The organism is Galbibacter marinus, from assembly GCF_000300875.1.
Lineage (GTDB): Bacteria > Bacteroidota > Bacteroidia > Flavobacteriales > Flavobacteriaceae > Galbibacter > Galbibacter marinus.
Window position 1 is genome coordinate 57,672 of sequence record NZ_AMSG01000004.1, and the last position, 57,671, is coordinate 115,342.

Annotated in this window: 51 protein-coding genes (2 of these 51 cut by a window edge); 21 read left to right on the forward strand and 30 right to left on the reverse strand. The window is 37.2% G+C overall.

Translation table 11 applies throughout. The features are described from left to right. The 7 genes from topA to I215_RS04945 all read left to right on the forward strand — a co-directional run. Positions 1-2,325, forward strand: partial view of a type I DNA topoisomerase gene (gene topA, locus I215_RS04915; RefSeq protein WP_008990855.1) — the 3' portion only. The gene continues 204 nt to the left of window position 1, outside the view; only the last 2,325 of its 2,529 coding nucleotides appear in the window; its start codon lies beyond the left edge, outside the window; the stop codon is at positions 2,323-2,325. A 10-nt stretch (positions 2,326-2,335) separates the two neighbouring features. Next, positions 2,336-3,493, forward strand: a complete 1,158-nt coding sequence (locus I215_RS04920) for a formimidoylglutamase (protein WP_008990856.1) — start codon at positions 2,336-2,338, stop codon at positions 3,491-3,493. A 147-nt stretch (positions 3,494-3,640) separates the two neighbouring features. After that, entirely contained in the window at positions 3,641-4,996 is a 1,356-nt protein-coding gene (gene porK, locus I215_RS04925; protein WP_008990857.1) for a T9SS ring complex lipoprotein PorK/GldK, read from the forward strand. A gap of 53 nt (positions 4,997-5,049) precedes the next feature. After that, positions 5,050-5,712, forward strand: coding sequence for a type IX secretion system motor protein PorL/GldL (gene porL, locus I215_RS04930; protein WP_008990858.1), 663 nt, complete (start codon positions 5,050-5,052; stop codon positions 5,710-5,712). A gap of 53 nt (positions 5,713-5,765) precedes the next feature. Continuing rightward, positions 5,766-7,367, forward strand: a complete 1,602-nt coding sequence (porM, locus tag I215_RS04935; protein WP_008990859.1) for a type IX secretion system motor protein PorM/GldM — start codon at positions 5,766-5,768, stop codon at positions 7,365-7,367. A 15-nt stretch (positions 7,368-7,382) separates the two neighbouring features. Beyond that, on the forward strand, positions 7,383-8,276 hold the full coding sequence (gene porN / locus I215_RS04940; RefSeq protein ID WP_008990860.1) for a type IX secretion system ring subunit PorN/GldN: 894 nt from the start codon (positions 7,383-7,385) through the stop codon (positions 8,274-8,276). A gap of 96 nt (positions 8,277-8,372) precedes the next feature. Continuing rightward, positions 8,373-9,434, forward strand: a complete 1,062-nt coding sequence (locus I215_RS04945; RefSeq protein ID WP_008990861.1) for an NAD(P)/FAD-dependent oxidoreductase — start codon at positions 8,373-8,375, stop codon at positions 9,432-9,434. Here the strand turns inward: I215_RS04945 and I215_RS04950 are convergent. After that, positions 9,415-9,807 (reverse strand): DUF983 domain-containing protein, encoded by a 393-nt coding sequence (locus tag I215_RS04950; RefSeq protein WP_008990862.1) that lies wholly within the window; start codon positions 9,805-9,807, stop codon positions 9,415-9,417. The two genes, I215_RS04945 and I215_RS04950, sit on opposite strands and share 20 nt — an antisense overlap. Positions 9,808-9,871: 64 nt before the next feature. Here I215_RS04950 and I215_RS04955 point away from each other — a divergent pair, with 64 nt between their 5' ends. Further along, positions 9,872-11,794: an ABC-F family ATP-binding cassette domain-containing protein gene (locus I215_RS04955; RefSeq protein ID WP_008990863.1), complete on the forward strand. Its 1,923-nt coding sequence runs from the start codon at positions 9,872-9,874 to the stop codon at positions 11,792-11,794. A gap of 251 nt (positions 11,795-12,045) precedes the next feature. On the opposite strand, the gene I215_RS04960 is transcribed toward I215_RS04955, so the two are convergent. Continuing rightward, on the reverse strand, positions 12,046-12,810 hold the full coding sequence (locus tag I215_RS04960; RefSeq protein WP_008990864.1) for an XRE family transcriptional regulator: 765 nt from the start codon (positions 12,808-12,810) through the stop codon (positions 12,046-12,048). Between the two features lie 217 nt (positions 12,811-13,027). Here I215_RS04960 and I215_RS15665 point away from each other — a divergent pair, with 217 nt between their 5' ends. Beyond that, on the forward strand, positions 13,028-13,723 hold the full coding sequence (locus tag I215_RS15665) for a TIGR03915 family putative DNA repair protein (protein ID WP_162131555.1): 696 nt from the start codon (positions 13,028-13,030) through the stop codon (positions 13,721-13,723). A 94-nt stretch (positions 13,724-13,817) separates the two neighbouring features. Here I215_RS15665 and I215_RS04970 read toward each other — a convergent pair whose 3' ends face one another. Further along, positions 13,818-14,597: a zinc ribbon domain-containing protein gene (locus I215_RS04970; RefSeq protein ID WP_008990866.1), complete on the reverse strand. Its 780-nt coding sequence runs from the start codon at positions 14,595-14,597 to the stop codon at positions 13,818-13,820. A gap of 5 nt (positions 14,598-14,602) precedes the next feature. Then, a complete protein-coding gene (locus tag I215_RS04975) occupies positions 14,603-15,697 on the reverse strand; it encodes a Nif3-like dinuclear metal center hexameric protein (RefSeq protein WP_008990867.1) in 1,095 nt (364 codons plus the stop codon). 45 nt (positions 15,698-15,742) lie between these two features. On the opposite strand from I215_RS04975, the gene lpxK reads away from it, so the two are divergent. Next, positions 15,743-16,741: a tetraacyldisaccharide 4'-kinase gene (gene lpxK, locus I215_RS04980; protein ID WP_008990868.1), complete on the forward strand. Its 999-nt coding sequence runs from the start codon at positions 15,743-15,745 to the stop codon at positions 16,739-16,741. Positions 16,742-16,760: 19 nt separating this feature from the next. Here the strand turns inward: lpxK and I215_RS04985 are convergent, their stop codons facing one another. Genes I215_RS04985 through lipA form a run of 3 tightly spaced genes read right to left on the reverse strand, consistent with a single transcriptional unit; the run spans position 16,761 to position 20,902 of the window. Further along, positions 16,761-18,959 carry a tetratricopeptide repeat-containing hybrid sensor histidine kinase/response regulator gene (locus I215_RS04985; RefSeq protein ID WP_008990869.1) on the reverse strand — a complete coding sequence of 733 codons (2,199 nt, stop codon included), beginning with the start codon at positions 18,957-18,959 and terminating at the stop codon, positions 16,761-16,763. A gap of 28 nt (positions 18,960-18,987) precedes the next feature. After that, on the reverse strand, positions 18,988-19,989 hold the full coding sequence (gap, locus tag I215_RS04990; RefSeq protein ID WP_008990870.1) for a type I glyceraldehyde-3-phosphate dehydrogenase: 1,002 nt from the start codon (positions 19,987-19,989) through the stop codon (positions 18,988-18,990). Positions 19,990-20,023: 34 nt separating this feature from the next. Continuing rightward, entirely contained in the window at positions 20,024-20,902 is an 879-nt protein-coding gene (lipA, locus tag I215_RS04995) for a lipoyl synthase (protein ID WP_040459869.1), read from the reverse strand. 267 nt (positions 20,903-21,169) lie between these two features. Here lipA and I215_RS16110 point away from each other — a divergent pair, with 267 nt between their 5' ends. Beyond that, complete coding sequence (locus tag I215_RS16110; RefSeq protein ID WP_156800200.1) at positions 21,170-21,337, forward strand: hypothetical protein; 168 nt, start codon at positions 21,170-21,172, stop codon at positions 21,335-21,337. 135 nt (positions 21,338-21,472) lie between these two features. On the opposite strand, the gene I215_RS05005 is transcribed toward I215_RS16110, so the two are convergent. Beyond that, a complete protein-coding gene (locus I215_RS05005; protein WP_008990873.1) occupies positions 21,473-22,438 on the reverse strand; it encodes an IS4 family transposase in 966 nt (321 codons plus the stop codon). A gap of 3 nt (positions 22,439-22,441) precedes the next feature. Next, the gene (locus I215_RS05010) at positions 22,442-22,822 is read right to left on the reverse strand and encodes a hypothetical protein (protein ID WP_008990874.1); all 381 of its coding nucleotides are present in this window, start codon (positions 22,820-22,822) and stop codon (positions 22,442-22,444) included. A gap of 205 nt (positions 22,823-23,027) precedes the next feature. Here I215_RS05010 and I215_RS05015 point away from each other — a divergent pair, with 205 nt between their 5' ends. Then, positions 23,028-23,273, forward strand: coding sequence for a CBU_0592 family membrane protein (locus tag I215_RS05015; RefSeq protein ID WP_008990875.1), 246 nt, complete (start codon positions 23,028-23,030; stop codon positions 23,271-23,273). A 29-nt stretch (positions 23,274-23,302) separates the two neighbouring features. Here I215_RS05015 and I215_RS05020 read toward each other — a convergent pair whose 3' ends face one another. Next, the gene (locus tag I215_RS05020; protein ID WP_008990876.1) at positions 23,303-23,899 is read right to left on the reverse strand and encodes a TetR family transcriptional regulator; all 597 of its coding nucleotides are present in this window, start codon (positions 23,897-23,899) and stop codon (positions 23,303-23,305) included. A gap of 170 nt (positions 23,900-24,069) precedes the next feature. Between I215_RS05020 and I215_RS05025 the strand changes: the two genes are divergently transcribed. From I215_RS05025 to I215_RS05035, 3 genes are all read left to right on the forward strand, one after another. Next, positions 24,070-25,329 (forward strand): alkaline phosphatase family protein, encoded by a 1,260-nt coding sequence (locus I215_RS05025; protein ID WP_156800201.1) that lies wholly within the window; start codon positions 24,070-24,072, stop codon positions 25,327-25,329. 83 nt (positions 25,330-25,412) lie between these two features. Next, the gene (locus tag I215_RS05030; RefSeq protein ID WP_008990878.1) at positions 25,413-28,511 is read left to right on the forward strand and encodes a SusC/RagA family TonB-linked outer membrane protein; all 3,099 of its coding nucleotides are present in this window, start codon (positions 25,413-25,415) and stop codon (positions 28,509-28,511) included. Positions 28,512-28,522: 11 nt separating this feature from the next. Continuing rightward, positions 28,523-29,974 carry a SusD/RagB family nutrient-binding outer membrane lipoprotein gene (locus I215_RS05035; RefSeq protein WP_008990879.1) on the forward strand — a complete coding sequence of 484 codons (1,452 nt, stop codon included), beginning with the start codon at positions 28,523-28,525 and terminating at the stop codon, positions 29,972-29,974. 135 nt (positions 29,975-30,109) lie between these two features. Here the strand turns inward: I215_RS05035 and I215_RS05040 are convergent, their stop codons facing one another. The 7 genes from I215_RS05040 to I215_RS05070 form a co-directional block, all read right to left on the reverse strand. Continuing rightward, on the reverse strand, positions 30,110-30,850 hold the full coding sequence (locus I215_RS05040) for an Nramp family divalent metal transporter (RefSeq protein ID WP_008990880.1): 741 nt from the start codon (positions 30,848-30,850) through the stop codon (positions 30,110-30,112). A gap of 36 nt (positions 30,851-30,886) precedes the next feature. Beyond that, positions 30,887-31,465, reverse strand: a complete 579-nt coding sequence (locus I215_RS05045) for an RNA polymerase sigma factor (RefSeq protein ID WP_008990881.1) — start codon at positions 31,463-31,465, stop codon at positions 30,887-30,889. A 108-nt stretch (positions 31,466-31,573) separates the two neighbouring features. Then, positions 31,574-31,780: a hypothetical protein gene (locus I215_RS05050; protein WP_008990882.1), complete on the reverse strand. Its 207-nt coding sequence runs from the start codon at positions 31,778-31,780 to the stop codon at positions 31,574-31,576. A gap of 164 nt (positions 31,781-31,944) precedes the next feature. Continuing rightward, entirely contained in the window at positions 31,945-32,733 is a 789-nt protein-coding gene (locus I215_RS05055; protein ID WP_008990883.1) for an anti-sigma factor domain-containing protein, read from the reverse strand. Positions 32,734-32,741: 8 nt separating this feature from the next. Beyond that, positions 32,742-33,311: an RNA polymerase sigma factor gene (locus I215_RS05060; protein WP_008990884.1), complete on the reverse strand. Its 570-nt coding sequence runs from the start codon at positions 33,309-33,311 to the stop codon at positions 32,742-32,744. Between the two features lie 104 nt (positions 33,312-33,415). Next, positions 33,416-34,438 (reverse strand): UDP-N-acetylmuramate dehydrogenase, encoded by a 1,023-nt coding sequence (gene murB / locus I215_RS05065; protein ID WP_008990885.1) that lies wholly within the window; start codon positions 34,436-34,438, stop codon positions 33,416-33,418. Next, entirely contained in the window at positions 34,431-35,621 is a 1,191-nt protein-coding gene (locus I215_RS05070; protein WP_008990886.1) for a pyridoxal phosphate-dependent aminotransferase, read from the reverse strand. The genes murB and I215_RS05070 overlap by 8 nt, the downstream gene beginning before the upstream one ends. A 155-nt stretch (positions 35,622-35,776) precedes the next feature. On the opposite strand from I215_RS05070, the gene I215_RS05075 reads away from it, so the two are divergent. Further along, the gene (locus I215_RS05075) at positions 35,777-37,108 is read left to right on the forward strand and encodes a PDZ domain-containing protein (protein WP_008990887.1); all 1,332 of its coding nucleotides are present in this window, start codon (positions 35,777-35,779) and stop codon (positions 37,106-37,108) included. A 74-nt stretch (positions 37,109-37,182) separates the two neighbouring features. On the opposite strand, the gene I215_RS05080 is transcribed toward I215_RS05075, so the two are convergent. Then, positions 37,183-37,569, reverse strand: coding sequence for a DUF1573 domain-containing protein (locus I215_RS05080; RefSeq protein WP_008990888.1), 387 nt, complete (start codon positions 37,567-37,569; stop codon positions 37,183-37,185). Positions 37,570-37,699: 130 nt separating this feature from the next. Between I215_RS05080 and I215_RS05085 the strand changes: the two genes are divergently transcribed. Next, positions 37,700-40,333 (forward strand): valine--tRNA ligase, encoded by a 2,634-nt coding sequence (locus I215_RS05085; protein WP_008990889.1) that lies wholly within the window; start codon positions 37,700-37,702, stop codon positions 40,331-40,333. A 204-nt stretch (positions 40,334-40,537) separates the two neighbouring features. On the opposite strand, the gene I215_RS05090 is transcribed toward I215_RS05085, so the two are convergent. From I215_RS05090 to rsfS, 6 genes are all read right to left on the reverse strand, one after another. Beyond that, entirely contained in the window at positions 40,538-40,804 is a 267-nt protein-coding gene (locus tag I215_RS05090) for an acyl-CoA-binding protein (RefSeq protein WP_008990890.1), read from the reverse strand. A 1-nt stretch (position 40,805) separates the two neighbouring features. Continuing rightward, positions 40,806-41,453: a phosphatidylserine decarboxylase family protein gene (locus tag I215_RS05095; protein WP_008990891.1), complete on the reverse strand. Its 648-nt coding sequence runs from the start codon at positions 41,451-41,453 to the stop codon at positions 40,806-40,808. Then, entirely contained in the window at positions 41,443-42,255 is an 813-nt protein-coding gene (locus I215_RS05100) for a phosphatidate cytidylyltransferase (protein WP_008990892.1), read from the reverse strand. Before I215_RS05100 ends, I215_RS05095 begins: the two co-directional genes overlap by 11 nt. A 48-nt stretch (positions 42,256-42,303) precedes the next feature. Then, positions 42,304-42,912 carry an LUD domain-containing protein gene (locus I215_RS05105; RefSeq protein WP_008990893.1) on the reverse strand — a complete coding sequence of 203 codons (609 nt, stop codon included), beginning with the start codon at positions 42,910-42,912 and terminating at the stop codon, positions 42,304-42,306. Between the two features lie 121 nt (positions 42,913-43,033). Then, entirely contained in the window at positions 43,034-45,034 is a 2,001-nt protein-coding gene (gene ftsH / locus I215_RS05110) for an ATP-dependent zinc metalloprotease FtsH (protein ID WP_008990894.1), read from the reverse strand. A gap of 94 nt (positions 45,035-45,128) precedes the next feature. Then, a complete protein-coding gene (gene rsfS / locus I215_RS05115) occupies positions 45,129-45,497 on the reverse strand; it encodes a ribosome silencing factor (protein ID WP_008990895.1) in 369 nt (122 codons plus the stop codon). A 94-nt stretch (positions 45,498-45,591) separates the two neighbouring features. On the opposite strand from rsfS, the gene I215_RS05120 reads away from it, so the two are divergent. After that, positions 45,592-46,323 carry a biotin--[acetyl-CoA-carboxylase] ligase gene (locus tag I215_RS05120; RefSeq protein ID WP_008990896.1) on the forward strand — a complete coding sequence of 244 codons (732 nt, stop codon included), beginning with the start codon at positions 45,592-45,594 and terminating at the stop codon, positions 46,321-46,323. Positions 46,324-46,331: 8 nt separating this feature from the next. On the opposite strand, the gene lipB is transcribed toward I215_RS05120, so the two are convergent. The 4 genes from lipB to I215_RS05135 all read right to left on the reverse strand — a co-directional run bounded on the left by lipB (position 46,332) and on the right by I215_RS05135 (position 49,521). Continuing rightward, positions 46,332-47,057 carry a lipoyl(octanoyl) transferase LipB gene (lipB, locus tag I215_RS05125; protein WP_008990897.1) on the reverse strand — a complete coding sequence of 242 codons (726 nt, stop codon included), beginning with the start codon at positions 47,055-47,057 and terminating at the stop codon, positions 46,332-46,334. Between the two features lie 70 nt (positions 47,058-47,127). Then, a complete protein-coding gene (locus tag I215_RS15845; protein ID WP_008990898.1) occupies positions 47,128-47,286 on the reverse strand; it encodes a YqaE/Pmp3 family membrane protein in 159 nt (52 codons plus the stop codon). 135 nt (positions 47,287-47,421) lie between these two features. Further along, positions 47,422-48,723, reverse strand: a complete 1,302-nt coding sequence (locus I215_RS05130; protein ID WP_008990899.1) for a TlpA family protein disulfide reductase — start codon at positions 48,721-48,723, stop codon at positions 47,422-47,424. 213 nt (positions 48,724-48,936) lie between these two features. After that, positions 48,937-49,521, reverse strand: coding sequence for a DUF4377 domain-containing protein (locus tag I215_RS05135; protein WP_008990900.1), 585 nt, complete (start codon positions 49,519-49,521; stop codon positions 48,937-48,939). Positions 49,522-49,704: 183 nt separating this feature from the next. Here I215_RS05135 and lysS point away from each other — a divergent pair, with 183 nt between their 5' ends. Next, positions 49,705-51,396 carry a lysine--tRNA ligase gene (gene lysS, locus I215_RS05140; RefSeq protein WP_008990901.1) on the forward strand — a complete coding sequence of 564 codons (1,692 nt, stop codon included), beginning with the start codon at positions 49,705-49,707 and terminating at the stop codon, positions 51,394-51,396. A 193-nt stretch (positions 51,397-51,589) separates the two neighbouring features. Here the strand turns inward: lysS and I215_RS05145 are convergent, their stop codons facing one another. Further along, complete coding sequence (locus I215_RS05145) at positions 51,590-54,034, reverse strand: hypothetical protein (RefSeq protein ID WP_008990902.1); 2,445 nt, start codon at positions 54,032-54,034, stop codon at positions 51,590-51,592. Between the two features lie 266 nt (positions 54,035-54,300). After that, positions 54,301-54,900 (reverse strand): ribonuclease HII, encoded by a 600-nt coding sequence (locus I215_RS05150; RefSeq protein ID WP_008990903.1) that lies wholly within the window; start codon positions 54,898-54,900, stop codon positions 54,301-54,303. A 154-nt stretch (positions 54,901-55,054) separates the two neighbouring features. Between I215_RS05150 and I215_RS05155 the strand changes: the two genes are divergently transcribed. After that, on the forward strand, positions 55,055-57,031 hold the full coding sequence (locus tag I215_RS05155; RefSeq protein WP_008990904.1) for a putative porin: 1,977 nt from the start codon (positions 55,055-55,057) through the stop codon (positions 57,029-57,031). A 27-nt stretch (positions 57,032-57,058) separates the two neighbouring features. Next, a protein-coding gene (locus tag I215_RS05160) for an aminotransferase class V-fold PLP-dependent enzyme (protein WP_008990905.1) crosses the window boundary here: on the forward strand, positions 57,059-57,671 show its 5' portion. The gene runs 482 nt beyond the window's last position; the window shows 613 of its 1,095 coding nt (coding positions 1-613); it begins with the start codon at positions 57,059-57,061; its stop codon lies off the right edge, out of view.

Genomic DNA, 57,671 nt, shown 5'->3' on the forward strand with positions numbered 1-57,671 from the left:
GAACTTGTTAAAAATGCAGAAACCGTCTGGCTAGCAAGTGATGAGGACCGAGAAGGGGAGGCCATTGCTTGGCACCTAGCAGAGACACTTAAATTAGACCAAGCAAATACCAAACGAATTGTATTTAACTCCATTACTAAAAATGCCATTCAAAAGGCAATTGAAAATCCTAGAAGTATAGATTACAACCTAGTGAACGCGCAACAAGCGCGTAGGGTTTTGGATCGCCTTGTGGGCTATGAGTTGTCTCCTGTACTTTGGAAAAAAATAAAAACAGGGCTTTCTGCTGGTAGGGTTCAGTCCGTTTCTGTTCGTCTTATTGTAGAACGTGAACGTGAAATTAAAGAGTTCAATCCAGAGGCATCTTTTAGAGTGGTCGCTGAATTTAAAAATAGTGAAGAAACAGTCTTTAAAGCTAAACTAAACACTAATTTCGATACCAAAGAAGAGGCTAAAAAGTTTCTGGAAAAAAATATAGGCACCTCATTTCATATAGCTGACTTGGATACTAAGCCAGCCAAAAAGAGTCCTGCCGCTCCATTTACAACATCGACCCTTCAACAGGAGGCTTCAAGGAAATTATATTTTTCAGTTTCCAAAACCATGACTATTGCGCAGCGTCTATACGAGGCTGGGTTGATCACCTATATGAGGACCGATAGTGTTAATCTCTCACCTGAGGCTATTAATGCAGCAAAGGAGGAGATCGTTAGGTCTTATGGAGATAAGTTTTCGAAACCAAGAAATTATAACAAAAAATCTAAAGGAGCACAAGAGGCTCACGAGGCGATTCGTCCAACGGACATGAGCCGTCATAGCGTTCAAATCGATAGAGATCAAGCTCGATTATATGATCTGATTTGGAAACGTACTTTGGCCTCACAGATGAGCGATGCACTTTTAGAGCGCACCAATGTGAAGGTTAAGGCAGAAAAGCACAATGAATTATTTGTTGCCAACGGGGAGGTGCTGAAATTCGAAGGATTCCTTAAAGTGTACTTAGAAGGAACCGATGAAGAGGATGAGGATAGAGCAGGAATGTTACCTGCCTTAAAAGTGGGTGAACAAGTTTTTGAACAAAATATCACTGCAACTCAGCGATTTACTAGACCACCGTATCGTTACACGGAGGCCTCTTTAGTAAAAAAGCTCGAAGAACTTGGTATTGGTAGACCATCGACATATGCGCCTACCATATCCACCATACAAAATAGAGGTTATGTAGAGCGTGGTACCATTGAAGGGGTAGAGCGAAAATATTTGCAGTATTCTATTGTTAATAATACAGTTGCAGAGGCTACCCTAACTGAAACAGTAGGATCCGATAAAGGGAAACTCGTGCCAACAGATATTGGAATGATTGTAAACGATTTCTTGGTCAATCACTTTTCGAATATTTTAGATTATAACTTTACCGCTAAAGTGGAGCAAAGTTTTGATGATATTGCCTCTGGTGAGGAAGATTGGACTAAAATGATAGCATCTTTCTACAAAGATTTTCATCCCAACGTACTGCATGTAGAAGAAAATGCAGATCGTGAAAGTGGAGAGCGTGTACTAGGTACAGATCCTGAGTCTGGCCGACAATTAAGTGTTCGTCTAGGGAGGTTTGGCCCAATGGCACAAATCGGAACTGTAGAAGAAGAGGAGAAGCCTCGTTTTGCGAGTTTGCTTCCAGATCAATCGATCGATTCCATAACTTTTCAAGAGGCGTTATCCTTGTTTAAACTTCCCAGAACATTAGGGGAATATGAAGGAGAAGAAGTTCAAGTGAACGTTGGTCGATTCGGTCCTTATGTGCGATTCGGAAAGAGTTTTGTTTCGCTATCTCCAGGTGAAGATGTTTTTGATGTGAATTTCGATCGGGCTGTTGAACTCATTGAGCTTAAGAAGAAAGCTGATGCGCCAATTGCATGGTATAAGGATAAGGAAGTTACCAAAGGTAAAGGACGTTTTGGGCCATTTATTAAATATGATGGAATATTTATCAATGTTAACAAAAAGTACGATTTCGATAATCTCTCCCAAGAGGATATAGAAACCTTGATTGAGGATAAGCTTAAGAAGGAACGTGAAAAGGTAATTCACAATTGGGAGGATGAAGGAATACGCGTTGAAAAGGCGCGTTGGGGAAGATCCAATATTATTAAAGGAAAGACTAAGGTTGAATTGTCTAAAGATATAGATGCGACTAAACTTACTTTGGATCAGGTCAAAGAATTGATTGAGAAAAGCTCTTCGAAGAAGAAGACAGCTGCCAAGAAAAAGACCACCAAGAAAACCACCGCTAAAAAAACGACAACCAAATCCAAAACCAAAAAATAATTAGTGAATTATGAATGTTGAATTCCTAACACCTGTTTCAAATGCTGTATTGGCTCACAAAGAAGTTTTGCCTTCACAGGCTATAGGGAACAGCATTCGCATTCACACCAAGACCGACGGCGTTCCAGAGCTTGATAATGTGCAACTTGCCATTATCGGAGTTAAGGAATCTCGCTCAGAGAGTGAGGTGGATATACAGGCTGTAGATCTAAATGTAATTCGAAAGGAATTTTACCAACTCTTCCAAGGTAATTGGCCATCTAATTTGGTGGATCTAGGGGATATTGAACCTGGAGAAACCCTAAAGGATACCTATTTTGCCTTAAGTTCCCTAGTGACCGATTTGTTGAAAAAGAGTATTGTTCCTATTGTAATTGGTGGGAGTCAGGACCTAACTTTTGCCATGTATAGGGCTTATGATACCTTGGAGCAAATGGTAAATCTGACCTCAGTGGACAGTAAATTTGATCTTAGTGTCAATGATGAACTGATCTCTTCGAATGCTTTTATGAGTAAGATTATTATGGAGCAACCTAATAATTTGTTTAACTGCAGTATTGTGGGGTATCAAACTTATTATAATGCTCAGGAAGAAATTGATCTGATTGAAAAATTGTTTTTTGACGCCTATAGACTAGGGGAGGTGATTAATGATATCACAATTGTAGAGCCTGTCTTTAGAGATACCGACCTAGTGAGTATCGATATTACTTCGGTCAAAGCTACCGAGCTTGGGTATGCTGCCAATACTTATCCCAATGGCTTTGATGGGCGAGAAATTTGTGCCATCAGCCGTTATGCGGGAATAAGTGATAAGGTTACGTCCTTTGGGTTGTTTAACACCAAAAAGACCCCTCAGAGTGCACAATTGAGTGCTCAAATTATTTGGTATTTTATAGAAGGCTATAATTTTAGAAAAAAAGATTACCCTTTTATCACAAATGCGAACTACACGAAGTATATTGTGCCTTTAGAAGATATGGAACTTTGTTTTTTCAAGAGTAATATCTCTGGTAGATGGTGGCTAGAGGTGCCACAAATTGAAAATTTAGATAATAAATTTAAAAGGCATGCGTTATTACCTTGCACACACAGTGAATATGTTCAAGCCAGCAAGGGTACCATACCTGAAAGATGGTGGAAAGCATATAAGAAAATGTTAGTTTAATGATTCTAAAAATCTAAGGATATATTCCATTGACTGTGCTTTAGAGCCATTTGACAACAAAAATAACGAGTTTATTGTTTTTTTAAAATTTATTAAATAGGTTTACCGTCTTAAATCTAAGAATGTAATTTAACCTCAATTTTGTATATGAAAAAGCTATTTCTTTTAGCATCTGTTACATTATTATTGACCAGCTGTGGTTCTAATGACAGAGGAGAATTAGTTGGTGTTCAAGGGAAAAAATGGCATCCAGAAAAGCCCTACGGGATGTCTCTAGTTCCTGGAGGTGCCTTCATAATGGGTAGGTCTGATGAAGACATGGCCGATGTTCTCAATGCTCCAACTAAAACAGTGACTGTTCGTTCATTTTATATGGACGAAACAGAGATAACCAATAGTGAATACAGGCAGTTTGTAGAGTGGGTAAAGGATTCTATAGTCCGAACCAAGTTAGCTGTGCTAGCGGATGAACTTGGAGAAGTCCCTGGAACTGGTGGTATTGGTGAATTTGCTTTTAAAGATGCGGACACTTCAAATCTGTCAGAGTACGATAAATACATGCTCTTTAATTATGCAGGAATGGGGGAAACTGGTTATGAAGGTAGAAGTCTGAACAAGGATGTAGATTTGATCTGGGATGTCACTGAGTATCCAGATGAATATTATGCGGAAGTTATGGATAGTGTTTATCTATCTACAGAGGAGTCCTATAACGGCCAACGCACTATTGATGTGAAGGAGCTCAAGTATAAATATAGCTGGATGGATATCCAAGCAGCTGCTAGAGCTAAAGGAGGTGGGAGTCGTTTGGACTTTATCAAACATGAAGAACTTAATATTTATCCAGATACTACGGTTTGGATAAAGGATTTTGCATACTCTTATAATGAACCCATGCACAACGATTACTTTTGGAGTGAAGCTTATAGCGATTACCCAGTGGTTGGTGTGACTTGGAAACAAGCCAAAGCATTTTGTGCTTGGAGAACTAAATACAAGAACGATTATCAAAAAGAAAATGGCAAGCAATTTGTCAATCATTTTAGATTACCTACCGAGGCAGAATGGGAATATGCTGCTAGAGGTGGTATCCAATCTGGGACGTACCCCTGGGGAGGACCATATATATTGAATGACCGTGGCTGTTTTATGGCTAACTTTAAGCCATTAAGAGGAGATTACGCAGCTGACCAAGCACTGTACACAGTGGAGGCAAAGTCGTATGATCCAAATGACTACAATCTTTACAATATGGCAGGTAATGTTTCTGAATGGACAAATTCTTCATACGACCCCAATTCGTACGAATATGTTTCCACAATGAACCCTAATACTTATGATGGCGAAAACAAACGTAAAGTTATTAGAGGAGGTTCATGGAAGGATGTAGCTTACTTTTTACAGGTTAGTACTAGAGATTATGAGTACCAAGACTCTGCGAGAAGTTACATCGGCTTTAGAACGGTACAAGACTATATGGGTACAGAGTCCACCGTTAATTAAGAATCCAAATACTACTTGTTTAATAACGTAACTTAACTTAAAAATTATTTACTATGGCACAATCGAAATCATCTAAGAAATTGTTTACCATGGCCTACGGGCTAGGAGCATCTATTGTAATTTTAGGTGCATTGTTTAAACTTACTCACTGGGAATTTGGTCCTTTAAACGGAACCGTCCTATTGGCAGTGGGGTTAATTGCAGAGGCAATTATATTTGCTATTTCTGCATTTGAGCCTGTTGATGAAGATTTAGACTGGACACTTGTATATCCAGAACTTGCTACAGGGGCTGCAATTGGAGCTTCTCGTAAAAACCAAGCTTTGGAGATTAAAGAAGCTGAAGGACAGCTTTCAAAAAAACTAGACGATATGTTGAAGGAGGCTAAAATTGATTCTTCTTTAATGGCTAGTCTTGGTGATAGCATCCGAAACTTCGAAGGCGCTGCAAAAGGAATTGCTCCTACCGCTGAAGCCTTGACTTCAACTAAAAAATACAGTGAAGAACTTTCTCTAGCTGCAGCTCAAATGGAGTCGCTTAACAGCCTCTATAAAGTGCAATTAGATAGCGCTAATAGACAAGCGGCGATTCAAGAAGAAGTTGCATCTAATGCTGGTAGATTAAAAGACGAAATGCGTTCCCTTACTTCAAACCTGAGCTCGTTGAACTCGGTGTATGGTGGAATGTTAACTGCTATGAATAAAACGGCTAATTAATTTAGCGTGTTTTGTTTAAAGTTTATTTGAGAATCATAAAAACTGATTAAATCATGGCAGGAGGAAAATTATCACCACGTCAGAAGATGATTAACCTGATGTATCTGGTTTTCATCGCAATGTTGGCGTTGAATATGAGTAAAGAAGTCTTATCGGCTTTCGGTCTACTGAACGAAAAGCTGACAAACTTCAATGAAAAAGCAACAGAGAGAAACTTGGCTGCTTTTAACGATTTGAAATTAAAATCCACGGAGCAACCTGAAAAATACGAAGCCCTATTTAACAATGTTGAAAAGGTGAGGGAATCTTCAGTGAATTTCAATAGTTACCTAGACAGCCTAAAATCTGCAATGGTTGCTGAGATTGACCCTGAAGAGCGTTCGGATTACGAGGTTATGGATAAGTCGGCATTTCTTGATCAGGCCTTTTTTGGAGGTGGTATTTATACCGCTGAGGGTCAAAAGTTTGTCGATTACATCGACGAATTTAGAAATACCACCATTAGCACCATAAACCAAATCCCTGATTCACTAATGAGAGTTGATCGAAAAGAATCCTTAGTGTCTTCTATTGAAGCGAGATTCAATACCGGGGATGAAAATGGTAAGGTGCTCAATAGAGACAACAGACCAGTTAACTGGTTGAACTACCATTACGAAGGGTTTCCATTAGTGGCCTCCCTTACCAAAGTAACCTTATTGCAATCTGATATTAAATCAACTCAAGATGAGATTCTAAAGGCAATGTTACAAGGGCAAATGGCATCGGATCTTTCAATGACAAATTATACTACCTTATTAGAGCAACCAAAAAGCGCTTATTATCAGGGTGAAAAATTTGATGGTGCTATTGTCCTAGGTAGAAAAGATGCTACTACACGTCCAAATGAAGTGAACTTAACTTTAGATGGAAGAGAATTAGTGGAAAACGAAGATTTTGTAATTGAAGATGGAAGGGTGAAGCTAACGGTAAATGCTGGGAGTGCGGGAGATCACACTATCGAGGGTAATCTTATCTTTAAGCAAGATGGTGAGGATATCGAAGTTCCAGTTTTACAGAAGTTCGCTACCATTACAAAACCCAACGCTGCTGTTATTTCTGCAGATAAGATGAATGTGGTTTACCGCGGTGTTTCCAATCCAATAACTATTTCAATTCCTGGTATTCCTGATAATAAGGTTTCTGCTTCTGCAGCTGGATTGCAAAAAGTTTCTGGAAGTAAATACGCTATGAATCCAGGTACAGGTAGAACCGTGACTATTTCTGCAAGTGGAACTTTGCCAGATGGACAACGTGTTTCTTCTTCTTCAGAATTTAGAATTAAAGATATTCCTAGACCTTCCGGTACGGTTCGTGGTGAATATGGTGAGATCAAGATGCCTAGAACTAATCTTGAGATCTCGACCGTTGGGGCGATGCTTGAGGACTTTGACTTTGACTTGAATCTTGCCATTAGCGGATTTAAATTTAAAGTTCCTGGGCAGCCGACTGTTGAGGTTCGTGGGAATAAATTAAATGACAGAGCAAAATCTGCACTGCGTAGAGCGGGTAGAGGAGAATCTGTTCAGATTTTTGACATCGAAGCTTATATTACTAATAACAGGTCATACAAATTGAAAAAGGTATCACCAGTTGTAATTGAGCTAACAAATTAATAAATCATTAGCGACATGAATTGGAAAGGTATTTTAGTATTAACAATTACCGCCACGCTTTTTTCCACCGCTGGCTTTTCGCAGGCCAATTTGCTCAATGCGAAAACTCCAGAGGAAGTAGGGAAGAAGACCGAGGCGCAAATCGAGGCAGACAACGATGAGCCATTACCTTATGGTTATGTTGATGACCGTGATATTCTTTGGTCAAAGACCGTTTGGGAGCGCATCGATTTGGATGAACGAATTAATTTTCCATTTTACTATCCCATAGATACTATTGGGATAGGTCAGGCGCGTAGATCGCTGTATCACGTGCTGGTTAGTAATATTAAAAACGGGAATATTGATGAAGTTTATGTGGATTCATACTTCACTGAAAAAAGAAAGTTTAGTGATCTTGAGGCCACTCTTCAAAAGGTAGATACTACAGATCTGGGTTATGAGCAATTAAATGCTGGTGAGCAGGTTTCTGCGGAGTACATCAATAGAAGGAATTTGACTGCTGCTGATATTCAGGAGTACAGAATTAAAGGGGTTTGGTATTTCGACAAAAGACAAGGTGAACTTAAATACCGTCTATTGGGAATTGCGCCAGTGGCTCCAGATGTAAACTTTATCGATAGTGAGCAATCCGACCTTGTTGAATTGTTCTGGGTTTGGTTCCCAAGTGCAAGAGAAATTCTACATGAAGCCAAAGCCTTTAATGATCATAATTCGTCAAGGCCTATTTCCTTCGATCAGCTATTAAATGCTCGTCGTTTTGATGCTGTTATTTATAAGGAAGAAAACGTACAGGGTGACAGAGCGATTAAGGAATACATTCCTGATAATGCTATGTTCCAATTGTTAGAAGCTCAACGTATAAAAGAAAATATCCGTAATAAAGAACAGGATATGTGGAGCTACTAAGGGTTGTACAAATTCCAATTCAAAACATTGCGCTAAAATAATTATAACCACGTCCTCGGACGTGGTTTGTATTTTGTAAAGTTTTAAATTTGCAAAATGATAGATTTTATAGTTGTTGGTTCTGGACTTGGAGGTATCGCCTTCTGTGAACAATTGGTGAGTAATAATCAATCCTTTATGGTGTTTGATGATAATTCTCAGCAGTCTTCGAATATTGCTGCTGGGATGTATAATCCCGTTATCTTTAAACGGTATACCTCGGTTTGGAAGGCGCAAGAACAACTTGATATGCTTCATCCATTTTACCGCACCCTGGAAGATAAGTTGTTAGTTAAACTCGATTACCCTCAATCCATCTACAGACGTTTCTTTTCTGTAGAGGAGCAAAACTCTTGGTTCGAGGCTGCAGATAAGCCTTATCTACAGCCTTTTCTCTCTACGACCTTGGTCAAGGATAGTATCGAAGGAATCGTGTCGGATTTCGGCTATGGTGAAGTTAAGCAGGGCGGTTGGATTCATACCAATCTACTACAACAGCGATATTTAAATTATCTTGGTGCTTCTGGGAAATTGAAAGAAGAACGTTTTGATTATTCTCAGCTTAGTATTGGAGAAGATATGGTGGAGTATAAAGGGCTGCAGGCTAGGTATATTGTCTTTTGTGAAGGCTTTGGGTTGCATTCCAATCCATTTTTTAATTATTTGCCATTAGTTGGGACAAAGGGCGAGGTTCTTGAAGTTGAAATTCCAGGTTTAGAAATCGACATGATTATTAAAGCAGCGGTATTTTTGCTGCCACTTGGTGAGCAAAAGTATAAGGTAGGAGCTACCTATAAGTGGAAGGATAAAACCAATGTGCCTACCGAGGCATCAAGAATTGAATTGGAACAAAAATTAAGCTCCTTTTTAAAGCGCCCCTATAAGGTTCTCAAACATCTTGCGGGTGTACGTCCTACTGTAACGGATCGACATCCACTAATAGGTAAACATCCAGAACACAATAGGCTCTTTTTATTAAATGGATTAGGAAGTAGGGGAGTGATGTTAGCCCCTTATCTATCCATGTTGCTATATGATTATATCACCCAAGAAATACCGCTTGATCGTGAAATTGATATAGAACGGTTCCTTAAGAAGTTTAAGCTTCGCTCTTGTTAGTGGCCGATGGATTGTATTTTACAAACAGGTTAATCCATATATTTCTGGATACCCTCATGATAACGGGCATAAAAGCAACTAACGTTCCGATAATAGCATAAAAGGAGGTTTTTAAGGTGGTACCAATAAATAAATAAGAGATCACGAATGCTGCTACAGCAAATGCAATTCCAACACCATAACTTACATACATAGCTCCATAAAAGAAAGAAGGTTCTATTTGAAATTTGAATCCGCATGCCGAACAATGTTCGTGCATTTTTAAAGTTTCAGAGGGATTATACGCATTCTTAGTCCTATACATCTTCCCTTCATTACATTTTGGACAAGTTCCTGTTAAAATGCTGTATATTTTGCTTCCTTTTTTTAACATTTGCAAAAATTTTTTACAAAGATACTATTTTAGGTGTTATTTGTAAAGTTTTAAATTCATTACTATGCTTAACATTCATCAGCTTTCAGTTTCCTTTGGTGGAGAATATTTGTTTGAAGATATTTCATTTCGGTTAAACCCTGGAGACCGAGTTGGACTTATCGGAAAAAACGGTGCGGGGAAATCCACTATGCTTAAAATGCTGGCCAAAGAAATGCAGCCTGATGGAGGTGTGATTTCTTCAGATAAAAATATTCGGATTGGATTTTTAAAGCAAGATATTGACTTCGTTTTAGGAAATACAGTTCTTCAGGAAGCTTATCAGGCTTTCCAAGAAATCATTTCATTGGAATTGCAGTTGGATTCCATTAATACCCAACTCGCTGAGCGAACGGACTATGAGAGTGAATCTTACAGTCAATTGATTGTGGATCTGAGCGATTTGACTCATCGATATGAGATTTTAGGGGGGTACAATTATCAAGGGAAGACAGAACGTATTCTACAGGGTCTTGGTTTTAAGCGTTCCGATTTTGACAAGCTAACAGACACCTTCTCTGGAGGATGGAGAATGCGTATTGAGCTCGCTAAGTTATTACTTCAGGATAATGATGTGCTGTTGCTCGATGAGCCGACCAATCACTTGGATATTGAATCGATCATTTGGTTAGAAGAATTTCTGAAATCTTATTCTGGAGCTGTTGTAATCGTTTCTCACGATAAGATGTTTTTGGACAACGTGACCAATAGAACTATTGAGATTTCTCTAGGTAGAGCATATGACTATAACAAACCTTATTCTCAGTATTTGGAATTACGAGCTGAAATCAGAGCGCTACAACTAAACGCACAAAAGAATCAGGAAAAGCAAATACAACAAACCGAGAAGCTGATTGAAAAATTTAGAGCCAAAGCCTCAAAGGCTTCTATGGCACAATCCCTGATCAAGAAATTAGACAAGGTTGATCGAATTGAGGTCGATGATGAAGATACTGCGGTGATGAACGTGCGGTTCCCTGTTTCTGTAAATCCAGGGAGAGTTGTGATTGAGGCTGAGAATGTTGCTAAGAGTTACGGAAAAAAGGAGATCCTTAAAGATATTGACCTGTCAGTAGAACGCAGTTCTAAAATTGCTTTTGTTGGTCAAAACGGTCAGGGTAAAACTACTTTGGCAAAGATCATTGTAGGTGAGTTGGATTATAAGGGACACTTAAAGTTGGGACATAATGTTCAACTTGGGTATTTCGCGCAAAACCAGGCAGAGTATCTCGATGGTGAAAAGACCATATTAGATACCATGTTGGATGAGGCTACTGATTCCAACAGGGTAAAGGTTAGAGATATGCTAGGTTCCTTCCTCTTTAGAGGCGATCAGGTGGATAAGAAGGTAAAGGTTTTATCAGGAGGGGAGCGAAACCGTTTAGCGCTCTGTAAGATGCTTCTACATCCTTTTAACGTCCTTGTGATGGATGAGCCTACGAATCACTTGGATATTAAATCTAAAAATGTCTTAAAGGAAGCGCTTAAGAACTTTGAAGGGACGTTGATCTTAGTTTCTCACGATAGGGATTTTCTGCAAGGGCTCACTGACAGGGTATATGAATTTAGAGATGGTAAGCTAAAGGAATATTTAGGTGATATTGATTTTTATCTTGAAGAGCGTAAAGCCGATGACTTTAGAGCAATCGAAAAAAAGTCAGAGGTCAATGAAAAAACTGTAGTTGAAAAAAAGCCACAAAAACAATTGAGCTTCGAGGAGCAAAAAGAGCTCAAAGGACTGAAGAATAAAATAAGCAAAATTGAAAGTGAAATATCAACTCTTGAGATGGAGCTTGCGTCATTGGAAAAAGAACTGGCTAAAAGCCATTCGGAATTGGATTCCGAATCAGAATTTTTTGAGAAGTATAACCGTAAAAAACAGCATTTAGAAAAGCAAACAGAACTGTGGTATGAATTAACTGAAGATCTACAAAACAAGACAAACTAAGCATTTGGTCGAATAAATAGGTATTTGATGGATGATTTTAAGAAATAAGAACCTATATTTGTGTAACTGGAATAAGTAAATTTTGAATTCCACATCAAAATTGTCTCGAATTTTAGTTAGTTTGTTTGATTGAATTAGAGAGTGCCTTTTGAGGCACTCTTTGTGATTTATGGACGCTGGTTTTATAAATTTATCACCCCTTTCTAAGTGATAAATCTTCTGATAACAAGGTAGTTTAGGTAAGTTATAACCTACTTCTTTAGTTGATTAATCTCATTTTTTAGAGCAGCTATAGATTGTTGTATTTGTCCTAAAGTTGCATTTTCTGAGTTGTTGTCAATTTCAAAACTCAACTTGCTATGTACTTCCCATATTTCTTGAATTAAATGAGTGTCGATGGTAAGAGGGGGATATTCTGGATTTAATGAAATTAGGGATAGCTTATCCTTCTCCATATGTTTTTGTACCTTTTTCACAAGAACGCTATCCGACATCACCACTACACAAATGCTGTGGTTGGTCAAATAATCTAGTTGTTCTACAGCCTTCCCTAAAACCCATTCTTTTGGATGAAGACTTGGAAGCATACTATCTCCCTGGACTTGAAAACCTCTATATGTAGCATTTCTAAATTCTGGTAAGGGTATTTGAAACGCTGGTAGTGATTCATACCAATCTAAATCTTGAATATTGGAAGGGTAACCTGCTGCTGCTTTTACATTTACAAGGACCATGCTATCGTTGTTCTCAGTATCGACAGTTAGAACTTTGGGCGCAGTGTTTACTTTTAGCTCTAAGATCTTTTGTTCGCTCTTTCCAAATAGCCAAAGAGGGTTGATGTTGAATTGATCCATAAGTTCGACTACGATATTACCAGAAATTTTTGATTTGCCCCTTTCAATATCAGCAGTTGAATTTTTGATTCCCAGCAAGGAAGCAAAGCTCTGTTGGGTATGAGAATGAGACTCTCTTATTTCTTTAAATCGAATTATTTCAATGGGAAGTTCGTTTTTCATGCTGTTCAATTACAGTGAATTCAAGGTAAATATAAAAATTTTTTGGAAACTTTCCTTTTTATTGGAAAATTTCCATATATTTGAATCGTTAAGTACATTAGTTAATGCAAAACTTTGTAAAGATATGAAATTCGGAGGGTTGAAAGTTGGAAATTTTCCAAAAACTGTAAAAAGAACTTTTTTAGCCTGCTTTACAAAGCTTAATAAAAAAGCAGATATGAAAACAATATTAATTTACGATGGAAGTTTTGCAGGGTTTCTAACTGCAGTATATCAGGTATTTGATCAGAACTTAAAAGATGTTTGTGTAGTCAAACCAAGGCACTATACTCCAGATATGTTTGCGGAAGGGAAAATAGTGCAGACTTCAAACTTAAAGGCTAAGAAGGTATGGCATTCCTTACAATTAAAAATCTCTAAGACCGCTGCTAACGAACTTTATAAGGTTTTCTTGAGCGAGATTAAAGGAACTGAAGATGCGCTTTTGCGCTATATTGTTCACGCTTATTCCGCAGAAACCTTTAGCCATACTGATCATTCAAATATTTATGTTCTTCGAGTACATCAAGTTTCAAAAATGGTTGATCGCGAATTACAACGCATTAAGGATACCATGGTTCTTGATGAATCTAAACATGATATTGGGGTAGGCGTTGTACATTCTAATTTTGATGTGTTGCCTTTACTCGGGAAATATTTTAGTCGAGTTTATAAGGATAAGAAATGGGTGGTGTACGATAAGAAAAGAAATTATGGGCTTTATTACAATCTGACAAAGATTACCCAAATTGAGTTAGATCAATTGCAACATGTGCAAGAATTAAACTCTTTGGATCTTGGTAATTCAGATACACCTATACATATGAAATCTCAAAGCGTATTATACAATAATAGGATTGGCGCAAATTGCTAATTCCTCTCTTGGTTTCGTTGGCTTTTTATCACGTAAAAAAGTCTTACAATAATTGTTGTAAGACTTTTTTATTTTTTTATGGTGATTGCTTGACTTAGATAGCAGCAAACATATCTTCCATTCTTTGTTTTTCTTCCTCAGCAAGTGCTGGATCTACAAGTATTCTACCACTGTGCTCGTCAGTGATGATTTTTTTGCGAGATGCAATTTCCATTTGAACCTGTGGTGGAATTGTGAAGAATGAACCTCCAGATGCACCACGCTCAATTGGAACGATGGCTAATCCGTTTTTTACATTCGCTCGAATTCTCTTGTATGCCGATAGAAGTCTAGCTTCGATAAGGTTTTCGTATTCTAAACTCTTGTCGATCAAGGCCTTTTCCTCTTTCTCTGTTTCTTTTAAGATATCATCTAGTTCACCTTTTTTGTGTTTTAGATGATTTTCGCGTTCAGATAGACGTTCTTTGGTTTGAGCGATTACTTCTTTTTTCTGCTCGATCTGAACCTTAAATTCTTTAATGTGCTTCTCAGCCAATTCGATTTCGAGTTCTTGGAACTCAACCTCTTTTGTTAGGGAATTAAATTCTCGGTTATTTCTAACATTCTTCTGCTGGTCGCCGTATTTTTTAATTAAAGATTTCGCTTCTTCAATAAGGTTTTTTTTGTTAGAAATCTCCTCTGTAATCTCTACAAGATTGCCATTGTGTTTTTCTAATCGGGTTTTTAATCCCTCAACCTCATCTTCCAAATCCTCCACTTCTAAAGGTAATTCTCCACGAACATTTCGAATCTCATCTATGCGAGAATCAATCAATTGCAAGTCGTATAAGGTTCTTAATTTCTCTTCAACTGTTACTTCGGTCTTTTTTGCCATATTCTTTATAAATACTTGACGGGGTTTGTATTACAAACTGATAAAACGATTGCAAAATTAGTGAATTTTTTCGTAAGAAAGTCAACTAAAAGATTTTTTGTGTATTGTTCGGTTTCATAATGGCCAATATCAGCTATAACTAGTTTATTTTCTGCTTTATAAAACTCGTGATATTTAATATCTGCGGTGATGTACAGATCCGCGCCCGATGCTATTGCACTGTTAATAGCAAAGGCGCCACTACCACCTAAAACAGCTACTTTTTTTATTTCTTTCTCCAATAATTTTGAATGGCGTATAACACCAACGTTCATTCGTTGTTTTACAATTTTTAAGAACTCTTCAGCTTTTTGGGCCTCTTGAAGTTCACCCACCATTCCTATTCCTATGTGTTGGTTGTGGTTCTCTAATGTCATTATTTCATAGGCAATCTCCTCATAGGGATGTTCCTTCTTTAATATGGATAATACTTTATTCTCTAAATGTTTTGGGAAGGTAATGTTAATTTGAATTTCTGTCCCATAGTGCGTTTCTCCTTTTTGGCCTACAACAGGATTGGATTTGTCATTTGGTTTAAAACTGCCAGTACCCTCTATACTAAAACTACAATTGTCATAATTACCAATGGATCCACCACCAACTTCAAATAATGCTTTGCGTAATGCTTCGGCATATTTATAGGGGACATAGGTGATAAGTTTTTTGATTGTTGATTTTTGCGGGATGAGGACCTCTCTGTTTTCTAGCCCTAGCACTTCGCATATTTTAGCGTTTACCCCGACAAAGCTATTGTCTAATGCTGTGTGCATGGTATAAATAGCAATATTGTTTTGAATGGCCTTAATAACAACCCGCTCAACGTAATTCTTTCCTGTGATTTTCTTTAGACCACTAAAAATAATAGGATGGAAGCTCACAATAAGATTACAATTCTTTTCAATGGCTTCATCAACTACACTCTCAAGAGTGTCTAAAGTAACTAAAACCCCAGTGACCTTAGTTGATTGATCACCAATGAGCAGACCCACATTGTCGAAGTCTTCAGCATAATCAAGGGGTGCTATGGTTTCAATAGTAGAAATTACATCTTTAATTCGCATCGATACATTTTTTTTCAAAGATAAATTAATCTAATTTCGCAACTTATGCAAAGATTGAGAAAATTACTTTTACCTTTTTCATGGCTCTATGGGGTTGTTGTCTTCATTCGTAATGTATATTACGATTGGCAAATCTTTGCTTCTAAGAGGTTTGATATTCCAGTTATTTGTATTGGTAATTTAAGTGTGGGAGGGACTGGTAAGACACCTATGACTGAATACATTGCTCAATTATTAGCTGACTCTTACAAAACGGCTATTTTATCAAGAGGTTATAAACGAGCCACTCAAGGTTTTGTATTGGCTGATGAAAATGCAACTGTTCGAAGTCTAGGGGATGAGCCATTTCAATATCATTGTAAATTACCTAATGTTACAGTTGCTGTTGATGAGAATCGAAGAAATGGTATTGAGCAGCTAAAAACTACCCAAGGAATTGAGGTTGTATTACTTGATGACGGATTTCAGCATCGAAAGGTAAAAGCGAGCTTTAATGTGCTCTTAACCATGTATGGAGATTTGTATACTGATGATCTCTTGCTCCCAGCTGGCAATCTTAGAGATACTAAATCCCAGGCCAAACGTGCTGATATTATAGTGGTCACCAAGTGTCCTTCGGATTTAACCCATCAGCAGATGATCAAAACACAAAGACGACTGCAACTATCCCCTAAAGATCAATTATATTTTAGTACTATTGAGTACCACTCAAAAGTTATTGGACACAAAGATGACAGGGAATTGAGTGATCTAAAATCTATGCCATTTACGCTGGTTACAGGAATTGCTAAGCCAGCACCCTTACTTAATTATTTAAATGCTCAAGGTCTAAACTTTAAACATCTTGAGTATTCGGATCATCACAATTTTACCCCAAAAGAAATTGCTGAGCTTAAAGCTCATGAGCTAATTCTTACTACCGAAAAGGATTTTACACGTCTCTCTGAACATCTAGATCATCTATATTACTTGCCAATTAGAGTTAGGATTCTTAATGATGAAAACCAGTTTAATAACGCAATATTAAAAGCCGCATCGAGTTGATTTAACTTAAGTGGCAGGCTTATTGAACATGTTCGCTTTTCGATTTTAGGATCGAATTTCCAATGGTCTGGTAGAATAAATCTGGCTTAAATGGTTTAGTGATTATGTTATTACACCCTGAGGCGAAAAAGTCATCGGTACTGTCATCTAATGATAGTGCGGTTAAGGCAATGATAGGGATTGTAGTATTGAATTTACGGATTTCTTCAGTTGTAATTAATCCACTGATGCCGGGCATATGAATATCCATTAGAATTAGATCATATGTATTCTCTTTGGCAAGCTTTATGGCCTCGTAGCCATTGTCGGCCACATGGCAGCTAATTCCTTTTTTACCTAACATCTTTTTGGTAATTACTTGGTTTATTTTATTGTCTTCCACTACCAAAAGATGCAAGCCGTTCAAAGAGGCTTCTTCTAACTCTTCTGTTTTTTCTTCTTCTATGGTGGTGGGATCTGGAATGTCAAAATTTAAATCAAAGTAGAAAGAGCTTCCCATTCCTACCTCGCTTTTTAAGTGGATTTCACTATTAAATAAACTAAGTAAGCTCTTTACAATTGTCAGTCCTAATCCTGTACCACCGTATTTGCGGTTAATCTGTATGGATCCTTGAGCAAAACTCTCAAAGATGTTTAGCTGCATCTCTTCTGAAATCCCGATTCCTTCATCATTGACTTCAAAATGTACCTTACAACTCTGATGATCTAAATACACTAGCTCAGTACGGACAATGACTTTTCCGTTCTCTGTAAACTTTAAAGCATTCCCCACAAGGTTGATCAAAATTTGCGATAACTTAAGTGAGTCACCAACAAGTTTGCTTGGGATTTGATCATCCAATTCTAAAACAATGGTATTCTTGTTTTCATGAGCGGTTTGTCGCAATGAATTAGCTACGTCATTTAAAGCCTTAGGCAAATCAAAAACTAATTTTTCAGCCAATAGCTTGTTGGCATCTATTTTATTTATTTGAAGTATGTCGTTGATGAAATCTAACAGGTATTCCCCAGAGAATTTTAAAGATTTTAGATGTTCCTTTTGACTTTCTTTTGGATTCTCCTCTAATAATAAATGTGTAAGGCCTGTAACTGCATATAAGGGCGTTCTTAATTCATGGCTTACAGTGGAAAGGAATTCACCCTTAGCTCTCATAGCCTTTTCAGCCTCTTCTTTGGCAACTTGAAGTTCTCTGTTTTTCTTTACAAGAAGATCGTTTGTTTTAAACTTAATCTGGTTATTTCTATATAGCGAAATAGTTAGAAGCGAAATAATGATCAGTAATGCTGAGCTTAAAACAGAAGTGAGCTTTGAAATATTCACCTTCTGTTGTTGCTTTATTTCATCCTGGCTCATTCGAGCAATCACATTGTTTAGAAATTCTGATTCACTTGCTGATGCGACTTCGTTTTGTTGTTGTAGTGCTTTAGGGTTGAAATATTTCAGTTGGATACTATCGGCTTTTTTATAGTATAGTAAAGCCTTTTTGTAATCCTGTTCATGTTGAGCAATTTCATATTTGAGTCGGTTGGTGTCAAGGAGGATTCTAGGGAACCCGTAGCGAGCAGAAATTCTCAGGGCGTTATCCAATAATATTTGAGCACTCTCGTAATTTTCTTCTTCAAAATAGATCGTGGCGAGAACCAGTTGGTAAATCGCTAACAAATATTTTTCCTCATATGAATTTATTGGAGGAATCATCCTTTGTAGCACCTTTTTGGCTTTATCATACATTTTTAATTTATGATAAGTCATCCCAATATAAAGCTCCATGACACTGGTGACATCTGGATTGTTATGGTCTGCTGCACCTAGGGCTTTGCGCACGTGTTGCATCGCTTGAAAGTCATTTCCTAAAGATGCTTGAAGGTAGGCTTCAATGGCTGAAGAAATAGCCTGGCCATTGGGGTATTTGTACATGCGTAACACCTCACGAGCCTCATTGAGGTATATTTCAGGATTTACAGGCCTTGTAAATTGTATGTTTAAGCGGGCATATAGATTGTAAAAATCAATAATAGCTTCTATGTTATTGGTGCTATTGGCTAATTTGATACCCTTCTCTAGGCCTAGTACCGCCTTTCCGTAATCTCCAGTGTTTTTATAATGATGGATACTGGTCTTTAGGCTGATCAAGCTATCTTTTAATGTAATAGGCTCCTGAGCCTCCAATACAGTGGGAGGAAATATAAGCAGGAGAATGATCAACACGTAGCGCATATATAGCGATGCTTTAGCGTAAATATAGCTATTTCTTATGAATGTGCTGAATTAAATCGATTAAGCGATTACTATATCCGTACTCGTTGTCATACCAGCCAATTATCTTCACCATTTTCCCAATAACTGAGGTCATTTGCGAGTCAAAAGTACATGAAAAAGGATTGTCGATTATGTCAATGGAGACGATTGGATCTTCGGTATAATCTAGTATGCCTTTTAAATGAGTTTCAGAGGCGTTTTTAAAGGCTTGATTAATCTGATCTATACTGGTTTCTGTTTTGACATTAAAGGTGATATCCGTTAGAGAACCATCAGGAACTGGAACTCGAATGCCGCAACCTCCTATGCTGTTTGATAGTTCTGGAAAAATACTGGTGAGCGCTTTTGCTGCACCGGTGGTAGTAGGGACGATAGACTGACCAGCTGCTCTTGATCTTCTTAGATCGCGATGTGGTTGATCGTGTAAACTCTGGTCAGTTGTATAGGAATGTACCGTGGTTATATATGCTTGTTCAACGCCGCAAAGATCATTGATGACCTTAATCATAGGGGCTGCATTATTAGTGGTGCAAGATGCGTTGGATATGATCTTTTCTGTGCCATCAAGAATATGGTCATTTACCCCTAGTACGACCATCTTTATTTTATCATCTGCTGGAGGGACAGATAGAATTACCTTTTTAGCCCCGTTTTTTAGATGTTGCTCAAGCTCGGAACTTGTTTTAAATTTTCCCGTGGATTCAATTACTACATCTACATCAAACCTTTTCCAATCAAGCTGTTCTATGTTTGTCACCTGGGTAAGTGGGTAGGAGGTTTCACTTATCTCAATAGTCCCTGGGCTATAACTCACCTTATCTTTTAATACTCCGTGAATGCTATCATATTTAACTAAATGACTTAGTGTTTTTGAGTCCGCTAAATCATTAATAGCAACCACCTTTATTTCAGGGTGGTTAAGTAGAAGTCTGAACAATGTACGTCCTATTCTTCCGAAACCGTTGATACCAACCTTAATTTTTTTCAAGATATGAACTTTTACCTAACTTTTGTAATTTCAATTATTTGATATGTTTGTGAGCTTTGTATGAGGAACGTACCAAAGCACCACTTTCTACATGCCTAAATCCTAAGCTCAATCCAATTTCTTCATATTTTTTAAACTGATCAGGAGTGATAAATTGACGAACAGGAAGGTGTTTTTTAGAAGGCTGTAAATACTGTCCAATAGTTACCACATCCACCGATGCCTCTCTTAGGTCTTCAAGTGTCTCGATCACCTCTTCTTCTTTCTCACCCAAGCCTAACATGATTCCTGATTTGGTTCTATTGATCCCCTGATCCTTTAAGTATTTTAAGACTCCTAGACTTCGGTCGTATTTAGCTTGAATACGAACTTCTCTGGTTAGTCTGCGCACGGTTTCCATATTATGAGAAACTACCTCCGGAGATACTTCAACGATCCTGTCAATATTTCTTTCGACTCCTTGAAAATCCGGTATAAGTGTTTCAAGGGTGGTAGTTGGATTCATTCTTCTAATTGCATTTACGGTTTCTGCCCACATGATAGATCCCATATCCTTAAGGTCATCTCTGTCTACCGAAGTGATCACGGCATGTTTAATGCTCATCAATTTAATGGAACGTGCTACCTTTTCAGGTTCTTCCCAATCCAGGGTGTCTGGTCTACCTGTTTTCACACCACAAAATCCACAGGAACGTGTACATACGTTTCCGAGAATCATAAATGTTGCAGTTCCTTCGCCCCAACATTCACCCATATTCGGGCAACTTCCTGAGGTGCAAATAGTGTGTAAGTTATATTTATCCACGAGCCCTCTGAGCTCGGTGTATTTCTTTCCAGTCGGCAATTTTACCCTAAGCCACTTTGGCTTGGGAGTTCTTGGCGGAGCTATGCTGCTGACAGTTTCTTTACTCATAATCCCATTTTATGAGTACAAAGATACTAAAGTTCCTATGGAAAACATGACTAAAGAGTGCTAAGATACCATATAGAAAATCCGATTAAAAATAGAATCCCCATCCAGCTAAGTATATGCATTGTTCTACTTGGTCGCCATTTCTCAGGCATGTGTTTAGAGCTAACTAGAATATAATTTACAATGGCATAAAAGGGAGCGGTGACAAAGGAAAGTATTGTTGCAATAGTTACAAGGGGTACCATTTCTGATAAAAGGAATAGTAGCATGCAAATAGTTCCTGTGATTAGCAGTATCAGCCAACTAATTGTATTGTATTTACTTTTGGTTCCAAATAACAGAGAAGTGGCAGAGGCCATTGCTCTAGGTGATGCGTCCAATGTTGTAAGAGTAGTGCTAAACATGGCTGCGAATGCTGCTATGGCAATAATGTAATAGGCTGATGGTCCTAACGTGCTGGTGTAAATATCTATGAATTGAAAGGCGAATTGTGTGGCCCCATTTTGGAGTTCTTCACCTGGTTGATATAAAATTAAGGCTCCTAAACCAATGTCGTTTAGTTAAGGATTTTCATAAGCGTTTATAATTCATATGGTACTGTTTTTTGGGTCGTTTGTGCCTCGGTTGCTGCCTTGCTGGTCGTATAATTTCCCTGGTTTTGTAAACCAGGTCATCAAATGCTTTTAGGGATTTTTCAAATTTTCTTTTGATAAACATAGGCACAACCATATCCATGACTGTTGCAATAGCATAGGTTCGATTAATTTTTTGTGGGTGTTTTCTGTTTTGATCTTCCTTATATTCTGCTATCACCCTTTCTTCTATAGGATGCGCATAAGCAGCCGTCAAAGACAACAGAAAGATTTTTGCATAAAAACCTTGTTTGACAGCTTTGGCTGTTTTTCCGGAGAAGTCCTCCAATTCAATTCTACTTTTAAGCAATTTATAAGCCTCTTCTTCATTCCAACGATAATGATATAGGCCCCTAAACTCATTTATAGCATATTTTTCGGTATCGATCAAAGAAGCACAAAGGATTTCTACATCGCCGTTTTCTAGTACTACTTTAATTAAGCGACAGCTGATTTGAGTATCCAACATGTGCGGATATTTGCTTAGCTTTTGTCTATCCTTTTTGGGAAGTTTAAAGGTTACTATACGTTCTTGCTCATCACTTTGAGCGAAGTCCTGTACATCCAGCCACCAGTTGTCTTTAAGTCGGACGCAAAACTCAATACCTTTAGCCATGAGCAAAAATAAAAGCCAAAAACAGGGATACCCCCTATCGAGCAATAGCATATCGCCTCGATCCACCTTGTCTAGGTGGCCCATTAATAAATCCCGTTCACTAGCGGCATAGGGCGCCAATTCCGCATCAATGGTTAAATGATTCAGTACATCATATAACATGGAACCCATAGCCATCGAACGAGCAGAGTCGGCATTGGGGCCAAAATGATGTACCCCAAACTCCTGTTGAACCGTTTTATGTTTGGGCAGCATCAGGCGTGTTCCATCTACAGCCAAAACACGCATCCCTTACCAGGTGTCATAAGAAACTTCTCTATAAAAATATTCAGCAGTTATTTCATTGAGGCGTTTGAAATCCCAAGGGGTAAGTTTCGACCGCGCTTGAGATAATGCCCCCTTGGTTACCTCTCTGATATTAAAATCATCATCGGAAAGCGCTTTGTAAAAACGGTCAAGATCGCGCTGTACTGAAGTCTTAAAAGTCATAATCAAAAATACTAATCGCTTGAGTGTCAGCTTTCTTTCTCTGGTGAATACCCCGTTATGGCCGTCTTTTGAACGGCTAATAGATGCTTCTTCTTCGAATTCATGATCAATATGTTTGGTTAAATTTAATCGATAGTCTGTGTTTAAATTTGCAGTACAGTCAGCCCCTATATACCCCTGCAAGAAAAATAAAATTATTCTGTTATTTTAAATATCCTTTTAGTGATCTCAACTAAGGATATCACCTTGTGAAACAGTGAATTAAAACTAATAATCATCTTCGAAACGAGTGAACAGCTCTCAATGTTCTAATTTTTAATTAATTGCTTAACTAAACGACATTGAATTATATATTTGAAACTCACCGTTGTTATTCTATTTTTGTCTCATGGAAATTTTCACTATTATTGGTTGGATAGGAGCTGTAGTGTATGTCACGGCATATTTACTGCTGGTGCTTAAAAAAATATCCAGCGATGGATGGTTGTATCATTTATTGAATTTCTTCGGAGCTGTTTGTTTGATAGCAAATGGTGTCGTGCTCGCCGATTTTCCGAATGTAGCGGTAAATGCTATTTGGGCGGCCATCGCCGTGTTTGCAATTGTACGGATTGTTTTCTTTTTTAGAGGCTGATATTGGTCGTCTTGCCAGTTACTGTTTTTTTAGGTTTTAATTCCAAGAAGTTTGAGAGCATACTTTACATACAGCTCAATTTGTTGCTGGTATTTGTCTTTATCATGCTGAAACAATCCTAGGTAATAATAGCCTCCGTCAATGAGAGCAAAGATAATCTCTGTGACCTCATCAAGGTCTTGGGTACTGATAAGATTGTTTTGATAGGCTTGGGTCAAGTTGCTTTTTAGAACTTCGTGTAGGGCGTCTAAATAGTTTTTAAAGCTATCTCTGAATTCTTTCTTCCGATATACCAGTGCATAACAACTGTAAAATACACCGTCGTCAAAATAACGGTTCCACTTTCTGGAGAACAGGCTTTCGATAAAGGTGATTAATTCTTCTTGGGTGGTAATATCGACCATAGAACTGACAATGTTCAGATGTTGTTCAAGTATATATTGGTTTAATCCTATAAGGATTTCATCTCTAGTTTTGAAGTAGTGCATAACAAGGCCGTTACTGATCTGCATCTCATCGGCAACTTTGGCAATGGAAGTGTTTTCCAAACCTATTTTTTTTGCGACTTTATAAAAGGCTTTCAGAATTTCCTTTCGTCGCTTTTGTGCTATATTTTTTCTTCCCACTCTATTGGAGTTTTAACAAATATAAGCTTTTGAATTTACTGTACTAAGGTGTTTATGCGGCTAACATTGCGGAAACATTTAAATAATCATTTGTTAATTGAATGTTCATTCAATTTATTTTTTAACTTGAATACATTTAAACCCGATTACTTAACTTAAAAATCACTTCAATGAACACGTTAAAATGTAAATTAAATTTAATGCCTTTTGCGCTTTTATGTGTGCTCCTATCCATTTGTGGGCTGAAGGCACAGGAGAAAAAAGTAGTTTTTGTCATCATTGATGGTATTGCTGAGGATATGCTGTCAAAAGCAAACACACCGAATTTAGATGAAATTGCCAATGTAGGATCTCTCGTTCCAGCATATGTAGGAGGAGAAAAGGATGGCTATTCTCAGACCCCTACCATCTCTGCGGTTGGATACAATACACTACTCACAGGGACTTGGGTGCATAAGCACAATGTTTTTGGAAACAGCATCAAGGCTCCTAATTATAACTACCCAACTGTATTTGAATTGTTTGAGAAGCGATGGCCGGAAAAGAGGACCGCTGTGTTTTCTACTTGGCTGGACAACAGAACCAAACTTATAGGAGAAGGTTTGGAGGGAACCTCATATCTTAAAATGGATTACGCCTTCGACGGTTTTGAATTGGATACAGTAGCTTTTCCTCATGATGCGGATAGAGAATTCATTAAAAATATAGATGAGAAAGTAGCTACAGAGGCAGCGCGTTATATCAAAGAAAACGGCCCTGACCTTTCTTGGGTGTATTTACAGTTTCCGGATGATATGGGACATAAGTTTGGGGACAGTCCTGAGTTATATGAAGCTATTGCGTTTGAGGATGCACTTATGGGGAGATTATGGGAAGCTATTTCTTATAGAAAGCAACAGTTTGATGAGGATTGGTTGTTATTGATAACCACGGATCACGGACGTACAGCTGAGGATGGTAAACACCACGGTGGGCAATCCCGGCGCGAACGAAATATCTGGATGATTACCAACAAGGACAAGCTTAATACTTATGCCCAAAACCATAGAATTGCTATGGTAGATCTCTTGCCTACCATGGTAGATTTCTTGGATTTAGAGGTGGATGAGGATGTCAGGTTGGAATGGGATGGTGTTTCACTGCTGTCTGAGGTTGATATGATAAATTTAAAAGGGATCTATAATGAACAGAACCATAGCATTGATTTGAGTTGGGAACAACTTAAAGGTAGCCCGAAGGCTGATGTGTATTTGGCCACTAGCAATAATAAGAATTTCGGCGGTGAAGATAACTATAAGAAAGTGGGTAAGGTTAAACTATCTAAAGAAGGCTATAGTATTGATTTAAGAGATGATTCTGTTGAGAAATTTTACAAAGTGGTTTTAAAATCTTCAAATACCACGCTTAATACATGGATTATAAACGAGTAAAGGCTGGTTAGAAACCAAATGCTAAATAGATATTAAATAATAGTGAAGACTGTAAATCTTTTTTAATAAACTAATCATAAACGATGAAACTTAAAATTTTATGTTTGGCCATGTTACTGGCGGGTGTGTCTGCCTTTGCACAGACTCAGGTCAGTGGTATGGTCACAGATCAAAGTGAGATCCCTTTAGCAGGGGTATCTGTTCAGTTACAGGATTCCGGAGAAGGAACAATAACGGACTTCGACGGAAACTTTTCAATTTCTGCTCAGCCAAGTGATGTGCTGATATTTAGTTATATCGGCTTTAAATCCTACAGAGTAACTGTAGGGGATCAAGTGACTTTTTCGATAGCGCTCTCTGAGGATACTGAGCAACTTGGCGAAGTAGTGGTGACGGCTCTGGGTATTAAGAAGGAGAAAAAAGCATTGGGTTATGCTGTTCAACAAGTCGATGGACAGAGTATGGCAAAGGCTAAGGAGCCTAATTTTGTCAATTCCTTAACCGGTAAGGTAGCGGGATTGAGTGTTAAGAACTCTACTGATTTGTTCCAAAATCCTGAGATTAGCCTCAGAGGAGCAAGTCCGCTTTTGGTCATTGACGGGATTCCGGATCGTACTTCTGATATCTGGAAGATCAATGCAGATGATATCGATAATATCTCGGTGCTTAAAGGCGCTACGGCATCTGCATTATATGGATCGGCCGGTAGAAACGGTGCAATAATGATTACGACCAAGAAAGGGGAAGCAGGAAAAATGCAGGTGACCTTTAATAATTCCACCATGTTCCAGCCTTCGTTTATCAGAGTTCCTGATGTACAAACTGTTTATGGTAACGGGAATCTGGGTGTATATGAATATGAGGATGGGAGTGGTTCTGGTACCGAAGGCGGAGGATGGATTTGGGGACCAAGACTTGATCAAAGGGATCCATCAACGGCCAGTGGTTATTTTGAAACACCACAGTATAATAGTCCGGTTGATCCAAATACCGGGGAGTTGATTCCGATCCCTTATACCTCTCGAGGTCGAAATAATATTGAGAACTTCTTTCAGACCGGTATTACTCAGTCGAATAATCTGAGTGTGGATTGGGGAAGTGAGAAGGCTAGTTTTAGAATGTCCTTATCAAATATGTATCAAAAAGGAATCGTACCCAATACGGATCTTAAAAACACTTCCTTTAGTGTAGGAGGGTCATTTAATCCTTCAGATAAGTTTCAGTTAAATGCGAATCTTACGTATAATAAACAGTATACGAACAATTTTCCCGAGGTGGGATATGGCCCAACCAACTATTTGTATAATTTGATTCTTTGGACCGGGGCGGATGTCGATGTTCGCGATCTGAAGAATTATTGGAGAGAAGGACAAGAGGGATACCAACAGCGCCATTTTAATGTTTCTTATTACAACAATCCATATTTTCAAGCTTATGAATACCTAAGAGGGTACAACAAAGATAATGTGTTTGGAAATGTAAATTTTCAATATCAAATTACTCCTGAATTGAGTATAAAAGGTAGAAGCGGTGTTAATGTTTATAGCTTGTATAGAACCTATAAAGAACCTAAGAGCTATGTGGGCTATGGGGATAAATCTCTAGGTAATTTTTCGCTGGCAGATACCAATTATTTTGATATTACCACGGAATTGGGTTTCAAGTATGAGAGTGACTTAACTGAGGATATTTCAATTAACGGAGAACTGGCCTATGCAAATTATTATCGGAACTCCACTTATCATGAGACCTCTACTGATGGCTTGAATATTCCTGGATTTTACAATCTGGATAATAATGCCGGTAGTAGTTTGTTTGGAAATAATGATTTAATTAAAGAAACCATTCACAGTGTTTACGGTTTTGTAGATGTTGATTTTTACGATACGTTTTTCCTTACCTTCACTGGAAGGAATGATAAGGTATCTACCCTACCCGAGGGGAATAATTCATTTTTCTATCCATCGGTTTCCGGATCATTAGTGATATCAGAACTTTTCGATCTTCCCGAATTTGTGAGTTTTGCCAAATTAAGAGGTTCTTGGTCAAGAGTATCGGAAGGTAAGATTGATGCCAATAATCCTTATAGTCATATTCAGGCATATGAAAAGGGAACTAGCTGGAATGGAACCCCTTCAACTTACTACGGGAATGTGCTTTTGGCAAATAATTTGAAACCGGAGACTTCCGATACCTGGGAAATCGGTACATATTTACGTTTTTTTCAGGGTCGTGTTGGTCTGGATGTGGCTTATTTTCAGTCCAGAGATTACAATAATTTAATAGAAAGTCCTATTTCGGAAACCTCCGGATATACCTCACTGTTGTTAAATGGCGATGTGTATACGAGAAAAGGGGTAGAGTTTACCCTAGATTTTGCTCCTGTTCGCAATGAGAACTGGCGATGGGATGCTCAGGTGAACCTAAGTCAATATCGCAGATATCAGGATGAAATCTATGGTGAAAAAGAGCAAACAGAAAACTTTATTCGAGTTGGAGATCGCACCGATAGAATCTTTGCCGACATCTATCAAACCAATAGTGCAGGTGAGGTTGTTTTTGAAAATGGATATCCGATCTCAGACCCTTATAAGCGCTATATTGGTTATGATCAGCCGGATTGGACCTATGGCATTAACAATACGATCTCATATAAGAATTTTAGGCTTTCCTTCTTGTTTGACGGACGAATCGGTGGTTTGATGTATTCAACTACTAACCAGAAGATGTGGTGGGGAGGTACTGACCCTGGAACGGTTAACCAATTTAGGGATGATGCCAATGCCGGAGAGAGTACATTTATTGGTCAGGGTGTTAAGGTTGTCGGTGGTAGTGTGGAGTATGATGTTAATGGGGCTATTTTAAATGATACTCGTGAGTATGCTCCAAATGACGTTCCGGTGAACTATATCAATTTTATGCAAACTACCAGTAACGGGTACAATAAGAATTACCACTATTATAAAGAGACATTTATCAAACTTCGCGAACTGACCCTAGGTTATACCTTTTCCGATGGCTTTGTAGAGAGAACACCGTTCAATGAACTGAGCCTGTCACTTATAGGAAGAAACCTTTGGCTTTCATCGGATATTCCGAATGTGGACCCGGATTCTGGTCGAGATAATTTACATGCTCCTTCGATGCGGAGTATTGGGTTTAATATCAATGCTAAATTTTAATTTGTATCGTCATGATTAAAAAAAATATAACCATCGCAATGAGTACTTTGCTGTTAATCTGTAGTGGATGCAGTAAGACGGAGGATTTGCAATCTGATCCAAATAGGGTTACTGAGGTTACTCCGGAACTTTTGCTTACCAATATTGAGATAGAAGCCTTTAGCACCATCAGCTTGTCTGCCGCATTGGCAAGTAGACAGTTGTCTTATACTAATGGGGTGAATTCGAATCAATACTATAATTGGCAGCGTTCCGGATTTGGTACATACGACAATCTAAAGCAGGTCTCTAAAATGGTGGAGGCATCTGCAGCTAATGAAACTGAGGTGTACCAATTATTGGGAAGTTTTTTTAACTCCTACTTTATAGTTTCACTTACCGAGACTTTTGGGGATGTGCCTTATAGTGAGGCTATCCAGGCTGATGCAAATAATTTTACGCCTAAATATGATACTCAAAAGTCCATTTATCTAAAAGTCCTTAATGATTTAAAAGCGATCTCGGATGCTTTGGCCTCTAATGAAGAACAATTATTAGGTGATGTGATATACGGCGGAAACATTCTGCAATGGAGAAAGCTTATAAACTCTTATTACCTAAGAGTGCTTATGAATCTTTCTCATAAAGAGGCCGATACTGACCTTCAATTGAAATCTCGTTTTAATGAAGTGTTTTCGAATCCCGGCAAGTATCCGATTTTTGAATCCAATGCTGATAATGCAGCCTTGCTTTATCACAATATTCAAGGGAATAGATATCCTTTACAAAATGATAATGATCTTCAAACGGCTTATTTCATGGAAAAGAGTTTTGTGGAGCGTTTACAGGAATTGGAGGATCCAAGATTATTTGCTTTTGCCGAAGTTAAGCCAACTTCCTCTGGAAATGATCCTATGGATTTTAGTTCTTATGGTGGCTTATATGGTAGTGGGGATTTAAATCAAAACACCTCTGAAGCAGTTGCAGGAGAAGCTTCCAGAGTTGATCCCAGATATTTTACGGATCCGGTTAACGAGCCCAGTTTGTTGATGGGTTATTCAGAGCTGGAGTTTATCCTAGCGGAGGCTAGTGTAAGGTCCTGGATTGAATCTGATGCTGATATACATTACAAAAATGGAATACGCGCCTCTATGGATTTTTATGGAATTTCTGAGGTGGATGAATATTTAGCAAATCCTTTAATTCAGCTCGGAAGTTCAAATCAGGTTGAAATGATTATGACGCAAAAACATATTTCCATGTTTTTAAACACGGGTTGGCAAGCTTTTTACGAGCAGCGTAGAACGGGATTCCCAGAGTTTAATACCGATGGTGCCGGTGCACTTAATTCAGGGAAGATTCCAAAGCGTTGGATGTATCCTGCAAATGAAGCGGTTAACAACGGTGATCACCTCACAGAGGCCATTAACAGACAATTTCCTTCTGGCGACAATATTAACAGCATCATGTGGATTTTGAAATAAGCTGGTAAACTTTAGGGATAGTGACCCTATGTTCGATATTATATTTTGATTTTATTCCAACGGGGCGTCTTCTATTCAGGGGCGCCTTTTTTCTTTAAATTAAAGATACATTTTAAGTTTGATTCAAACCATTAACTAAACGACATTGGCTCCTAAACTTATAAATAATATTCCAGTAATGATAGTACAAACATAACCTATGTTGAAATCTGAAATAGAATGTTTAATGGTATAAGATTTTTGAACCTTTTGTTTTTCTAAAGCCCAAATGGAATGCCAAACAGAAATGTCCAAAGGTGCGGGCATCCATCCCATAAAAGCTATTAAAAAGGCAATTCCAGCGGCATCAGCAGGTATTATTTGTGATAATTCAAGGGTCTCAACTGAGTTCGGGGCTGCAATGATCACCGCCGCGATGGTGCATATGGAAAGTGCCACCACGATATACTTCATAAATTTATCAAGAAATTGATACTTTCCAATAATTAGAATTCCACCACTAACTATAAGTAAAAGAATGCTCCAGGAAATCGGATGGGTTGTGATACCGAATAGACTCGCGGCCAGTCCAGCTGTAACGATGGTGACAGCAGTTTGTATGGTAAACATAGTGGCTAGGTTTAAGACGAAATAGGTAAAAAGCACAGGTTTTCTGAGTTTTCGGTAGCCCTCTAAAAGAGAATCACCTGTAGCCATAGCATATCTAGGGCCAAATTGAAAAAAGGGATATTTAAACAAGTGAACCAGAAATAATGCCCAAAGAAGACCAAACCCAAATTCAGCTCCCCCTCTAGTGGATTGTACAAGGTGGGACACCCCGATAGCAGCACCAGCAAAAAGAATTCCCGGTCCTAGTTGTCTTAAAAATGTTTTCACATGTTTGTTGTTGGTGGTTACAAGTCTGTGAATGTACTAAAAATTCTTGTTTTTTGGCTGATGAATTATTTCTGCCAACAATCGCTTTGCTCTTAATAGCTTCACCTTGACATTATTCAAGGGTTCGTTAAGTTCTTTGGCAATTTCTTCGTAAGAGAGTTCTTGGAAGTAGCGCAGATGAAGTACTTTTTGGTAGTGGGGTTTTAGTTTTTTTAAATCTTGAAGTAAACTGGCAAGATTTTGTTCGGTGATCAACTTGTCCTCAGCTGTCGGACTATCGTCGACTAGATTGTAGACTGAATTTTTATCTTGTTTTGATAGTGTCCTAGCAAATTCAGGTTTTTTTTGTCGAATAAGGTCAATATGGATGTTCTTTGAGATGGTTATGAGCCAAGTTTTGAATTCGTATTGCTCTTTATAGGTCTTAATCTTATCAAAAGCCTTTGAAAAGGTTCGAATGGTGATATCTTCTGCCTCATTCTCATCTCGAGTTCTTAGCAATTGAAAACTGTATACATCATTCCAGTAGGTGTTGAGCAAATAGCTAAACGCTTTTTGATCACCTTTTTTGGCGTTTTCAATTTGAACTTGATTATTATTTAGCTTTTCACTCAAGGAATACTTTTTTACATCGTACCTAAAGATAGGCAATACTATCTCTATTGCCTAAGGTCACGGCAGTGTTTATCAAAATTAATTGGTGCATCCTTTAAGAGTGCCCGATTAATTTGCTAATTGAGTGTCCTTTTTGCAATCCTGTTCGTCAGGTAATTTACCACAATAACTACAGGCCTCTCCTTCTTTATTAAGAAAAGGTGATTGGCTAGCACATGTACCTGCAAACTTTCCGTTTTTCTTACTTAGAATTTTAATGGCAATCCCTGCAAAGGCAAGACCCATTATTATAATACTTACTATTAGAAGTTTCATTTGCTCGATTTTATATTCTTATAAGTGTTTTGTCGAATACTTGGGTACAAAGTTACAAATAAGCCAATGAATTTCGGATGCTTTAGTCCCTAATTCCATGTAAAAAAAATCCCTGAACTTTTTAAAGGACAGGGATAGAATTATGTCAAAAGAAGAATTAAGTGTTATTCTTCTTTTTTTAGATTAATACTAGCCACCTCGCTATCGATGGAAGCAAAATCTTTATTTCCTTTGGAGTCAATCGTTATTTTGTAATTAGAGGCGCTATCTTTAAATGGTAGTGCCATTAGCTTCGTGTCTGCTTTATCAATAACACCAAGGCAAACCATCTCACCATTAATCTCGGCCCACATTTTAAGTTCTTTGTCCTTTGGGAGCTCTGGTACTGATAATACGTTAATAGCCGATAATCTTTCCTTTGGATTTACATAGGCTACAGTACGTAGGTTCTTTGCACGCTCATTTCCATTAATTAAGTATTTTTGGGTCTCAGGGTCACTGAGTACCGCATACTTACTTTTCATGTTTTCCAATCGTGCATTGGTATTTACGATATCTTCTTTGAGGTTTTCAATTTGACCCGCTACGCTATTATTTGTGGTAGAGAGTAATCTGTTTTGATTCCACAATGTAATGGTAGTTGCACCAAATAACAATGTGGTAACACAAGCGGCTACAAAATACCAAGGAATGCTTCGTTTGTTTGAATCCGCTGGGTGTGCTTCTGTTTTTATGCTTTCTAATACGTTATCTAAGACAGACTCTGGAGCTTTTATAGCGAAGGTTTTGCTGTAGATCTCCAAATTCTCTTCTAGGGTGTTGTAGGCTGCCTTGACTTCTTTTGAAGTGTCTATGAAATGTTCAACCTGCACCTGTTCTTCGTAACTGACATTGCCAAGCAAATAGCGCTCTAGTAGGTCGCTTTCTAAAAGTGTTTTTACTTCATTTTTCATGGCTTTAACTATATTAATATGATCAGAATTAATAAAATTGACAAGGTAGCAGGGTCATAGATTTTTCTTAATTCTCTTAATCCTATTTTTAAACGAGACTTTATTGTTCCTAGTGGAATATCCAGTGCTTCTGCGGCTTCTTGTTGGGTCATCCCTTCAAAGAATAATGCTTCCATAACAACCTGGTATTTCTCATCTAAGGAGTTTAAATGCTTTCTAACATCTAGATGCTCTGGATTAACACTTTCAACTCCTAGATTATATACGTTAGAAACTTCAATTTGGATTTCCTGATCAGTTTTTAAATTTGCACTGCGTATTTTATCTATTGCAGTGTTTCTAGTAATACGAAACATCCAAGTAAATAACTTGGACTTTTGGGAATCATAGGTGTCTATTTTTTTCCAAATTTTCATCAAGCTAATTTGGAGTACATCTTTGGCTAAATCTTCATCTTTAGTAATTTTAAAGGCGACCCCAAAAAGCGTATCTCCATAATGGTCGTATAATAACGCCATTCCTTTCTCATCCTGTTTCGAAAGTAAATCGATTATATTTTTTTCCAAAAGTTGACTCATGTGCGCGCTTGGATTACTACCCTGACACTCTTAAAATAGCAGGTAATTTCAAATGTATTAATTAATATTTTAAGTTAATATCAATAGATATTGATTTTTGTGCTTTAATAGATGTTAACTTCGGGCTCAATGTAAACATTAAATTTGTCTTTGACACTTTTTTGAATGTTCTGTGCCAATTCCCACAATTGCTCTCCCTTTGCATCCCCATAGTTTACTAGTACTAAAGCTTGGTTTTTATGAACTCCTACTTCTTTATAGCGTTTTCCTTTATAACCACATTGTTCAATTAGCCATCCAGCGGGAATCTTAATTTGATTTTCACCAAAATTATAATGTGGTATATCAGGGTACTGTTTTTGTATCTGAGTAAATTGCTCCACTAAGACCACCGGGTTTTTGAAAAAGCTCCCTCCATTGCCCAGTACTTTTGGGTCAGGAAGTTTGCTTTGTCGAATACTGATTACCGCATCGGAAATTTGATTAATACTAGGATGCTCTATCCCCTGTTCTTTCAGTTGACTCGCAATGGCACCATAGGATATGTTCTTTTGGTGATTTCTTGTGGTTAGTTCAAGGATTACGGAGGTAATGATATACCGTCCTTTGTTTCTTTTAAACACAGAATCTCTATATCCAAATGCGCAATCCTCCTTTGTAAAGCTGACTTGTTTATTTTCTTTTAGATCGAGTGCCTGACAGCTGACAAATACATCTTTTAACTCCACCCCATAGGCGCCGATATTTTGGACTGGCGCTGTACCTACGTTTCCTGGAATTAGTGAAAGATTCTCTATGCCTCCTAAATCGTGGACTAAGGCCCAGAGTACAAAGTCATGCCATACTTCACCTGCTTGTATCTCTACCTGAGCGTGATTTTGTGTTTTATTCAGGACCTCAATGCCCTTTGTGTTTAAATGGATCACTAAGCGCTCAAGATCTTTGGTGAGTAAAATGTTGCTGCCTCCACCTATAATCAATGAATCAGGGTGCTCTTTTGAAAACAATACTTCCTTAAGAGTAGCATTGTCATCAATCTCCATAAACTGCAATGCAGTTACATCAATGCCAAAGGTATTGTAAGGTTTTAGAGAAACGTTGCGCTCCAGCGTGTTAGGTTTAGGCATTGTATTGTCTTAAAGCTTCTTTTAGTATTTCAACTGCTCTTAAAAGGTCTTTCTTATCTAGTACATAGGCGATCCTAACTTGATCGTATCCGATTCCTTCGCTTGCATAAAATCCTGCTGCAGGGGCAACCATTACAGTTTGACCATCCAATTGGAAGTCTTCCAATAACCAGCGTGCAAAATCTTCGGTATTCGATACAGGAAGTTGAACGATGCAATAAAACGCTCCCTGTGGAGTAGCAACTTTAACGCCATCTATGGTTTTTAATGCAGTTATTAGAAGGTTTCTACGCTCAGCATATTCTGTGATAACTTGGTCAAAATAGGACTGCGGTGTATCTAGAGCAGCCTCACTAGCGATAAGCGCTAGAGTAGGAGGGGATAATCTCGCTTGAGCAAATTTTAAAGCCGTTTTATGAACTTCATTATTTCTAGTGACTAGACATCCTATTCTTGCGCCACACATACTGTAGCGTTTGGATACAGAATCCACTACGATGGCATTGTCCTGAATTCCTTTTTCTTGTAGAATCGAATAGTGTTCTACATTGTCATAAGCAAACTCTCTATAGACCTCGTCTGAGATTAAAAATAAATCGTGTTTTTTAACAAGTGCAGCTAATTTTTTAATTTCTTCTTTGGTGTATAGGTAACCAGTAGGATTCCCTGGGTTACATATTAGAATTGCCTTTGTTTTAGGGGTAATTAGCTTTTCAAATTCTTCCACAGGAGGAAGGGCGAAATTATCTTCAAAATTAGACACCACTGGAACAACTTCCACTCCAGAGGCGTTCGCAAAACCATTGTAATTAGCATAAAAAGGTTCTGGGATGATGATTTCATCTGCAGTATCCGCAATAGAACCGATAGCAAACATCAAAGCCTCAGAGCCGCCTGTGGTGACAATTATTTGATCCGCAGTGACATCGATGTCACATTTTCCGTAGTAATTTGCCAATTTAGTACGGTATTCTTGTGAGCCTTCACTACGGCTGTATTCTAGAATCTCTAGGGTGTTATTTCGTACCGCATCCATGGCAACCTCAGGAGTTTTTATATCGGGTTGACCAATGTTTAGATGTATAACTTCGACCCCTTTGCTCTTCGCGGTTTCTGCATAGGGTACTAATTTTCTAATCGGAGATTCAGGCATGTTTTGCCCTTTCTTGGAAATTTTTGGCATAAATCTAATTTTACGAATTGCAAATTTGCAAAATTATTTCCACAATTTGTTATAAAACCACAGGCTTCTTTACAGCGCGATTTAATGTTAAAAAACTATGTTAATTCATTGATTTTTAATACCTTTAGAAGGTTAATCATAGGTTTATACTAACTATGAACGCTGTTAAATATATCCGTTGGCTCATCCTGTTTGCTGTATGTGTTTCATATGGCCAGAATAAATTCGAGCTTTTGGATGGTGATCGCAGTGAAAAAGTATCCTTCGACTTTGTAAATAATCTAATTGTATTAGAGGTTGAGGTCAATAAAATTCCACTCTCATTTATTGTAGATACAGGTGTCAACAAACCTATCTTATTTGATATTTCTCCAGAAGATTCATTAGAGGTTCACAGTCCAAAAGATATTTATATCAAAGGCTTAGGTGGAGGGGAACCTCTTCGGGCAATCCATAGTAAGAACAATTTATTTAAAATAGGAAAGGTTGTCAACAGGCAACAGGATTTTTATCTCATCCGAGATGCTAATGTGAATTTCTCTCAACAAATCGGTTATAGAGTTCATGGTATAATTGGTTTTGACCTTTTTAAAAATTTTATTGTCGAGGTAAATTATAAAAATGAACGTATTGGTTTTTATGATCCTAAACAGTATCGTTATAGGAATTGCCGTAATTGTGAAACTCTGCCTATAGAAGTCGAGGGCTCAAAGGCATATGTGCATGGGTATATAAAGCAGTATTCTCATATACAAGAGATCCCAGTGAAGTTACTCCTGGATAGTGGAAGCTGTGATGCATTGTGGTTATTTGAAAATACTGAAGGTGAAATAGCAGGTCCTGTGAAGTTTTTTGATGATTTATTAGGGTTTGGACTCAGTGGTAAAATTCATGGTAAGCGTGCTCGCTTGCAGCGTTTTACAATTGGAGGTTTTGAAGTTCAGCAAACCAAAGTATCATATCCTGATTCCATATCATTGCGATACTTAAATGTGATGGGTGATAGAAATGGTTCCCTTGGTTCAGAAATATTAAGGCGTTTTAAAGTGGTTTTTGATTACCCAAACCAAAAATTAACCCTTAAAAAGAATGGTGACTTTAATGATCCCTTTCTCTATAATATGAGCGGGATTCAGCTTCAGCACAATGGAATGAGGATTGTAAAGGCGATGTCTCAGGATATAGATCAGGGTAGTAGGATTGTCAACAAAGCAAATAGTAATTACATCGCCCTTGAAGATAATTTTAAGTTTGAACTGCATCCCGCTATTCAAATTGCGGAGGTGCGACTCAATAGCCCTGCAGATAAGGTGGGTTTACGTAAAGGAGATGTGATATTAAGGGTGAATCGAAAGGATATTAGTAGTTATTCCCTGCAACAAGTTACACATATGATTAATGCCAAGCCTGGTAAAACGATTCAACTGGAGATAAATCGTAAAGGTTCTAATCTAAAGTTTGCTTTTGAGCTTGTAAAAGTGCTTTAAAAAGAACAAACCATGCTAAAAAATGTTTTTAAGCATGGTTTGGTATATGATACAGGTGATTTTAAATCACAGGCTTACTTCGAAGTGCTAGCAAGTACTTTCCCTTTAATTTTCACGGCCACAGTAGGCGTGTCGGCATTCGACTGAACTGTTACGGTTTTACGAATTGGACCCACTCTATTTGTGTCGTATTTTACTTCAATTTGACCTGTAGCTCCTGGGGCGATAGGTGCTTCTGGTTTTTTAGGTATCGTACAGCCACAACTTGAGCGTACATCAGAAATTACCAAAGGTATATCTCCAGTGTTTGTGAATTCAAAAACGCGAACTCCATCACTGCCTTTAGCGATTTCACCATAATCAATTACCTGTTGTTTAAACTCTATTTTTGCTGTCTTTTCTTGTGCCTGAACGGCAAAACTAAGAACGCCAACAAATAATAGCATTAGGAAATTTTTCATCGTTTTTCAGATTTAAGTGAATATCAAATTTAATTACTTTTTACAATCCGTGCAAAATTTAGTGTTTATCTTTCAAAATCCTACGGATATAGCTACTTTTGCTCTCCTAACTCCAAAAAGTGTTCCAAAGATGAATATTCCATCTAAATACGATGCCAATTCGGCAGAAAGTAAGTGGTATGATTACTGGATGAAACACCGATATTTTCATTCAGAACCTGATGAGCGTGAGCCTTATACGATTGTAATCCCTCCACCAAACGTGACGGGGGTCTTACATATGGGGCATATGCTGAACAATACCATTCAAGATGTGTTGATTCGTAGAGCACGCCTTCTTGGAAAAAATGCCTGTTGGGTACCTGGAACGGATCATGCTTCTATTGCAACAGAGGCTAAAGTGGTGGCTAAGCTTAAAGAGCAAGGGATTTCTAAATCAGATTTAAGTAGAGAAGAATTTTTAGAACATGCCTGGGAATGGACAAACCAATATGGTGGGGTTATTCTTCAACAATTGAAAAAGTTAGGGTGTTCTTGCGATTGGGATCGAAGTAAATTTACCATGGATCCGGCTTTATCGGAATCTGTAATTAAAACCTTCGTTGATTTATATGAAAAGGGATTGATTTACCGTGGATTTAGAATGGTAAATTGGGATCCTGAGGCTAAGACGACCCTTTCTGATGAGGAGGTGATTTACGAGGAGCGACAAGGACTATTGTATTATATATCGTACGCCATAGAAGGAAGTGATGAAACTTTAACCATTGCAACTACTCGACCTGAGACCATTTTAGGGGATACAGCAATTTGTATTAATCCCAACGATGAACGCTACAGACATTTAAGAGGGAAGAAGGCTATTGTTCCTATCGCAAATCGTGTTATCCCTATTATAGAGGATAGTTATGTGGATTTAGAATTTGGTACTGGGTGTTTGAAGGTGACTCCTGCGCATGATGAAAATGATAAAAAATTAGGAGATAAGCATCAATTAGAGGTTATTGATATTCTTAATGAGGACGCTACTCTAAATAGTTTTGGTCTTCACTACCAAGGAAAGGATAGGTTTGTAGTGCGTAAAGAGATTACTAAAGAATTAGAGGAAAAAGGCCATTTGGTTAAAACCGAAACTCATATAAATAAAGTAGGAACTTCTGAGCGCACAAAGGTGGTTATTGAACCTCGTTTGTCTGATCAGTGGTTCTTGAAAATGGAAACCCTTGTACAACCTGCTTTAAAGGCTGTATTGGAAGATAAGGAAATTAAGTTATTCCCATCGAAGTTTGAAAACACCTATCGTCATTGGTTAGAGAACATTCGCGATTGGAATATCTCAAGACAGTTATGGTGGGGACAGCAAATTCCAGCATATTACTACGGGGATGGAGAGGATGATTTTGTAGTTGCTCAATCGCATGAAAGTGCTCTAGTTAAAGCTCGTGAGAAATCTGGAAATTCTGATTTGCAGTTAAACGATTTAAAGCAAGATGAAGACTCTTTGGATACATGGTTTTCTTCTTGGTTATGGCCAATTAGTGTATTTAATGGCATTTTAGAGCCTAACAATAAGGATATTGAATATTATTATCCAACCAATGATTTGGTGACTGGTCCAGATATTTTATTTTTCTGGGTAGCTAGAATGATATTTGCTGGATACGAATACCGCGATGAGAAGCCTTTTAGTAATGTGTACCTTACTGGACTTGTAAGAGATAGTCAGGGTAGAAAGATGTCCAAGTCCTTAGGAAACTCTCCTGATGCTCTGAAACTCATAGAAAAGTATGGAGCCGATGGTGTGAGAGTGGGCTTATTGCTTAGTTCTGCAGCCGGAAATGATTTGTTATTTGATGAGGCGCTTTGTCAACAAGGTAAAAACTTTGCAAATAAAATATGGAATGCGTTTCGTTTAGTAAAAGGGTGGGAGGTCGCTGATATTCCACAACCTTCATATGCTGAAACTGCTATAGAATGGTATCAGAATAAGTTTCAATCTGTTTTAGTTCAAATAGAAGATCATTATGCTAAATATAGGATTTCAGATGCCTTAATGGCAACTTATAAACTTGTTTGGGATGATTTCTGTTCTTGGCTATTGGAAATGGTAAAACCAGCATACCAGCAGCCAATTGATGCAAAAACCTATCAAGCGATTATTGAAATTTTCCAGGAGAATCTCAAATTATTACATCCTTTTATGCCATTTTTGACTGAAGAAATTTGGCAACTTATAGATAGGAGAGAGCCTAATCAAGCTCTAATTGTTGCCACTTGGCCACAGAGAAAAACCATAGATACTTCAATAGTGGAAGGTTTTGATATGGCAGCTGAGGTTATCTCTGGAATACGTACCATTCGTAAGGAGAAAAATATTCCTATGAAAGAGGTGATTTCACTTTCGGTAATGAATAAAGAGAACACCGATACTAAATTTGATTCTATCATCCAAAAACTGGGTAATCTTGAGAATATCGATTATGTTGATTCTAAGCTTGAAGGAGCGCTTTCTTATAGGGTAAAGTCAAATGAGTATTTTGTTCCTATTAGTGGCGCAATTGATGTAGAGGCTGAGATTGAAAAAATTGAAAAAGAACTGAAATATACAGAAGGTTTCTTGAGGTCTGTTGAGAAAAAGCTTTCCAATGAGCGCTTTGTTAATAGTGCTCCTGAGCAGGTAGTTAATATGGAGAAACAAAAACAAACTGACGCTCAAGCTACAATTCAAACTCTTAAGGAGAGTTTGCAGAACCTTAAAAAGTAAACTACAATTCGATATTTGAATTAAAGATCTCCTCCTATTACGTTTTGGGGGAGATTTTTATTTTTTAGATCGGATCCACTTTTTTGTAATTGTTTACTGCGGGGTTGATTACTCTTTTTAATTATAAATAAAAGGTTATTAAGAGTGTATTTTTAAGGAGAAGGGATAACTACCTTATTTTGAGCTGCTATAAGGATAGGCTATTTAATTTTTTTCCTCAAAAAATTCCTTGACCAGTTTTACATATTTTTCTTTTGCCTCTGATTCTGAAATCCCCTTAGCTTGAAAGAGTGCATTTGCTTTAAAAGCATTAATGATAGCACGTCTGCTACCTGGGGGGTCAATATTATGAGTTGCCTTTTTGTAGTAGGCGTATAAGCGTAATAGAAAATCTGCAGGAAAAAGTTCAGGATAATTATTTACCCGGTCGACAGCCTGTTCAAATTCTTTATTTAGTGCTTCTTGGTCCATTTTAAGATGCGATGATGTCAATTCCACCTTTTACTTTTTGATGTAGTTTTATTTTGAGCTCTGAATCTAATGGTAAAAATAAATCTACCCGTGATCCGAATTTTATAAACCCAGCGTCACTTCCTTGTACAACGCTTTCTCCTACCTTGGCATAATTAACAATTCGCTTTGCCATAGCACCGGCAATTTGTCGATACAAAACTTCACCATAAGTAGGGTTCTGTATCACGATAGTGGTACGTTCGTTTTCTTCTGATGCTTTGGGGTGCCATGCAACTAAGTATTTACCTGGATGGTATTGGCTATATTTTACCAGTCCTCCAAGAGCGTAACGAGTAACATGTACATTGATTGGTGACATAAATATGGACACCTGTATGCGTTTATCTTTAAAGTATTCTTTCTCGTAAACCTCCTCTATGACTACCACTTTGCCATCCACCGGTGCAATAATCTGTGTGTCATCTAATATAGTTGCACGCTTTGGATTTCTAAAAAACTGAAGAATAGCCACTAATATGATTAGTAAAGTGACTTGGACAGCTTTCTGAATATAAAAGTTGTCAATGTATAATTTAGCCAGCAGAATCCCTGCGGCAAGAATTACAAATGCGCCAATGATGATCTTGAAGCCTTCTTTATGAAACATAGTTATAAATTTGAAGGGTTAAAAAAGCAAATGGTGCAGCGAAAATTAGGCTGTCCAATCTATCTAATAATCCACCATGGCCAGGGAGTATAGCTCCACTGTCTTTTACACCTGCCAAACGTTTAAATTTTGATTCTACGAGATCTCCAATAGTTCCCGTTATTACCAGTACAGCGGCTAAAATGAGCCATTGTATTGATGTTAGTTCATTACCCGATAAAGATAGTAAATAGGCCGCAATTAAAGCAAATATAAATCCACCTAAAAAGCCTTCAATGGTTTTCTTTGGTGATACACTAGGGAATAATTTGTTTTTACCTATTGCTTTCCCAACCAGATATGCAAAGGAGTCATTGACCCAAATCAGAACAAAAACACCGATGATAAGAGATTTGACAAAATCCTCTTTGTATGGAATCATGGTTAGAAATATAGATCCACCACCAATATAAAATATGGTAATTAGAAATTTTTGGGTATTGGAGTACCTTGGAACCTTTGTCTTAAAGAGATTTAAGCATAAGAGAATATTAACTAAGAGTGTTGCTGCCAATAAGATATTGCGTAGAACTTCTTGTTGTGATAACTCTCCAAGAAGATAAATAAACACCCACCATAGTGCTAGAAAGGCGATAAAGATATAATAGCCTTGCAAACGGATGAGTTTTTTGAATTCATAAATGCAGGTAATTCCGAAAATAAGGAAAAGAAAGTCAAACGCGGAAGTGCTCAAGTACACTGCTGCAAGTAATAAAAATACATATATAATGCCAGTCAAGGACCTTTTTAACAGTTCTCTCACAAAGGTTGATTTTTTAGGGTTAGCTTTTAGGTGAAGTTCTAAAATAGATTAGAGATCTTCAAGCAGCAGCAAATATAAGTTTTTTGAGCTACTTCCGTAGGTGAGGAAATCTTTTTCTTCTTTTATGCTAAAATGCTTAATAGTAGTAATGTTGGTAGGGATCTGATTTTTATTTTTAGCCTTAATGCCCCTTAAGCCTTCACCAATGGTATCTACCAGTTGACTCGTGGTTGCAAAAATTATAAAATTATCAGGCAAGTCGTTTAGTTTACTTTCCTTAATTTGATTGGATGAAATTAAAATAGCTCCATTGTCTGCGACAAGGTTCTCACAACGTGAAAGCAAAATATTCGCATGATGACAATTTGAGTGCTTGCTAAAAGTATAGTTTTTAAATATTTGTGGCAGTTGTGGGTCTAAACAACAAACCGTTTGAGATGACCAATTATTTTCTTGAAGAATATTGTTGAAGCATTCGTAGATCTCATCTAAAGAATCGCAATAGAGGAACTTACCTCCATTTTTTTTGAAATTAATTGTGAATTTTTCGTCCGTAGGAAGTTTTATTTCTGGCATGAACTTTCCTCTTTGATCAGCGCCAGTGCCAGAGGTATCATCTTTTTGTTTGGATCCGAAAAGTTTTTTAAATAAGCTCATTGTAAATTTAGCGGGGAAGTTATTATTTATTTCACTTGCCTGTTGTTGTATAAAAGTAAGAAATTCTTAGGTATAACGTATAAAACAAGGGGAAATTTTGTTTCCCCTTGCATTTTTGTCGTTATTCTTGATCAAGATTTTCTTTTTCTTCCTTTTCCTGCTCAGGCTCTTGTGACTTTTCTGTTTCTTCAGCGAATGGTCCTTCAAATGGTCGCTTTCCGAAGATGCGCTCTAGGTCATCTTTGAAAATAACTTCTTTCTCTAGCAATCTATCTGCGAGCTCGGTTAATTTGTCCTTATTGTTTTTTAGTAACTCAATAGCTCTTTGGTATTGCTCTTCAATTAATTTGGAGATCTCCTTGTCAATTAATTGAGCAGTTTGCTCACTATAAGGCTTGGAGAGGTTAAAGTCAGACTGCCCAGTGGAATCGTAATATGTTAAGTTTCCAATAGCGTCGTTTAGACCGTAAATAGTTACCATGGCTCTTGCCTGTTTGGTCACCTTTTCTAAATCACTTAATGCTCCAGTTGAAATGGTATCGAACATCACCTTTTCTGCTGCTCGACCCCCTAGGGTAGCACACATCTCGTCAGCCATCTGTTCTGGACGAACTATCAGGCGTTCCTCAGGTAAATACCATGCTGCTCCTAGACTTTGACCTCGAGGTACAATGGTAACTTTAACAAGCGGTGCAGCGTGTTCTAAAAGCCAGCTCACTGTAGCGTGTCCTGCCTCGTGATATGCAATGGTTTTCTTTTCACCTGGAGTGATAATTTTATTTTTCTTCTCTAGACCACCCACGATCCTATCAACGGCATCTAGGAAGTCTTGCTTGTCCACAGCTTTTTTATCATTTCTAGCGGCTATTAAAGCAGCCTCGTTACAAACGTTTGCAATATCTGCTCCTGAGAATCCAGGTGTTTGTTTTGCTAAGAACTCAACATCGAGAGTCTCTGCTGTTTTAATAGGGCGTAAATGGACCTCAAAGATTTCTTTTCTCTCACGAACATCTGGAAGATCTACAAAGATTTGTCTGTCAAATCGTCCCGCTCTCATAAGTGCTTTATCAAGAACATCTGCACGGTTTGTAGCAGCCAAAACAATAACGTTCGTATTGGTGCCGAAACCATCCATCTCTGTTAGTAACTGATTTAAGGTATTCTCTCTTTCATCATTACTTCCAGTCATGTTGTTTTTTCCTCGAGCTCTACCGATAGCATCAATTTCATCAATAAATATTATTGAAGGTGATTTATCTTTGGCTTGTTTGAAAAGGTCTCGTACTCTTGATGCACCAACCCCTACAAACATTTCCACGAAATCAGAACCAGATAGTGAGAAAAACGGAACTTGTGCTTCTCCAGCTACTGCTTTTGCTAGTAATGTTTTACCAGTCCCTGGAGATCCTACTAATAGGGCTCCTTTTGGAATCTTCCCACCAAGGGAAGTATACTTCTCTGGGTTTCTTAAGAATTCAACGATTTCTTGTACTTCTTCTTTAGCGCCTTCTAATCCTGCAACATCTTTAAAGGTAACTTTCATGTCAGTTTTTTCGTCGAATAGGCGCGCCTTTGATTTACCAATATTGAAAATTTGTCCTCCAGCTCCTCCAGCTCCTCCGCCAGACATGCGTCTCATCAAGAAAATCCATATACCAATAATAAGCACAAAGGGTAAAATTGAAAATATTAATTCCCCTAAGATATTTGAATCGGTATCATATTTTACAGAAGCTGAAAGATGGTTTTGCTGAATTGTTGTGTTGATATCGTTCTCGAAATTCTGAAGATCCCCGTAGTTTAATTGATATTGTGGTGTATCTCCTGATGGAAATAGCGACTTATCGACGGCATCTTTATGAATTTCTTTCAACTTTGCCTCCTCGGTTAAAAACACTTTGGCCTGTCTAGTGTTGGTGATAATTACAATTTTACTGACATCGCCCTCTTTTAAGTACTCTTGTAGTTTAGCAGGGGTAGTGTCAGGTGGAGTTTGCCAATTGCTACCTCCTGAGAAAAATTGCATACCAATGATGATTGCTAGTATAACGCCATAAATCCAATATGAACTAAATTTAGGTCGTTTCGGGCCTGTATTGTTATTGTTGTTCTCTTTTGCCATTAATTCTTTCTTTTACTTTCTAATAGTTTAGCTTAAAGCTAAGTATTACAATAGCTTGCTTTTTGTTCTTTGATTGTCAGAAATTTAATTTGGTTTAATTTGAAGGTATGGTGGTTAATTTGGCATCACCCCATAGTCCTTCGATGTCGTAGTAATCTCTAATGTGCTTTTGGAATACATGCACGACCACATTGACATAATCCATAAGTACCCATTCTGCATTGTCAGTACCCTCAACATGCCAAGGTTTGTCCTTGATTTCACGACTAACAGTTTTTTGAATGGAATTTACGATGGCATTCACTTGGGTATTTGAAGTACCATTGCATATGATGAAGTAATCACAAACCGTGTTTTCAATATCTCTTAAATCTAGAATACTAATATCCTTTCCCTTAACCTCTTCAATCCCTTTTAAGATAAATGTTATTAATTGATCTGTGCTACTATTCGTGTTTACCATTAATTTTTTTTATTTTCACAAAGTTATTATTTTTTTAGTTCTTTAGCTACCTCTACGGATATAACATTACAGTGGTAAATGTAATACTATTTAGATGAATTTAATCAAACTTAATGCCATTGATTCGACCAATACCTATTTAAAAGCACTGGTCTCGAATCATGAACTGGAAGATTACACAGTTGTGATGGCAGAAACCCAAACCCAGGGGCGTGGACAAATGGGAACTAAGTGGGTCACCGAACCTGGTCAAAACCTCACCTTTAGTGTGTTTAAAAAGATTAGCTGTCTACAAAGTGATGAACAATTCTACCTTAGTATTGCCGTTTCCTTAGCTATTTATGATGCGCTTGCTTTTTTCAATATTCCTGATTTAAAGATAAAATGGCCTAACGACATTTTGTCATGGAATTCGAAAGTCTGTGGTATTTTAATCGAAAACATCTTTAAAAACGGACACATGAGTGCTGCGGTGATCGGCATTGGATTGAACTTAAATCAGTCTGATTTTGATGGGATGATTAATGCCAGTTCGCTGAAACAAATTACTGGTGTCTATTATAACAAAGTAGAGGTGTTGCAGAAAATTGTGGATCGCATCAAGTTTTATGAACCCTGGGTGGTAGAACGCAGGTTCAATGACCTTAAAACTAGTTATGAGAATTTATTATTTAGAAAAGACAAACCTTCCACATTTAAGCGAAAGGACGGAAGCCTTATGATGGGGTTTATCAAAGGCATTAGTGATCATGGGATGTTGAAAGTCTTGTTAGAGGATGAGGTTATCGAATACTTCGACTTAAAAGAATTACGACTACTTTATTAAAGGTTTATTTAGCTGTCTGTCTCTATCAGCTCCCCTGAAATAATTTCTGCTTGAAAAACTTCCTTGAAGTGTTTTAAAAGTTTTTGTTTTACCTGTGTTTCATCGACCTTCTCTTGTCCTAATTCTACATTTAAGGAAGTGACGCCTTTCCCTCTAATCCCACAAGGAATGATATTGTCAAAATAGCCTAGATTGGCATTGACATTTAAGGCAAATCCATGCATGGTAATCCATCTGGATGCTCTAACACCCATCGCACAGATCTTTCTGGCAAAAGGTGTTCCAACATCAAGCCATACGCCAGTTTCTCCTTCGCTACGGCTGGCTTTTAAACCATACTCATCAAGGGTGAGAATAATGACTTCTTCTAAAAAGCGAAGGTATTTATGAATGTCAGTAAAAAAATTATCTAAGTCAAGAATTGGGTAACCTACAATTTGACCAGGACCATGATAGGTGATATCACCCCCTCTGTTGATTTTGTAAAAACTAGCATTTTTTTCCTTTAGCTGTTTTTCATTTAATAGTAGATTGCTCAGATCACCACTTTTTCCTAAAGTGTAGACATGTGGATGCTCCACAAATAAAAAGTAGTTGTTGGTAGGTGTTTCTAATGATTCTTTTCGGTTTTTTGATTTTACATCAAAAATGGACTGAAAGAGCTGCTCTTGATAATCCCAGGCCTCTTTATAATCCTTATTTCCTAAATCTTCTAAAATTACCTTTTTATTCATGGTACAAAGATACGGTTTCCTTTGTTTAAAATAAACAACCTCCCCTTGAAGTTAAAACAAATCCTGGTGCTTACGACTTAGGGTTGTTCAGGATAACTAGAGCTGCGATTATTCCTGGTACCCAGCCGCATAATGTTAGTAAAAATACAATAACAATAGATCCGCATCCCTTATCTAAGACAGCTAAGGGAGGTAATATGATAGATAAAAGTACTCTCCAAATACTCATTTTATACAATTTTATTAATTAGACGAAGATAGTGTTGTTTTGTTACAGTGTACAACTCTTTGATTTAGTTTTTATGGAGTTTGTTTGTTGTGTTTTTGAGTGAATACATCATATCTATATGGGTTTGATTGATAACTATGGCGTAATTTGCTGATCAATTAACTTTCTAATTTTGTCCTTCAAGTCTTTTGCTCTTAAATTTTTGGCGATAATTTCACCCTCTGGATTCAAAAGATATGTGGTTGGATATCCATTAATGTGATACTTCTCTTTAATTAGATTAAGGTCATTTGATATAATTTGTGGCCACGAAATTGAATGTTTCTTTATCAATTGTTCAAGCGATTCAATAGGACTATCTCCAACAATGCTAATAATTTCAAAATTCGATTTAGAGGTTTTTTCATATAGTTCTCTCAGCGTGGGTATTTCCTCAATACATGGTGCGCACCAAGTTGCCCAAAAGTCTAACAGAACATATTTCCCTTTTAAATCATCCAAGGAAATTGAAATGTCTTTTTTAAATTGCTTGCCAGAAAATTTAATTGCCTTAAAACCTATTTGTGTAGAATATAACTGGTTTTTGGGTAAGACCATTCTCTCTAATATTAATACGTTTTCATTTTTGTTTACACCTAAATTTTTGAAAACTTCATTTCCAATTTCTAGAAATTCATCCTTGGTAACCACATTTCCATCCTTGCCAATTTTCAGGATCTCAGGGTCGTGGTAAGCCAGATCCCTGAAGCTATTAGATTGTATGGCCAATGTTTTGTTATCTAATTTAGTAGTAGCAAATTGTGCAAAGTTATAAACGAGAATATTGTTCTTTTTTATGTGAGCAATTAATAGAGGAGTGCTGAGCTGAACAATCTCGTTATTCACCATGCGTTCATAGTGAACCTTTACAGCGCCTTTTTTTGCCAATGCAGCGTAATCTGGTTTAACGCTTGGAATTATTTCAATTGGAGCGAAAGCATTGTCGTCACTAAGGTCACGATTGTTATTTGTATCCACAATCATTGTTAATTCTCCAGAACGATCTTTTCCATAAGCGAATGCAATTTTACAAGCAATCGGTTTTTTTGATAAACTTAATGAATCTGGTTCCCAATTCCATGTGTTCTGTAATCGCTTGTAATGCCCCATTGTGATGTTTCCTAGATGGAAGTTCTGATATACGGATTGATGAATATCTGTGTTAATGTGTCCAATCCTAACGTCCGTCCAGTCTTCGGGTATTCCAAGTACAGTTAAATTCGTTTTTTTCCATGGATCATTCTCGTTATTTGAATAATAGTTAATGAGCCCAAAGGCTGGTTGGAAAGCCCCATATCCTTCTTGTGTGGTAAGCGGTAATTTAATGATCTTTTCATCTGTGCAACCTAAAATTATAATGAATAAAAGGTTGAATAATGCAATAATTTTAAACTTCATATGGCCAAATTCTGATTATACTATTTCAAAAACAGCATAAGATTTTAGATTCTAAAGTTACGTTTTTATTTGTATTATGTATAACGTATATAATTATATATAATTCAAACTAATATTCATTCTTTTGGGTTAATAAATTAGATCAATCAACAATTGGAAATAACAACAGTTTGATTCATCAAAAGGAAAGGATTGTAAGCGATTGTTTTGGGGTTACTTAATTTTCGCTAATATTTCTGATAATATGAATCGTTCCTTATATGTTTCTGGATGAATGATTTTTGTGACTCTTAGACGGTAGATGTAGCCTTTCTCAAATTCAAATCCCTCAATTCTAGTTAGAGGTCTTGGTCTGGCTTCATTGGTTATTTTGATTAAAAAAGCTTTTCGTGGTTCCTTTCCTCTAGGCATGAAGTTGACCTTTACTGGTGCGACCTCCATAATTACTTCAGTTGTCGATGTTGGTAGTGCTGCTCTTTGCTTAGAAAGTGTTTCTATATATTCGTAGATTACACTTGAGTTGTCTTTTAGCGCATGGTTTAAGGTGATTTTTTCTGCTTTGATAATGTAGTGGTATCCTTTTTGATAATTGAAGTTGTTGAAGCTTTCTCCAGGACTTAGAAGTAACCGTTTTTTTGGATTTTTGCCTTCGCAATACTGCAAGAACTCTCCATACATATCATCCGAAAATAAGTATTCATTATAACCAGTGGTAGGGTAGATGGAAAGCTCGACAATTTTCTTGTTATCAGTATCAATTTCTCCACTACCACTAAATAGAAAAGGACCTAGTATCAAAATAAAAAAGCTATTATGTTGTTTTGGTTAATTCTCTGAGTTTGATTACTTAGATGCATCCATTTAAAAATGGTTGCTTTGAAAAATAATTCAAATAGAATCTATGAATCAAAAGCCTACAATTTGATTGATAGATTGTTAAATACTCACTATCTTTGCGGGCTAAAATTCAGAATTACACATATGCAACTTTCAGAACAAGAAATTATTCGCAGAGAAAAATTAGGTAAGTTAAGAGACTTAAATATAGATCCTTATCCAGCGGCTTTGTATCCGGTTGATCATACCACTAAAAAGTTGAAGAATAGTTTTGAGGACGATAAGAAGGTTGTGTTGGCTGGAAGATTAATGAGTAGACGTATCCAAGGAAAAGCTTCTTTTGCTGAACTTCAGGATAGCGAAGGTAGAATTCAGCTGTATTTTAATCGTGATGAAATCTGTCCAGGTGAGGACAAAACTTTATATAACGAGGTATATAAAAAACTTTTAGATATTGGTGATATCATCGGTGTTGAAGGCGTACTGTTTAAAACTCAAGTTGGGGAGATGACTGTGATGGTTAAAAACTTTACAGTTCTAAATAAATCACTACGTCCATTGCCACTTCCAAAGGTAGACGCACAAGGGAAAGTGTTTGATGACTTTAGTGATCCTGAACTTCGTTACCGTCAACGTTATGTGGATTTAATTGTGAATCCTCATGTAAAAGAGACCTTTATCAAAAGAACTAAAATCACTAGTAGTATACGTGATTTTTTCAACAATCGAGGATACTTAGAGGTCGAAACCCCAATTTTGCAATCTATTCCAGGGGGCGCTGCGGCACGTCCGTTTGTAACACATCACAATGCGCTTAATATTCCGTTATATCTTAGAATAGCAAATGAGCTATATCTAAAAAGGCTTATTGTAGGTGGTTTTGATGGGGTGTATGAGTTTGCAAAGGATTTTAGAAACGAAGGGATGGATAAAACCCATAACCCAGAGTTTACCGTAATGGAACTATATGTGTCTTATAAAGACTACCACTGGATGATGGAAATGACGGAGGAACTTTTAGAGAAAGTTGCTGTTGATTCAAATGGGAGTTCAGAGGTAACCGTAGGTGATCATAAGATTGACTTTAAAGCACCTTACCCACGAGTGCCAATTCTTCAAGCTATTAAAGATCACACTGGTTTTGATGTTGCAGATATGGATGAGGTAGGATTGCGTGAGGTTTGCCAGAAGCTAGACATCCCGACCGATGAGAGTATGGGTATTGGTAAGCTTATTGATGAAATCTTTGGAGAAAAATGTGAACACCACTACATTCAGCCAACCTTTATAACAGATTATCCAAAAGAGATGAGTCCATTAACCAAAGAGCATCGAGATAATCCTAAACTTACTGAGCGTTTTGAGCTCATGGTAAATGGAAAGGAATTAGCCAATGCTTATTCAGAGTTAAATGACCCTATCGATCAGAGAGCGCGTTTTGAGGACCAATTAAAACTATCTGAAAAAGGAGATGATGAGGCGATGTTTATTGATCAAGACTTTTTACGAGCACTTGAATATGGAATGCCTCCTACCTCTGGTATTGGTATTGGAATTGATCGATTAGTGATGTTATTGACCAATAACGCATCCATTCAAGAAGTTTTATTCTTTCCACAGATGCGACCTGAGAAAGTTATAGAAGTTGTCCTTAACGAGGAGGAAAAAGCAGTCTTTGAACTTTTAAAACAAGAACAGAGAATGTTACTTGAAACCTTAAAGGATAAATCTGGATTGAGTAATAAGAAATGGGATAAAACCATTAAAGGACTTACCAAGCACAAATTGGTTAAAGTTGAAAAAACGGATGAAGGTCTATTTTGTGAGGTGATTTAATTAAAGTCATCAGAACTTATTTTGAATTTTCTTAAAAATAATTTTATCAAATAGCCTACAAGGATCTTTGTTTGCGTGAAACTATTTGATCTGATTTCTCAGGATTTTCAATTATAAGGTTTGATTTAAGAGCATAAAAAAACTCCAGTTATCTTAACTGGAGTTTTTTAATATACACAAGGGTTACTCGAAGTTAATTGATCTTATAACAGATGATCGAATTATTATCCCCTTTAGTAACCATTTCTAATTTATTGTCATTATCCATATCATCTAAGTCGATTTTAGAGTCTCCAAACACTGGGAAATTCTCTAGTAATTCAGCATTACTGTTAAAGAGATAGACTTTATTGGTTTGTAAATCGGTGGTTGTTACATAAATCGTATCGTTTATGTAATAAATTTTTGGTAAGGTGTAAATACCAAAATCTAATGTGGTTGAATTATCCTTAATCGTTAATACGTTTTCTGAAATTGTAGCAAGGGTTTTGGTAGTCGCATCAATTAGGTGTTGATCTTTTAAATTGAGTTCCAATTTATTGATTCCGCCATTTTGATCAATTTGAATAAGATCTCCTGATGCATTTGTAGTGGTAAATTTTCCATCGTAGAGGTACACATGATTTCCTGAGAATTCAATAGTGCCTTTTACATTGATTCTAACATCTCCTGTACGGTGAAGAATGTCTAGTTTTCCACTACCCTCTTGAAAAACAAGGTAGTCCTTAGATCCGATTCGAATGTGTTTCGGGTTGTTGATGATACTGCTTTTGGCCTTTCTAAAGGTGAATCCATTTACAGATTTTCCATTACGATCGTACATTCTAACGTCCTGATCCATAACCACCACAAAACGGTAGTCTTTAGTCTTACTGTAGTCAAAGACTGATAATGGTTGAGTGATAGTTCCATTGAAATCAATTGGGAACGGCGAAACATCTTTTGAATTGCGATCGACAATCATCAGTTTGGAAGCAGTGGTAAAGGCGAGTTGGAGTCTTCCATTTCTATAGAGATCAACTTGGGTGATTTCACCTCTTATTTTGCTGTCTAATTTTTTCTTCCACAATACTTTTCCTTCCGTGGAAATTAGATACAAGTTATTTTCCACATCCTGTACGACGATCTCTTTCTTTTTGGTATAATGATTCAATACGAATTGAGGGTCTGTAGCAACTTCTGCATCCAAAATTGTTGAAAATATTTGGGTGACTAAGTTGGAGTTTACCGTGGAGGTGTTCGCTTTTTTAAGCAGTGCGTGGAAGTGTGCAAAGTCTCCTTCTACAATATATTGAAGGGCTATGAATTTATAATCGCCTAAATCCGTTTTTGAAAGATGGTTTTTAAAGCCACTATTCAGGATGCCTTCGTTTTCTTTAACCTTATTCAAATTCCCAATCACTAGGATTGAAGATTCATCCGCTAATTCATTGCGAAGTGTTTTATAGCTTGATAACTGAGCAAAAGTAGCGTTGTTCTGAAAATTCGTAATAATACTTTCAAGCGATTCCATATCACTGGTAAAAACATAGAAGCTACCCACCTTTGCAACATGTTTGCTCTTAATGTTTTTAAATAGAGTCGGATAATGTTTCGAAACTACGGTACTGTCATTAAGATTCCAAATTAGAAAATCCCTAAAGTCACCCTTACTTTTTACATACTTTTGTAAATGATCTTCAAAATGAAGATTGTCCGAGGTGCTTACTGCAAATATTTGCTGATCATTTATACCAACTTTAAGCAGTTCTCTTGAATTGTAAAATATAGAATCTGAAGTGCTTTTGTTTTCAACTAATCCAGAATTTGCACTGTTGAGTGAAATGAAGTAATCCGCATTTATTGGAACAATATCTGCCCCTTCACTAGAGGAAGGAGAGGTGTTTTTTATAATATCTAGTGTATTGTTACTCCCTGTATTATTTAAAGCTACACCATTTAGTTTAATATAGTCCTGTGTTATTTTTGTGTCAAAGCTCGTCCAGTCGTTTAATTGGCTCACCACCTTTGCCAATGGATCGGAAAGTACTTTTGAAAATAAATTTTCGCTTTGTTTATGGTTGATAAAGACGTTGGCCGAGGTGTTACTCTGTGCTACTTCAAAGAGTTTTGCTAAGTTAGGGTCTGCATTGAGATTGCCTTGGCTTCTAATGATGTTTTCGATAATTAGTTTAGAGGATGAACCGATGAAATAATTCTTGACAAAGGTGCTATAAACTTTGTGCTTGTCAATGGTCAAAACCCGAATAGAAGCCGATTCATAGGTAAGTGACTCAATAGTTCGATTGATCGTGGAATCAATGGAAAATAAATCGCTGTGCTTTTTCGTGATAAAGGTGTAATCGTAATTTCCTTTACCAATTTCATTAATTGCCAATAGTGATTGATCCTTTGCTTGAATATAATTCAAGGTTGAAAGGAGCTCATTGCTATCTGTGTAGGGTTTAGAGGTTTTGGTGAGCTCTAAAAAATCATTGTTGATTAATTCGCTTTTAAAGGCTTGAAAGTCATTTATTTTTATGACTACAGATGCCTTTCTGGGGGTGTAATGGATAATGTCTGATACTGGGATAACTGCGTCTTGGCATGACTGAAATCCTATACATAGTATGAGAATAACTCCAAAAAAATATTTCATTTTGTGTTGTTTATTTTAAAGGTTCAAAACTTGTCTAAAACATGCTGCTTATCAAATTCCGAACGTGATCACTTCTGTCCAATTGAATTGATTTGGCAAAGCCATTGCTTACAAAAATATAAGATACAATTAAAACTATTTAAAAAATCAAGATTTATTCTACGACCAATGTGTTTCTCAAGTATCGATTTATTTACTGTCCTTGTGTTTTTAGGTTTAATTTATATTTAACGTCTTAAATGTCAAAGTGTTGCTTGTCTTCTGACTTATAAATCGAGTTTTAATTGTTGGGGCAGTAGTCGAAAGGACTTTCTGTGAAATTTTGTGATTCCGTACTTTCGAATAGCATCCCGATGTTCTTTAGTGGGGTAACCCTTGTTTTTTCTCCATTGATACATCGGATATTCTTCATGAATTTTATTCATGTACTCATCGCGATAAGTTTTGGCTAGTATTGAGGCGGCAGCAATACTTAAGTATTTGCCATCTCCTTTTATAATACACTCATGTGGTATCTCTAAGTATTTTTTAAAACGATTTCCATCGACAATTATAAATTCGGGTTGGCATATTAGTTTGTCAATGGCATAGTGCATTCCCAAAATAGAGGCGTTTAATATATTAATACGATCAATTTCTTGAGGTTCAATGTGAACTACCGCATAGGCATGAACTTGTTGTTCTATGATGGGACGAAGAAGTTCTCTTTTCTTTTGCGAGAGTTGTTTGGAATCGTTGATAAGTCCGCTGTGAAATCCTTCTTTAAGGATGACTGCTGCGGCTGTTACTGGACCCGCAAGACAACCGCGACCTGCCTCGTCTGTTCCAGCTTCTAGAATTAGATTACTATGGGTGTTTAATAGCACTTTACAAATAATTTATCTTTTGCGAAATTAAGAAATTCCTACTCGATTGATAAAATTCAATAATAGACAATTTGAAACTTTTAATTTCGTTCAAATAGTATACCTTTGTTTTTGAAGATGTAGCCTAACCGGTGCGTGTTAAAAGAATTATCGTGTGAAATACTTTAATAGCTTATTTATAGTTTACTTCCTCCTTGGGAGTTGTTTTACATATGCCCAAGATGAAGATCTAGTAAGGGAGGTGAACGACACTACTCTTGTTTCCTCTAAAGATCCAAAATCCCCTAAAAAAGATGGTGAAAAATTTCCAATTACGGATTATAAAATCATTTCCTATCAGCGTGATACTACTAATTTTGATACCACACTGACGGTCTATAAACAGTATAAATATAATTACCTTAGAAAGGATAATTTTGAATTACTGCGATTTAATAACATTGGGCAGACCTATAACCGATTAGGAGTTTCTACCGAGGATAACAGTATGTATCCTAGATTGGGGGCTGAAGGAAAACATTTTAACTATATGGAAGTTGAGGATATCAACTACTATAGAGTGCCTACGCCTACCACCGAGCTGATGTATAAAACAGTTATGGAGCAGGGACATATATTGGATGCTATGATTACGGTCAATACATCACCTCAATTAAATATGTCGATTGCCTATAAAGGCATGCGCTCCTTGGGGAAATATCAACATCTTCTATCGAGTTCTGGAAACTTTAGATTTACCACGAGTTATCACACCAAGGATAAAAAATATTTTATGCGATTGCATTATGCAGGTCAAGATATTTTAAATCAAGAAAATGGAGGTCTGTTAGTTCCAGAGCAGTTTTCAAGTGGAGATGAGGAGTTTATCGATCGTTCTCGAATTGATGTAAAATTTGAAGATGCGGAGAATTTCTTACTTGGCAAACGGTACTTTTTAGATCATGAATACTTTATTTTTAAACAACAAGATTCATTAAAGAATTACGGATTATCTGTCGGGCACCAGCTTACTTATGAAACCAAAAGTTATGAGTTTAGACAAGAAGCCGCAAATGCTTATTTTGGAGAATCGTATCAAACTTCAAAATTACATGACAAATCCAAACTCAGGACCTTTAATAACTTGTTGAGTTTAAATTATCAAAATAAGATAATAGGGAAGGCTAGTTTTCTGGCCAATTCCTATAAGTATAATTATTTTTTCAACAGTATTGTTGTTGGGCCTGAATCGACCATTACAAATCAACTAAGGGATAATGAAATCGCCTTAGGAGGGCGTTGGGAAAAAACTATTGGAGGTTTTTCTCTTAAAGGTTCCCTTATGCAAAATATCGTCGGAGAAATGGGGGGCACTCAATTGAATGCTCAAATGGGATACCAGTTGACAGATGCGATTCGTTTAGATGCTTCTTTACATGCCTCCACGCGTATGCCTAACTTTAATTTCCTTCTGTATCAAAGTGATTATAAAGGGTTCAACTGGCAGAATACGGATGATTTTGAAAAACAAAAACTCAGTACTATTAGTGGGAAACTAACTCACCAGAAATGGGGGAGTCTCGAGGTTTCTTATACTGTTAGGGATGGATATGCCTACTTTAGAGAACATGCAACTTATGATACTATCCAAGGGGTGGATACTCAACAATTGGCTACTGCTGAGCAATTTAATGGAAGCATTAATTCCATAAAGGTGAAATTCCAAAATGACATCCATTTCCTTAGGAATTTAGGTCTGGCCAACACGGTGATGTATCAAAATGTAAGTCAAAGTGAAAATATTTTAAATGTGCCACAGTTCACAACGCGTCAATCTCTTTATTACTCAAATCACCTGTTTCAAAAGGCGCTTTATCTCCAAACTGGAATTGAGGCTAAGTATTTTACGAAATATTATATGAACTCTTATAGCCCAGTACTTGGAGAGCTATTAATTCAGGATCGTGAAGAATTTGGGGGTTATCCGATGCTTGATTTCTTTATCAATGCTAAGGTACAGCGTACACGTATTTATTTAAAAGCAGAACACCTAAATTCACTTTTCGGTGAAAAGGAATATTATTCAGCTCCATTTAATCCTTATCGCGACTTTATTATAAGGTTTGGGGTGGTGTGGAATTTCTTCACCTAAGAGTGTATTAACCGTAAAACCAATAACATGACAATAGAACAGTTTGCTAAAGATTTCCCCGTAGTAAGTAGATTTTGTTATCTCAACACTGCCGCCTCTGGCCTTATTAGCGAGGGTATTATGGAATGGCGTCAAAATCATGATATTGATTTTTTAATCGGCGGGAGTAAGTTTCGTTTGACTGCTGATCAAACTTTAAATAGTGTAAGAACAGATATAGCGACTTATTTTAATTCCTCGTCCAAAGAGGTGTTTCTGACTCCGAACTTTACCTTTGCTTTAAAGACCTTGGTTAGTGGAATGGATAAAAGCAACTCAGTTTTGCTGCTCCAGGATGATTACCCTTCACTTAGTTTTCCTTTTTACTCTAGTGGGTTAAAAGTGCATAACTTAGAGATTACCGCAGATCTTGAAGATCGGATTTTACAAGAATTTAAAGACAATACTCCAGATGTATTTGCTTTTAGTTTAGTACAGTATATCAGTGGAATTAAGCTAGATATTAATTTTATCAATTCACTTAAAAAACAATATCCTCAGGTGCTCTTTATTGCAGATGCCACCCAGTACAGCGGGACAGAAATGTTCTCTTTCAAAGATTCTGGAATCGATATCTTTGGGGGTAGTGGATATAAGTGGT

Bases quoted from the DNA above. Each gene is read 5' to 3' on its own strand.
- I215_RS04920 (WP_008990856.1), top strand. From the start codon at position 2,336: ATGAATGTTGAATTCCTAACACCTGTTTCAAATGCTGTATTGGCTCAC.
- porK (WP_008990857.1), top strand. From the start codon at position 3,641: ATGAAAAAGCTATTTCTTTTAGCATCTGTTACATTATTATTGACCAGC.
- porL (WP_008990858.1), top strand. From the start codon at position 5,050: ATGGCACAATCGAAATCATCTAAGAAATTGTTTACCATGGCCTACGGG.
- porM (WP_008990859.1), top strand. From the start codon at position 5,766: ATGGCAGGAGGAAAATTATCACCACGTCAGAAGATGATTAACCTGATG.
- porN (WP_008990860.1), top strand. From the start codon at position 7,383: ATGAATTGGAAAGGTATTTTAGTATTAACAATTACCGCCACGCTTTTT.
- I215_RS04945 (WP_008990861.1), top strand. From the start codon at position 8,373: ATGATAGATTTTATAGTTGTTGGTTCTGGACTTGGAGGTATCGCCTTC.
- I215_RS04950 (WP_008990862.1), bottom strand. From the start codon at position 9,807: ATGTTAAAAAAAGGAAGCAAAATATACAGCATTTTAACAGGAACTTGT.
- I215_RS04955 (WP_008990863.1), top strand. From the start codon at position 9,872: ATGCTTAACATTCATCAGCTTTCAGTTTCCTTTGGTGGAGAATATTTG.
- I215_RS04960 (WP_008990864.1), bottom strand. From the start codon at position 12,810: ATGAAAAACGAACTTCCCATTGAAATAATTCGATTTAAAGAAATAAGA.
- I215_RS15665 (WP_162131555.1), top strand. From the start codon at position 13,028: ATGAAAACAATATTAATTTACGATGGAAGTTTTGCAGGGTTTCTAACT.
- I215_RS04970 (WP_008990866.1), bottom strand. From the start codon at position 14,597: ATGGCAAAAAAGACCGAAGTAACAGTTGAAGAGAAATTAAGAACCTTA.
- I215_RS04975 (WP_008990867.1), bottom strand. From the start codon at position 15,697: ATGCGAATTAAAGATGTAATTTCTACTATTGAAACCATAGCACCCCTT.
- lpxK (WP_008990868.1), top strand. From the start codon at position 15,743: ATGCAAAGATTGAGAAAATTACTTTTACCTTTTTCATGGCTCTATGGG.
- I215_RS04985 (WP_008990869.1), bottom strand. From the start codon at position 18,959: ATGCGCTACGTGTTGATCATTCTCCTGCTTATATTTCCTCCCACTGTA.
- lipA (WP_040459869.1), bottom strand. From the start codon at position 20,902: ATGAGTAAAGAAACTGTCAGCAGCATAGCTCCGCCAAGAACTCCCAAG.
- I215_RS16110 (WP_156800200.1), top strand. From the start codon at position 21,170: ATGCAAATAGTTCCTGTGATTAGCAGTATCAGCCAACTAATTGTATTG.
- I215_RS05005 (WP_008990873.1), bottom strand. From the start codon at position 22,438: ATGCGTGTTTTGGCTGTAGATGGAACACGCCTGATGCTGCCCAAACAT.
- I215_RS05015 (WP_008990875.1), top strand. From the start codon at position 23,028: ATGGAAATTTTCACTATTATTGGTTGGATAGGAGCTGTAGTGTATGTC.
- I215_RS05025 (WP_156800201.1), top strand. From the start codon at position 24,070: ATGAACACGTTAAAATGTAAATTAAATTTAATGCCTTTTGCGCTTTTA.
- I215_RS05030 (WP_008990878.1), top strand. From the start codon at position 25,413: ATGAAACTTAAAATTTTATGTTTGGCCATGTTACTGGCGGGTGTGTCT.
- I215_RS05035 (WP_008990879.1), top strand. From the start codon at position 28,523: ATGATTAAAAAAAATATAACCATCGCAATGAGTACTTTGCTGTTAATC.
- I215_RS05050 (WP_008990882.1), bottom strand. From the start codon at position 31,780: ATGAAACTTCTAATAGTAAGTATTATAATAATGGGTCTTGCCTTTGCA.
- I215_RS05055 (WP_008990883.1), bottom strand. From the start codon at position 32,733: ATGAAAAATGAAGTAAAAACACTTTTAGAAAGCGACCTACTAGAGCGC.
- I215_RS05060 (WP_008990884.1), bottom strand. From the start codon at position 33,311: ATGAGTCAACTTTTGGAAAAAAATATAATCGATTTACTTTCGAAACAG.
- murB (WP_008990885.1), bottom strand. From the start codon at position 34,438: ATGCCTAAACCTAACACGCTGGAGCGCAACGTTTCTCTAAAACCTTAC.
- I215_RS05070 (WP_008990886.1), bottom strand. From the start codon at position 35,621: ATGCCAAAAATTTCCAAGAAAGGGCAAAACATGCCTGAATCTCCGATT.
- I215_RS05075 (WP_008990887.1), top strand. From the start codon at position 35,777: ATGAACGCTGTTAAATATATCCGTTGGCTCATCCTGTTTGCTGTATGT.
- I215_RS05080 (WP_008990888.1), bottom strand. From the start codon at position 37,569: ATGAAAAATTTCCTAATGCTATTATTTGTTGGCGTTCTTAGTTTTGCC.
- I215_RS05085 (WP_008990889.1), top strand. From the start codon at position 37,700: ATGAATATTCCATCTAAATACGATGCCAATTCGGCAGAAAGTAAGTGG.
- I215_RS05090 (WP_008990890.1), bottom strand. From the start codon at position 40,804: ATGGACCAAGAAGCACTAAATAAAGAATTTGAACAGGCTGTCGACCGG.
- I215_RS05095 (WP_008990891.1), bottom strand. From the start codon at position 41,453: ATGTTTCATAAAGAAGGCTTCAAGATCATCATTGGCGCATTTGTAATT.
- I215_RS05105 (WP_008990893.1), bottom strand. From the start codon at position 42,912: ATGAGCTTATTTAAAAAACTTTTCGGATCCAAACAAAAAGATGATACC.
- ftsH (WP_008990894.1), bottom strand. From the start codon at position 45,034: ATGGCAAAAGAGAACAACAATAACAATACAGGCCCGAAACGACCTAAA.
- rsfS (WP_008990895.1), bottom strand. From the start codon at position 45,497: ATGGTAAACACGAATAGTAGCACAGATCAATTAATAACATTTATCTTA.
- I215_RS05120 (WP_008990896.1), top strand. From the start codon at position 45,592: ATGAATTTAATCAAACTTAATGCCATTGATTCGACCAATACCTATTTA.
- lipB (WP_008990897.1), bottom strand. From the start codon at position 47,057: ATGAATAAAAAGGTAATTTTAGAAGATTTAGGAAATAAGGATTATAAA.
- I215_RS15845 (WP_008990898.1), bottom strand. From the start codon at position 47,286: ATGAGTATTTGGAGAGTACTTTTATCTATCATATTACCTCCCTTAGCT.
- I215_RS05130 (WP_008990899.1), bottom strand. From the start codon at position 48,723: ATGAAGTTTAAAATTATTGCATTATTCAACCTTTTATTCATTATAATT.
- lysS (WP_008990901.1), top strand. From the start codon at position 49,705: ATGCAACTTTCAGAACAAGAAATTATTCGCAGAGAAAAATTAGGTAAG.
- I215_RS05145 (WP_008990902.1), bottom strand. From the start codon at position 54,034: ATGAAATATTTTTTTGGAGTTATTCTCATACTATGTATAGGATTTCAG.